This window comes from Streptomyces sp. NPDC029164, from assembly GCF_055563995.1.
Genome location: NZ_JBVHWW010000021.1, coordinates 55295 through 111163 on the forward strand (window position 1 = coordinate 55295; position 55869 = coordinate 111163).

Annotated in this window: 50 protein-coding genes (2 of these 50 only partly in view); 22 read left to right on the top strand and 28 right to left on the bottom strand. The window is 72.6% G+C overall.

The window, feature by feature from the left end; genetic code table 11:
• Positions 1-853, bottom strand: the 5' portion of a protein-coding gene (locus tag ACZ4VT_RS21165; protein WP_467951657.1) for a Bcr/CflA family multidrug efflux MFS transporter. It extends 464 nt beyond the left edge of the window; the window shows 853 of its 1317 coding nt (coding positions 1-853); it begins with the start codon at positions 851-853; its stop codon lies off the left edge, out of view.
• Positions 854-961: 108 nt separating this feature from the next.
• On the opposite strand from ACZ4VT_RS21165, the gene ACZ4VT_RS21170 reads away from it, so the two are divergent.
• On the top strand, positions 962-1723 hold the full coding sequence (locus ACZ4VT_RS21170; protein ID WP_467951659.1) for an SDR family oxidoreductase: 762 nt from the start codon (positions 962-964) through the stop codon (positions 1721-1723).
• Between the two features lie 14 nt (positions 1724-1737).
• On the opposite strand, the gene ACZ4VT_RS21175 is transcribed toward ACZ4VT_RS21170, so the two are convergent.
• The gene (locus ACZ4VT_RS21175) at positions 1738-2079 is read right to left on the bottom strand and encodes a hypothetical protein (protein WP_467951660.1); all 342 of its coding nucleotides are present in this window, start codon (positions 2077-2079) and stop codon (positions 1738-1740) included.
• A 119-nt stretch (positions 2080-2198) separates the two neighbouring features.
• Here ACZ4VT_RS21175 and ACZ4VT_RS21180 point away from each other — a divergent pair, with 119 nt between their 5' ends.
• Together ACZ4VT_RS21180 and ACZ4VT_RS21185 are read left to right on the top strand one after the other, a co-directional pair.
• Positions 2199-3065: a PhzF family phenazine biosynthesis protein gene (locus tag ACZ4VT_RS21180; protein WP_467951662.1), complete on the top strand. Its 867-nt coding sequence runs from the start codon at positions 2199-2201 to the stop codon at positions 3063-3065.
• Between the two features lie 124 nt (positions 3066-3189).
• Entirely contained in the window at positions 3190-3759 is a 570-nt protein-coding gene (locus ACZ4VT_RS21185; protein WP_467951664.1) for a GNAT family N-acetyltransferase, read from the top strand.
• A 4-nt stretch (positions 3760-3763) separates the two neighbouring features.
• Here the strand turns inward: ACZ4VT_RS21185 and efeU are convergent, their stop codons facing one another.
• The 6 genes from efeU to ACZ4VT_RS21215 form a co-directional block, all read right to left on the bottom strand.
• Positions 3764-4627, bottom strand: coding sequence for an iron uptake transporter permease EfeU (efeU, locus tag ACZ4VT_RS21190; RefSeq protein WP_467951666.1), 864 nt, complete (start codon positions 4625-4627; stop codon positions 3764-3766).
• Between the two features lie 25 nt (positions 4628-4652).
• Entirely contained in the window at positions 4653-5945 is a 1293-nt protein-coding gene (gene efeB, locus ACZ4VT_RS21195) for an iron uptake transporter deferrochelatase/peroxidase subunit (protein WP_467951668.1), read from the bottom strand.
• A 29-nt stretch (positions 5946-5974) separates the two neighbouring features.
• The gene (gene efeO / locus ACZ4VT_RS21200) at positions 5975-7129 is read right to left on the bottom strand and encodes an iron uptake system protein EfeO (protein WP_467951670.1); all 1155 of its coding nucleotides are present in this window, start codon (positions 7127-7129) and stop codon (positions 5975-5977) included.
• Positions 7130-7339: 210 nt separating this feature from the next.
• Positions 7340-8224, bottom strand: a complete 885-nt coding sequence (locus tag ACZ4VT_RS21205; RefSeq protein WP_467951770.1) for a heme ABC transporter ATP-binding protein — start codon at positions 8222-8224, stop codon at positions 7340-7342.
• A gap of 68 nt (positions 8225-8292) precedes the next feature.
• The gene (locus ACZ4VT_RS21210) at positions 8293-9465 is read right to left on the bottom strand and encodes a FecCD family ABC transporter permease (RefSeq protein WP_467951672.1); all 1173 of its coding nucleotides are present in this window, start codon (positions 9463-9465) and stop codon (positions 8293-8295) included.
• 151 nt (positions 9466-9616) lie between these two features.
• A complete protein-coding gene (locus ACZ4VT_RS21215) occupies positions 9617-10633 on the bottom strand; it encodes a heme/hemin ABC transporter substrate-binding protein (RefSeq protein ID WP_467951674.1) in 1017 nt (338 codons plus the stop codon).
• A 116-nt stretch (positions 10634-10749) separates the two neighbouring features.
• On the opposite strand from ACZ4VT_RS21215, the gene ACZ4VT_RS21220 reads away from it, so the two are divergent.
• The 4 genes from ACZ4VT_RS21220 to ACZ4VT_RS21235 all read left to right on the top strand — a co-directional run bounded on the left by ACZ4VT_RS21220 (position 10750) and on the right by ACZ4VT_RS21235 (position 14702).
• Entirely contained in the window at positions 10750-12129 is a 1380-nt protein-coding gene (locus tag ACZ4VT_RS21220) for an HtaA domain-containing protein (protein ID WP_467951676.1), read from the top strand.
• Between the two features lie 54 nt (positions 12130-12183).
• The gene (locus tag ACZ4VT_RS21225; RefSeq protein WP_467951678.1) at positions 12184-13608 is read left to right on the top strand and encodes an HtaA domain-containing protein; all 1425 of its coding nucleotides are present in this window, start codon (positions 12184-12186) and stop codon (positions 13606-13608) included.
• A 19-nt stretch (positions 13609-13627) separates the two neighbouring features.
• On the top strand, positions 13628-14317 hold the full coding sequence (locus tag ACZ4VT_RS21230; RefSeq protein WP_467951680.1) for a PhzF family phenazine biosynthesis protein: 690 nt from the start codon (positions 13628-13630) through the stop codon (positions 14315-14317).
• A 70-nt stretch (positions 14318-14387) separates the two neighbouring features.
• Positions 14388-14702 (top strand): hypothetical protein, encoded by a 315-nt coding sequence (locus ACZ4VT_RS21235; RefSeq protein WP_467951681.1) that lies wholly within the window; start codon positions 14388-14390, stop codon positions 14700-14702.
• Positions 14703-14795: 93 nt separating this feature from the next.
• Here the strand turns inward: ACZ4VT_RS21235 and ACZ4VT_RS21240 are convergent, their stop codons facing one another.
• Entirely contained in the window at positions 14796-15443 is a 648-nt protein-coding gene (locus ACZ4VT_RS21240) for a biliverdin-producing heme oxygenase (protein ID WP_467951682.1), read from the bottom strand.
• A 158-nt stretch (positions 15444-15601) separates the two neighbouring features.
• Positions 15602-16459 (bottom strand): type I methionyl aminopeptidase, encoded by an 858-nt coding sequence (gene map / locus ACZ4VT_RS21245; protein WP_467951684.1) that lies wholly within the window; start codon positions 16457-16459, stop codon positions 15602-15604.
• 72 nt (positions 16460-16531) lie between these two features.
• Here map and ACZ4VT_RS21250 point away from each other — a divergent pair, with 72 nt between their 5' ends.
• Positions 16532-16768, top strand: coding sequence for a hypothetical protein (locus tag ACZ4VT_RS21250; protein WP_030723461.1), 237 nt, complete (start codon positions 16532-16534; stop codon positions 16766-16768).
• Between the two features lie 26 nt (positions 16769-16794).
• On the opposite strand, the gene ACZ4VT_RS21255 is transcribed toward ACZ4VT_RS21250, so the two are convergent.
• Positions 16795-17400: a hypothetical protein gene (locus ACZ4VT_RS21255; RefSeq protein WP_467951685.1), complete on the bottom strand. Its 606-nt coding sequence runs from the start codon at positions 17398-17400 to the stop codon at positions 16795-16797.
• Between the two features lie 96 nt (positions 17401-17496).
• On the opposite strand from ACZ4VT_RS21255, the gene npdG reads away from it, so the two are divergent.
• A complete protein-coding gene (gene npdG / locus ACZ4VT_RS21260; protein ID WP_362814125.1) occupies positions 17497-18201 on the top strand; it encodes an NADPH-dependent F420 reductase in 705 nt (234 codons plus the stop codon).
• Positions 18202-18436: 235 nt separating this feature from the next.
• Positions 18437-18619, top strand: a complete 183-nt coding sequence (locus ACZ4VT_RS21265) for a hypothetical protein (RefSeq protein ID WP_390783271.1) — start codon at positions 18437-18439, stop codon at positions 18617-18619.
• Between the two features lie 25 nt (positions 18620-18644).
• Here the strand turns inward: ACZ4VT_RS21265 and ACZ4VT_RS21270 are convergent, their stop codons facing one another.
• Positions 18645-19439 carry a site-2 protease family protein gene (locus tag ACZ4VT_RS21270; RefSeq protein WP_467951687.1) on the bottom strand — a complete coding sequence of 265 codons (795 nt, stop codon included), beginning with the start codon at positions 19437-19439 and terminating at the stop codon, positions 18645-18647.
• A gap of 73 nt (positions 19440-19512) precedes the next feature.
• On the opposite strand from ACZ4VT_RS21270, the gene ACZ4VT_RS21275 reads away from it, so the two are divergent.
• Positions 19513-23058, top strand: a complete 3546-nt coding sequence (locus tag ACZ4VT_RS21275) for an AfsR/SARP family transcriptional regulator (RefSeq protein ID WP_467951689.1) — start codon at positions 19513-19515, stop codon at positions 23056-23058.
• Positions 23059-23115: 57 nt separating this feature from the next.
• Here the strand turns inward: ACZ4VT_RS21275 and ACZ4VT_RS21280 are convergent, their stop codons facing one another.
• From ACZ4VT_RS21280 to panB, 3 genes are all read right to left on the bottom strand, one after another.
• Positions 23116-23967 carry an ABC transporter permease gene (locus ACZ4VT_RS21280; protein WP_467951691.1) on the bottom strand — a complete coding sequence of 284 codons (852 nt, stop codon included), beginning with the start codon at positions 23965-23967 and terminating at the stop codon, positions 23116-23118.
• Positions 23964-24986: an ATP-binding cassette domain-containing protein gene (locus ACZ4VT_RS21285; RefSeq protein WP_467951692.1), complete on the bottom strand. Its 1023-nt coding sequence runs from the start codon at positions 24984-24986 to the stop codon at positions 23964-23966. The genes ACZ4VT_RS21280 and ACZ4VT_RS21285 overlap by 4 nt, the downstream gene beginning before the upstream one ends.
• A gap of 135 nt (positions 24987-25121) precedes the next feature.
• Positions 25122-26000: a 3-methyl-2-oxobutanoate hydroxymethyltransferase gene (gene panB / locus ACZ4VT_RS21290; RefSeq protein ID WP_467951693.1), complete on the bottom strand. Its 879-nt coding sequence runs from the start codon at positions 25998-26000 to the stop codon at positions 25122-25124.
• A gap of 286 nt (positions 26001-26286) precedes the next feature.
• Between panB and ACZ4VT_RS21295 the strand changes: the two genes are divergently transcribed.
• The gene (locus tag ACZ4VT_RS21295; RefSeq protein ID WP_467951694.1) at positions 26287-27318 is read left to right on the top strand and encodes an endonuclease/exonuclease/phosphatase family protein; all 1032 of its coding nucleotides are present in this window, start codon (positions 26287-26289) and stop codon (positions 27316-27318) included.
• A gap of 68 nt (positions 27319-27386) precedes the next feature.
• On the opposite strand, the gene ACZ4VT_RS21300 is transcribed toward ACZ4VT_RS21295, so the two are convergent.
• The 3 genes from ACZ4VT_RS21300 to ACZ4VT_RS21310 all read right to left on the bottom strand — a co-directional run bounded on the left by ACZ4VT_RS21300 (position 27387) and on the right by ACZ4VT_RS21310 (position 31076).
• Entirely contained in the window at positions 27387-29141 is a 1755-nt protein-coding gene (locus tag ACZ4VT_RS21300; protein WP_467951696.1) for an NAD+ synthase, read from the bottom strand.
• Positions 29142-29205: 64 nt separating this feature from the next.
• Complete coding sequence (locus ACZ4VT_RS21305) at positions 29206-30522, bottom strand: DUF4352 domain-containing protein (protein WP_467951697.1); 1317 nt, start codon at positions 30520-30522, stop codon at positions 29206-29208.
• On the bottom strand, positions 30519-31076 hold the full coding sequence (locus ACZ4VT_RS21310; protein WP_467951698.1) for a hypothetical protein: 558 nt from the start codon (positions 31074-31076) through the stop codon (positions 30519-30521). Before ACZ4VT_RS21310 ends, ACZ4VT_RS21305 begins: the two co-directional genes overlap by 4 nt.
• Before the next feature lie 73 nt (positions 31077-31149).
• Between ACZ4VT_RS21310 and ACZ4VT_RS21315 the strand changes: the two genes are divergently transcribed.
• Both ACZ4VT_RS21315 and ACZ4VT_RS21320 read left to right on the top strand, forming a co-directional pair.
• On the top strand, positions 31150-31851 hold the full coding sequence (locus tag ACZ4VT_RS21315) for a DUF998 domain-containing protein (RefSeq protein WP_362807068.1): 702 nt from the start codon (positions 31150-31152) through the stop codon (positions 31849-31851).
• A 20-nt stretch (positions 31852-31871) separates the two neighbouring features.
• On the top strand, positions 31872-32783 hold the full coding sequence (locus tag ACZ4VT_RS21320; protein ID WP_467951771.1) for an alpha/beta fold hydrolase: 912 nt from the start codon (positions 31872-31874) through the stop codon (positions 32781-32783).
• Here the strand turns inward: ACZ4VT_RS21320 and ACZ4VT_RS21325 are convergent.
• The 4 genes from ACZ4VT_RS21325 to ACZ4VT_RS21340 all read right to left on the bottom strand — a co-directional run bounded on the left by ACZ4VT_RS21325 (position 32768) and on the right by ACZ4VT_RS21340 (position 35258).
• Positions 32768-33187: a CBS domain-containing protein gene (locus ACZ4VT_RS21325; RefSeq protein WP_362807065.1), complete on the bottom strand. Its 420-nt coding sequence runs from the start codon at positions 33185-33187 to the stop codon at positions 32768-32770. The two genes, ACZ4VT_RS21320 and ACZ4VT_RS21325, sit on opposite strands and share 16 nt — an antisense overlap.
• 203 nt (positions 33188-33390) lie before the next feature.
• A complete protein-coding gene (locus tag ACZ4VT_RS21330) occupies positions 33391-34080 on the bottom strand; it encodes a DUF305 domain-containing protein (RefSeq protein ID WP_467951700.1) in 690 nt (229 codons plus the stop codon).
• Positions 34077-34778, bottom strand: coding sequence for a DUF3105 domain-containing protein (locus ACZ4VT_RS21335; protein WP_467951701.1), 702 nt, complete (start codon positions 34776-34778; stop codon positions 34077-34079). Before ACZ4VT_RS21335 ends, ACZ4VT_RS21330 begins: the two co-directional genes overlap by 4 nt.
• 54 nt (positions 34779-34832) lie before the next feature.
• Complete coding sequence (locus tag ACZ4VT_RS21340) at positions 34833-35258, bottom strand: hypothetical protein (protein ID WP_467951702.1); 426 nt, start codon at positions 35256-35258, stop codon at positions 34833-34835.
• Between the two features lie 172 nt (positions 35259-35430).
• Between ACZ4VT_RS21340 and ACZ4VT_RS21345 the strand changes: the two genes are divergently transcribed.
• Complete coding sequence (locus tag ACZ4VT_RS21345) at positions 35431-36792, top strand: glutamine synthetase family protein (RefSeq protein ID WP_030717411.1); 1362 nt, start codon at positions 35431-35433, stop codon at positions 36790-36792.
• Positions 36793-36962: 170 nt separating this feature from the next.
• Here ACZ4VT_RS21345 and ACZ4VT_RS21350 read toward each other — a convergent pair whose 3' ends face one another.
• On the bottom strand, positions 36963-39023 hold the full coding sequence (locus ACZ4VT_RS21350) for a PIG-L family deacetylase (protein ID WP_467951704.1): 2061 nt from the start codon (positions 39021-39023) through the stop codon (positions 36963-36965).
• Positions 39024-39221: 198 nt separating this feature from the next.
• On the bottom strand, positions 39222-42413 hold the full coding sequence (locus tag ACZ4VT_RS21355; RefSeq protein ID WP_467951706.1) for a PIG-L family deacetylase: 3192 nt from the start codon (positions 42411-42413) through the stop codon (positions 39222-39224).
• 169 nt (positions 42414-42582) lie between these two features.
• Here ACZ4VT_RS21355 and ACZ4VT_RS21360 point away from each other — a divergent pair, with 169 nt between their 5' ends.
• Positions 42583-45570 (top strand): bifunctional [glutamine synthetase] adenylyltransferase/[glutamine synthetase]-adenylyl-L-tyrosine phosphorylase, encoded by a 2988-nt coding sequence (locus ACZ4VT_RS21360; protein ID WP_467951708.1) that lies wholly within the window; start codon positions 42583-42585, stop codon positions 45568-45570.
• A gap of 39 nt (positions 45571-45609) precedes the next feature.
• On the opposite strand, the gene ACZ4VT_RS21365 is transcribed toward ACZ4VT_RS21360, so the two are convergent.
• Complete coding sequence (locus ACZ4VT_RS21365) at positions 45610-46371, bottom strand: CAP domain-containing protein (protein WP_467951709.1); 762 nt, start codon at positions 46369-46371, stop codon at positions 45610-45612.
• A 783-nt stretch (positions 46372-47154) separates the two neighbouring features.
• Here ACZ4VT_RS21365 and ACZ4VT_RS21370 point away from each other — a divergent pair.
• Both ACZ4VT_RS21370 and ACZ4VT_RS21375 read left to right on the top strand, forming a co-directional pair.
• Complete coding sequence (locus ACZ4VT_RS21370; protein ID WP_467951711.1) at positions 47155-47394, top strand: hypothetical protein; 240 nt, start codon at positions 47155-47157, stop codon at positions 47392-47394.
• Positions 47391-48485, top strand: coding sequence for a hypothetical protein (locus ACZ4VT_RS21375; RefSeq protein ID WP_467951713.1), 1095 nt, complete (start codon positions 47391-47393; stop codon positions 48483-48485). The genes ACZ4VT_RS21370 and ACZ4VT_RS21375 overlap by 4 nt, the downstream gene beginning before the upstream one ends.
• 40 nt (positions 48486-48525) lie before the next feature.
• On the opposite strand, the gene ACZ4VT_RS21380 is transcribed toward ACZ4VT_RS21375, so the two are convergent.
• The 3 genes from ACZ4VT_RS21380 to ACZ4VT_RS21390 form a co-directional block, all read right to left on the bottom strand.
• Positions 48526-49443: a phosphatase PAP2 family protein gene (locus ACZ4VT_RS21380; RefSeq protein ID WP_467951715.1), complete on the bottom strand. Its 918-nt coding sequence runs from the start codon at positions 49441-49443 to the stop codon at positions 48526-48528.
• A 74-nt stretch (positions 49444-49517) separates the two neighbouring features.
• Complete coding sequence (locus ACZ4VT_RS21385) at positions 49518-50558, bottom strand: LacI family DNA-binding transcriptional regulator (protein WP_030717335.1); 1041 nt, start codon at positions 50556-50558, stop codon at positions 49518-49520.
• Between the two features lie 26 nt (positions 50559-50584).
• Complete coding sequence (locus ACZ4VT_RS21390) at positions 50585-52408, bottom strand: glycoside hydrolase family 13 protein (protein ID WP_467951716.1); 1824 nt, start codon at positions 52406-52408, stop codon at positions 50585-50587.
• Between the two features lie 221 nt (positions 52409-52629).
• On the opposite strand from ACZ4VT_RS21390, the gene ACZ4VT_RS21395 reads away from it, so the two are divergent.
• The 4 genes in view from ACZ4VT_RS21395 to ACZ4VT_RS21410 are tightly spaced (at most 47 nt apart) and all read left to right on the top strand, a layout consistent with a single transcriptional unit that may run on beyond the window.
• The gene (locus ACZ4VT_RS21395; protein WP_467951718.1) at positions 52630-53901 is read left to right on the top strand and encodes an extracellular solute-binding protein; all 1272 of its coding nucleotides are present in this window, start codon (positions 52630-52632) and stop codon (positions 53899-53901) included.
• Between the two features lie 7 nt (positions 53902-53908).
• Positions 53909-54949: a carbohydrate ABC transporter permease gene (locus tag ACZ4VT_RS21400; protein WP_467951720.1), complete on the top strand. Its 1041-nt coding sequence runs from the start codon at positions 53909-53911 to the stop codon at positions 54947-54949.
• Between the two features lie 2 nt (positions 54950-54951).
• Complete coding sequence (locus ACZ4VT_RS21405) at positions 54952-55794, top strand: sugar ABC transporter permease (RefSeq protein ID WP_362807015.1); 843 nt, start codon at positions 54952-54954, stop codon at positions 55792-55794.
• Positions 55795-55841: 47 nt separating this feature from the next.
• On the top strand, positions 55842-55869 hold the 5' end (the start) of the coding sequence (locus ACZ4VT_RS21410; protein ID WP_467951723.1) for a glycoside hydrolase family 13 protein. The gene runs 1661 nt beyond the window's last position; the window shows 28 of its 1689 coding nt (coding positions 1-28); its start codon is at positions 55842-55844; the stop codon falls past the right edge of the window.

Below are 55869 nucleotides of genomic sequence, written 5' to 3' on the forward strand. Positions count from 1 at the left end.
TCAGGCCGAAGAGCAGGGCGAAGGCCTGGGGCGAGGCCCCGTAGATCTCCTGCACCACGAACGGGGAGGCGGAGATGTACGAGAAGAGCACGGCGAAGGCGAAGCCGCCGGTCAGCGTGTAGCCGGCGAAGACGCGGTCGCCGAGCAGCCCGCGCATGGTCCGCAGGGCGGATCCGACGCCGCCGGTGTGCCGCCGCTCCGGCGGCAGGGTCTCGCCGAGGCTGCGCCAGACCATCAGGGTGAGGACGGTGCCGACGCCGGTGAGGACGACGAAGACGCCCCGCCAGTCGGCGAAGCGCAGCACCTGGCCGCCGATGAGCGGGGCGATGATCGGGGCGGCCCCGGATATGAGCATCAGGGTGGAGAAGAAGCGGGCCATCTCGTCCCCGTCGTACAGGTCGCGTACGACGGCCCGTGCGATGACGATCGCGGCGGCGCCGGCCAGGCCCTGGAGCAGCCGGAAGGAGATCAGCAGCTCGGCGGTCGGCGCGAGGGCGCAGATCGCGGTGGCCAGGACGTAGACGACCATGCCGGCGAGCAGGGGCCGGCGCCGGCCCCACCTGTCGCTCATCGGGCCGATCACGAGCTGGCCCAGGGCCATGCCGGCGAGGCAGGCCGTGAGGGTGAGCTGGATGGTCGCGGCGGGGCTGTTCAGGGCATCGGTGACCTGCGGCAGGGCCGGCAGGTACATGTCCATGGACAGCGGGGGGAGGGCGGTGAGCCCCCCGAGGATGAAGGTGACGAGCAGACCCGTGCGGCGTGCGGCCGTCAGGGGCTTCGTGGTGACGGGGGCGGAGGGCGATTCGGGCGACGAGTCGTGCGAGGGTGCCGTCGCGGGGCCTCTCTCCGACATGCGGAACTCCAGTCTTCTCATCTGCTTTACGCACCCCTGACCGACCCATGCTCTCAGCAATCGGAACGTCCCGGGACCGGGCGGCCGTGTGACGTACCCTGCGGGCCCATGGACGAAAGTACGAAGAAGATCGCCGTGGTGACCGGCGCCGGCTCCGGAATCGGCCGCTCCGTGGCGCTGACCCTGGCCGCGGCGGGCTGGTCCGTGGCCGTCGCGGGCCGCCGGACCGAGCCGCTCGAACAGACCGCCGCCGCGGCCGGCACCGACGCCGACGTGCTGTGCGTACGGGCGGACGTGAGCGACCCGGACGACGTGACTGCGCTGTTCGAGTCAGTGCGGGCCCGCTACGGGCGCCTCGACCTGCTGTTCAACAACGCCGGCACCTTCGGTCCGGGCGGGGTTCCGCTGGAGGACGTCACCTACGAGGCCTGGCGCTCGGTCGTGGACGTCAACCTGACCGGCGCCTTCCTGTGCGCGCAGGCCGCCTTCCGGCAGATGAGGCGGCAGGACCCGCAGGGCGGCCGCATCATCAACAACGGCTCCATCTCGGCGCACGTGCCGCGCCCGCACTCCATCGCCTACACGGCGACCAAGCACGCGATGACCGGCCTGACGAAGTCCCTGTCGCTGGACGGGCGTCCGCACCGGATCGCCTGCGGCCAGATCGACATCGGCAACGCGGCGACCGAGATGACCGAACGGATGCAGACCGGCATCCTCCAGGCCAACGGGCAGCTGGCCGTCGAACCGGTGATGGACGCCGCCGACGTGGCCCGTACGGTCCTGCACATGGCGGAGCTCCCGCTGGAGGCCAACGTGCAGTTCGCGACGGTGATGGCGACGGCGATGCCGTACATCGGGCGGGGCTAGGCCGTCTCTTTCGGTCAGCTCCGGTCCGCGGGGCCCGATCCCGGGCCGGGGCCCGGCTCCGGCGTGGCGATCCCGTGCTGTGCACGGGCCGTGAGCCGGCCCTGGAGGAAGGGGTCGGCGTCCGGGGCGTACGGGCCCCGGTGCGCGGCCAGGTGTTCCTCGATGCGCTCCCACTCGGCGACCACGGCCGGGTCGGCGGCCTTCGCGCGCGCCGCCTCCAGTACGGCCTCCACCTGATGGTGCCCCATCCCGACGGCCCCGGCGCGGACCCGGTCGACGGCGGCGCGCTCTCCCGGGGCCGGATCGTGCGGCTCGTGGGCGGCCTCCACGGCGGCCTCGTCGGGGTGCTCGGTCATCGTCGTATCCGTTCTCGCGGTGTGTGCCGGCCGTCCCGCTCGTACCCGGGCGGGAGCCGTCCACTGCGCCCGGCACGAAAGGCCTGGACCCGCACGGCACTCCGGACGATCATGGCCGCATGACCGTTACCGAGGTACTGCGCTACACGGCCTTCTCCCACGACCCCGAAGGCGGCAACCCCGCCGGGGTCGTGCTCGACGCCACCGGCCTGGACGACGGCGCGATGCTCGCGATCGCCGCCCGCCTGGGGTACAGCGAGACCGCCTTCCTGACCGCGCCGCCCGAGGGGCTCGGCGGCCCGGCGGGCCGGTCCTTCACCGTGCGGTACTTCAGCCCGAAGGCGGAGGTCCCCTTCTGCGGGCACGCCACCGTGGCCACGGCGGTCGCACTGGCCGAGCGGATCGGTCCGGGGGAACTGCTCCTCGCGACGCGGGCGGGCACCGTGCCGGTGTCCGTCACCGCCGGGGAAGGCGGGCGGCTGCGGGCCACGCTGACCAGCGTCGAGCCGCACACCGAGGAGATCGGCGCGGACGACCTCGGCGAGGCGCTGGCCGCGCTGAACTGGCCGGAGGGGGACCTGGACCCGGCGTTCCCGCCCCGGATCGCCTACGCCGGAGCCCGCCACCTGGTGCTCGGCGCCGCCACCCGGGCCCGGCTCGCGGACCTCGCGTACGACTTCGCCCGGCTGGAGGCCCTGATGCGGCGCCTGGACCTCACCACGGTCCAGCTGGTGCACCGGGCGGGGCCCGCGGAGTTCCACGTACGGAACCCCTTCCCGGTCGGCGGCGTCGTCGAGGACCCGGCCACGGGAGCCGCCGCGGCCGCCTTCGGCGCGTACGCGCGGGAGCTCGCCCTGGTCCCGGCGGACGCCGTGCTCACCCTCCACCAGGGCGAGGACATGGGCCGCCCGGGGGTCCTCACGGTGGAACTCCGCGCCGGTGACCCCCGGGTCAGGGTGGGCGGCGAAGGCGTCCGCCTGCCGTGACCGCGCACATCGGCCCCGCCTCCTGGGGCTCCGCCCAGACCCGCACGGAGAACGGCCCGTGCGGCCCGGCTTCCCGGGGCTCCGCCCCAGACCCCGCGCCTCAAACGCCGACGGGGCCGGATTCATGAGGGTGGTCGGTTTCGGCGAGGCGGAGCTGCCCGCAGGGCTGCGGCGGAAGGTCGCCGAGCTGGAGGACGCGGCCTGGCCCGGGGCCGAGCCCGGGCACGATCCGGCCCTGGCTCCGCGGGCCCTGCTCCTGCTGGACGCGGACGGCAGCGTGGCCGCCTCGCTGGCGCTGCTGCACAAGGAGATCCGGCTCGCTGGGCGGACCTACCGGGCGGCCGGGCTGAGCGCGGTCGTGACCCGGCCCGCGCTGCGCGGCCGGGGGTGCGGGGCGCGGCTGGTGGCGGCGGCCCGCGCCGAGCTCGCGGCGGACCCGGCCGTGGACCTGGCGCTGTTCAGCTGCGACCGTCCGCTGGCCCGGTTCTACGAGGCGGCCGGCTTCGCGCAGCTGCCCGGCACGGTGCTGATCGGCGGCGCCCCCGACGATCCGGAGCCGCTCGCCACCGACGCCCCCGGCTTCGACAAGGTGGTGCTGGCGGACTTCTTCACGGACGACCCGGACCGGGACCGCGCGGCCTTCACCGGCGTCCGCGTCCCGCTCCACCCCGGGCACACCGACCGGCTGTGGTGAACGGTCAGCCCGTGGGCGCGGCGTCCGCGGGCGCCGCGTCCGCGGGCTGCGGCTTCGGGCTCGCCGGGCGGCTGCGGTCGACGAAGAACACCAACAGCACGGGGACCAGGTACAGCGCCCAGACCGTGAGCTGAAGGACGGTGGGGTCCGGCTGGAAGTTGAAGACGCCCTTGAGCAGCGTCCCGTACCAGCTGTCCGGCGGGATCGTCGCGCTGATGTCGAAGGCCTTGTCGCCCAGGCCGCCCAGGAAACGGGCCTCCTGGAGATCGTGGACCCCGTACGCGAGCACGCCCGCGGCCACGACCACCAGCATGGCGCCCGTCCACTTGAAGAACTCCGCCAGATTGATCTTCAGCGCGCCCCGGTAGAACAGCCAGCCCAGCACGATCGCCGTGGCGATGCCCAGCAGCACGCCGATCAGCGGGGCCGAGGAGCCCTCGCCGCTGGCCCGTACCGACGCCCACACGAACAGCGCGGTCTCCAGGCCCTCGCGGCCGACGGCCAGAAACGCGGTGGCGACCAGCGCGCCGGTGCCCATGGCGAGGGCCGCGTCGAGCTTGCCGTGCAGCTCGGCCTTCAGATGCCGCGCGGTGCGCTTCATCCAGAAGACCATCCACGTCACCAGGCCCACCGAGATGATGGACAGGCTGCCGCCGAGGAGCTCCTGCGCCTCGAAGGTCAGCTCCTGGGTGCCGAATTCGAGCATCGCGCCGAAGGTGAGCGAGAGCGCGCAGGCGATCCCGATGCCGATCCACACGGGACGCAGGGCGTCCCGGCGCTCGGTCTTCACCAGGTACGCGACGAGGATGCAGACGACCAGGCTGGCCTCCAGCCCCTCGCGCAGGCCGATCAGATAGTTGCCGAACACGGCGGTTGTTCCTCTCCGGCGGGGACTACGCGAACAGCGTCCGGCCCCACCAGTCGTCCTTGTCACGGACGCCCGGCGGGACGGCGAAGACGGCCGAACCCACGTGCTGGATGTATTCGTTGAGGACGTCGGACTTCGCCAGGCTCCGCTGGATCGGGACGAAGCCCTTGCGCACGTCCCGCTGGTAGGCGAGGAAGAACAGGCCCGCGTCGAGGCGGCCCAGACCGTCCGTGCCGTCGGTGAAGGAGTAGCCGCGGCGCAGGATCGTCGCCCCGTTGTTGGTGTCCGGGTGCGCGAGGCGCACGTGCGCCTCCGGCTTCATCGCCTTCAGGAAGGGCTCGTCGCGCTCTTTGGACTTGCCGACGGCGGCACCCTCGCCCTTGTCGCGGCCGAAGATGTCCTCCTGCTCCTGCAGGGGGGTGCGGTCCCAGGTCTCGATGTTCATCCGGATCCGCCGGGCCACCAGGTAGGAGCCGCCGGTCAGCCAGTCGCTGCCGTCGCCCGCGCCGACCCACACGTGCTTGTCCAGGGCCTCCTTGTCGGTGCCCGAGATGTTCCGGGTGCCGTCCTTGAAGCCCATCATGTTGCGCGGGGTCTGCTCTTCGGGCGTCGTCGACGAGGTTTTGCCGAAGCCCAGCTGGGACCAGCGCACCGCGGTCTTGCCGAAGCCGATGCGGGCGAGCTGGCGGATGGCGTGCACGGCGACCTGCGGGTCGTCGGCGCACGCCTGGACGCACAGGTCGCCGCCGGAGCGGGCCGGGTCCAGGTTGTCGCCGGGGAACAGCTCCAGGTCGATCAGCGCCTCGGGGCGCTTGCCCTCCAGGCCGAACCGGTCCTTCGCGAACAGGCCCGGACCGAAACCGACGGTCAGGGTGAGGCGGGAGGCCTTCAGGCCCAGCGCCTCGCCCGTGTCGTCCGGCGGGGCCTCCGGGAGACCGCCGAAGCCGCCCTCGCCGACCGGCTGGCCGGCCGTCATGCGGCGAGCCGCCTCGGTCCACTCCTTGAGGAGCCGGATCAGCTCCTCGCGGCTCTTCGTCTTCACGTCGAAGGCCGCGAAGTGCAGGCGGTCCTGCACGGCGGTCGCGATACCGGCCTGGTGCTCGCCGTGGAAGGCCACGGCGCCCCCGGCCGCCGCGGCCGAGACCATGTCCGACCCGTCGCCGAAGGCCGCCACGGCACCGCCGGCCGCGGCGGCGCCGAGCGCGAGCCCGGCTCCGCCCCAGCCCAGGACGGCGCGCCGCGAGGGCGCGGCCGGGGACTCGCCGACCGCCTGTTGCGGCTGCGACCCCGGCTGCGGCTGCGAGTGTGACTCGGTCATGGTGCTCTCCCGCCTGCCTCGTCCTGCCGTTACTTCGTGACCGCGGCGGCGAGCTTGGAGAGCGGCTCACCGAGGGCGCTGACCGCGTCCGAGAGCTCCTTCTTCTCCGCGTCGCCGAGCTTGTCGTACGAGGTGAACTCGTAGGACGCCTTGTCCGTGCGGTACTTGTCCAGCAGCACCGTCATCGCCGCGAACTGGGTGTCCAGCTGCTTGGAGAGCTCCGGGTCGTTCTTCGTGGCGATCGGCTTCAGCAGCTCGTACGCCTTCTCCGCGCCCTCGATGTTGGCCTTGAAGTCGACCAGGTCGGTGCGGGAGTAACGCTCCTCCTCACCCGTGACCTTGCCGGTGGCGACCTCGTCGAGGAGCTCCTTGGCGCCGTTGGCCATCGAGCTGGTGGTGATCTCCGCCGTGCCGACCCTCTTCTGCCAGTCGGCCAGGTCCGCCATCAGCGTGTCGGCGAGCTTCTTCTCGTCGTCGCCGATCTTGTTGTCGGCCCACAGGGACTTCTCGAGACGGTGCCAGCCGGTCCAGTCCTTCGCCGGGTCCTGGCCGGCCTCCAGGCCGTCCTCGCGGACGTCGACCTTCGGGTCGATGTCGCCGAAGGACTCGGCGACCGGCTCGGTGCGCTCCCAGCCGATGCGGGAGGCGGCGTACAGCTTCTTGGCACCCTCGATGTCGCCGGCCTTGACCGCGTCGGCGAAGGCCTGGGCCTTGGGGAGGGTCTCCTCGGCCTGCGCGACCACGTAGGCGCGGTAGGCGGCGACCGCGGCGTCCGCCTCGGGGCTGCGCTTCTGCTCGGCGGCGCCCTTGCCGGTGGCCTTGACCTTCTTGGCGATGCCGTCGCCCTTCATGCCGGGCTTGCAGACGATCTCGTAGTCGCCCGCCTTGATCTCGGCGGTGATGGAGGCCTTGGTGCCGGGGCCGATGTTCTCGCGCTCGGTCACGATGCGGGCGTCCGGGAAGAGGACGTAGACCTCGGTGACCTTCGAGCCCTTGTTCTCGACGTCGATCTGCACCTTGCCCGACGGGAACTCCGTCTTCGACACGTCGCAGGCGCTGTCGGAGGCCGCGACCTTGATCACGTCGTCGCCACCCGCGTCGCTCTTCTGAGAGCAGCCGGTGACGGCGGTCAGAGCGGCCGCGACGGACGCGGCGGCGATGACGGTGAGGCGGGCGGGGCGCATACGGAGCTCCTGGGCGTCGGACGAAGGGGCCGCCCCAAGGGGGAGAGGCCGGTGAGGCGGACCTAACTTAACCGAGGCTTACCTGAGCCGTACCCACAGGTCCAGTGATTCAGCTCTCACCTTGTCGTGGGGCGTGGCGGCGGGACACGGACCTGTCACGGACCCTCCACGGCAGCACCATGGCCGGGTCAAGCCGCGGTCAAGCCGGGCTCAGGCGGGCTGTTCGTTCCGTACCGCGGAAGGCCCGGTCGGGACGGCGGAAGGCTCCGCCGCGCGGACGGGGACCACCAGCCGGGCACCGGTGCGCGGGTGGGGGAGCACCTCCACCGGCTGCCGGTAGACCCGGCTGAGCAAGGCGTCCTCGAACACCTCGGCGGGCGGTCCGGCCGCGGCGACGCGGCCGTCGTGCAGGACGGCGGCCCGGTCCGCGTAGGCGGCGGCCAGGCCCAGGTCGTGCAGGACGACGACCACCGCGTCCCCGGCCGTGGCCCGCTCCCGGCAGATCCGCAGCACGAGCTCCTGGTGGCGCAGGTCGAGGGCGGCGGTGGGCTCGTCGAGCAGCAGCAGCGGGGCCCGCTGGGCCAGTACGCGGGCCAGCGCGACCCGGGCCCGCTCGCCGCCGGAGAGCGCGGAGAAGGGGCGGGCGGCGAAGTCCGTCACCTCGGTGGCGGCCATGGCGGTGGCCACCGCCTCCTCGTCGGCGTCGGCGAGGTGGGTGCCGGCCCAAGGGGCGCGGCCCATCCGGACGACGTCCTCCACCGGAAAGGGGAAGGACAGTGCGGCCGACTGGGGGAGCACGGAGCGGCGCAGCGCGAGGTCCGGGGCGCTCCAGTCGCCCACCGGGCGGCCGTCGATCCGGACCTCGCCGGAGGCGGCGGGCAGGTCGGCGGCGAGTGCGGCCAACAGGGTGGATTTGCCGGCGCCGTTGGGGCCGACCAGCGCCAGTACCTCGCCGGAGCGGGCGGCCAGGTCGATGCCCGAGAGGACCTCGCGCCCGCCGAGGCGCACGTGCAGGTCCACGATCTCGGCGAGGGGCGTGCCGGGGGTGGGGCGGGCCGGGAGGGTGCGCTTGTTCCGGGCGAGCAGCGCGGCCAGTCTGCCGGTCGGTCTGCCGGCCAGTCTGCCCGTCGGATTGCTCGTCAGGCTGCTGGTTTCGTTGCTGGTCACGCCCAGCCTCCTTGCTTGCGGCGGGTGCGGCGCAGCAGCCAGAAGAAGAAGGGGCTGCCGATCAGGGCGGTCAGCACACCGAGCGGCAGCTCGGCGGGCTGGGCGAGGGTCCGGGCGGCGAGGTCGCCCGCGACGAGGACCACGGCTCCGGCGAGCGCGCTGCCGGGGACCAGGAAGCGGTGGCCGGGGCCGTTGGCCATGCGCAGCAGGTGCGGGACGAGCAGGCCGATGAAGGTGATGACCCCGGCGACGGCCACGGCGGCGGCGGTCAGCAGGGCGACGACCAGGATGAGGGCCAGGCGCAGCCGCTCGACCTCGATGCCGAGGTGGCGGGCTGGGCGTTCGCCGAGGGAGAGCAGATCGAGCCGGCGTGCGTAGAACGGGGCGATCAGCAGGCCGGCGATGGCGCAGGGCAGGACGGCGAGCACCTTGGGCCAGGTGGCCTGGGCGAGGGAGCCGAGCTGCCAGAAGGTGATCTGGTTGACCTGGCCGCTGTCCGCGAAGAAGACGAACAGGCCGATGAGGGCGCCGGCGAAGGCGTTGACGGCGATGCCGGTCAGGATGAGCGTGACGACCTCGGTCTTCCCGCCGTTGCGGGAGAGGAGGTAGACGGAGCTGACGGTGATCAGGCCCGCGACGAACGCGCAGACGGTGATCGTCCAGTTGCCGAGGAAGCTGAGGCCGAGGCCGATGGCGGCGACCGCGCCGACGGCTGCGCCCGCCGAGATCCCGATCACGCCGGGCTCGGCGAGGGGATTGCCGAAGACGCCCTGCATGAGCGCGCCGGCGCAGCCGAGGCTGGCGCCGACGAGCAGCGCGAGGACGACGCGGGGGAGGCGTACGTTCCACAGCACGCTCTCCCCGACCCGGTCGAGGGGGGCTCCGCCGAGGCCCATGCGGTGCTGGACGGAGGCGAGTACGTCGGGGGTGGGGATGCGGTAGGCGCCGGTGCCGGCGGAGACGAGGGCGAGGAGGAGCAGGGTCGCGACGAGCGCGGCGGTGAGGACCAGGGCCCGTTGGCTGCGCCGCTTGGCGGGGGTTGCTTCCGACGGGCTGGTTCCGACGGCGCCGGGCGCGCGCCGGGGCGTCTCCTCGGGCGCCGAACGTGTCGGGGGGTCGGAGAGCGGAGCCTTGTTGTGTTCGGCGCCCTGCGGGGATCGCCCCGGCACACGCCCGTCCCCGTCGGAACCGGTGCGCGGGTTGGTGTGGGGCGTCGTTGGCTCTGTGTTGTGGCCGGCTGGGCCACTGGCGCCCTGTGGGGATCGCCCGGGCACACGACCGTCGCCGTCGGAACCGGTGGTGGGGTCGTGGAGGGGCACCTCAGGCGGCCTTGCCGTAGAGCTGGGTGACCAGGGAGGTCAGTACCTGGTCGGTGCGGGGGCCGTAGTTGAGGAGGACGCCGTCGTCGACGGTGACCACGCGGCGGTCCATGCCGGCCGGGGTCTGGGCGACGCCCGGGATCTTGACCAGGCCGTCGATGCCGCCGACCGATTCGAGGCCCTTGGACATGACCAGGATCGCGTCGGGGGCGGCGGCCGCGAGGGCCTCGCTGGTGATCGGGGTGAAGTCTTTGCCGAGCCCGGACTCCTTGCCGGTGTCGACCGCGCCGGCCGCCTCCAGCAGGGACGCCGCGCCGGAGTCCGAGCCGCCCAGCAGGTAGACGGAGGCGGTGCCGCGGAGGTAGAGGAAGGCGACACGTGGCTGCTTGCCGGAGGTGGCGGGAATGGCCTTGCGGGCGGCGGCGATCCGGTCCGCCGTGCGCTGGTTCAGCTGGGTGCCCGCGTCCTTGACGCCCAGGGCGGTGGCGACCGTGTCGATGCGCTTCGGTACGTCGTCCAGGGACTTGGCCGGGGCGACGACGAGGACGGGGATGCCCGCGTCACGGATCTGCTGGATCGCTTCCGCGGGGCCGCTGGTGGTCTCCGCCATGACGAGGGTCGGGCGCAGGGACAGGACGCTCTCGGCCGAGACGTCGTGGCCACGTGTCACCACCGGCAGACCGGCGGCCTGTTCGAAGGTGGCGGTGATGTCCCGGGCGACGACCTGCCCGCCGAGGCCCAGGGTGTGCACGATCTCGTTGAGGCTGCCGGTCAGCGGGACGACGCGGTCCGCGGAGGTGACGGTGACCCGGGCGCCGTCGGCCGAGGGCACCGTCACCGGCAGTGCGGGCCGTGGCGCCGGAGCGAGTGGTTCCACTCGGTCCGGAACGGCGGCTGCGGTGGGGGCGGATGAGCCCGGGGTGGTGGCCGTACCTCCGCAGCCCGTCAGCGCGAGTGCCAGTGCTGCCACGGCAAGTGCGAGACGGGGAACGCGGTGTGACGCGGCGGGCGTAGGCACGAAGGCACCGTCCTGATCGTCCGACTGAGGTTCTGGGGACCGGGGGGTTACGAACCCGGCCGTGCGTAGCTTAGGTTAGCCTAACCTTGCTTAGCCAGACCCAGGAGGGGACGTTCATGTCCGCTGGACCCGTCCGCGCGTTCGCCGTCACGCTGTTGGCGGCCCTGCTGGGACTCCTGCTCCCGGCCACCGCCGCCCGGGCGGGCACCGTGCAGGGGGGTCGACTCGACTGGGGTATCAAATCGTCTTTCCAGAGTTATGTCACCGGACCGGTCGCAAAAGGCAGTTTCAAGCTGAAGAGCGGGGCCGCCACGGTCGGCGGCAGTCTGTTCCGTTTCCACTCGGCGGCCGGCTCCTACGACCCGGCGTCCGGCACCTTCGAGGCCTCGTACTCGGGCGGGGTGACCTTCCAGGGACACCAGAAGTCCGACGGGGTCTACGAGCTGGACATGACCGTCAGCCGTCCCACCGTCAAGATCAGCGGCGGTAGCGGCACCCTGTACGTGGACGTCTCCAGCAAGGCCAAGGACACCGGCGCGGTCAGCAACCAGTCCCAGGTGCCCTTCGCCACGCTCGGCCTCGGCGGCATCACCATGAAGGGCGGCACCAGCCCGCTGACCCTCACCAACGTTCCGGCCACCCTCACCGCGCAGGGCGCCCAGGCCTTCGCCGGCTACTACGCGGCCGGCACGCAGCTCGACCCCGTCTCGCTCTCCGCCGACGTCAAGGCCGCCGCCCCGGCCGCGGAGCCCTCGCCGTCGGCGACCCCGCAGCCGGGCGCCACGGAGCAGACCCCGCAGGCGCAGGGCGCCTTCGCCGAGGCCGCCGTCGACTGGGGGGTGCGCCGCACCTTCCGCGAGTACGTCACCGGTTCGGTCGGCCAGGGCAAGTGGACCCTCGCCGAGGGTGCCCAGGACGGCGGCGCGCTGTTCCGCTTCGGGCAGGGCAAGGGCGCGTACGACGGCGGGAAAGGCACTCTTGACGCGGCCTTCGCCGGCACCGTCCAGTTCACCGGCGCCCATCTGGACCTCAAGCTCGGCAAGGTGAGCGTCAAGGTGGAGAACGGCAAGGGCGTGCTGTCCGCGGACGTGACCACCGGCAGCGAGACCAAGAACGCCGTCCCGCTGGTGGAGTTCGACGCCAGGGGCATGAAGACCGAGGGCGGGCTGGCCACGCTGACCGAAGCCCCGGCCGTCCTCACCGAGGGCGGAGCGCGGGCCTTCAACTCCATGTACAAGGCCGGCACCGAGATGGACCCCGTCTCGCTCGCCGTCGCCCTCGACGCCACCGCGAAGCTGCCGGCCCTGCCCGACCTGGGCTCCACGGCCTCGCCCGCGCCCGCCCCGACGGCCGCCGAACCCGCTCCCGCGGCGAAGGCCGAGCAGTCCTCCCGCACCGGGCTGTTCAGCGCCCTGGCCGTGGCCGTCCTGGTCCTGGCCGGCGGCGCCGCCTTCCTGGTGGTCCGCAAGCGCCGTACGGCCGCCACCGCCGAATAGTTCCCTCCCCCTTCTCCTTTTCCCCTTCCTTCTGTCCCCCAGGAGTTCCCAGCCATGTCGTCGATCCGCCGCCCGATCTCCCTCGCGGCCGCCGTCCTCACCGCCGCCGCGCTCGGCACCACCGCCCTCGTCCTGCCCGCCCAGGCCGCCGGCGGACCCCCGACGCAGCCGGTGGAGATCATCGGAGGCTCCCTCGACTGGGGCGTGCTCGCGAGCTACCGGGCCTACGTGACCGGCATGGCCAAGGGCACCATCACCGTGGCGGACGGCGCCAGGCAGAACGAGGACGGCACGCTGCGCTTCGTCGAGCCGACCGGCCAGTACGATCCGGCCGGCGGCCACGTGGTGAAGGCGGCCTTCAAGGGCAGCGTCACCTTCTCCTCGCCCGCCCCGCCGACAGGCCACGGCTTCGAGGTCAAGCTCTCGGACTTCCGTATCGACACCGGCACCAAGAACCTCACCGCGGACGTCACCAAGTCCGGCACGACGGCCCAGGACGTGCCGCTGGCCAAGGTGGCCTTCGCCGGCCAGGCGATGACCAGCCTGGGGACCACGCTCACCAAGGAGGCGGCCGACGCGCTCGGTTCGCCGGGCTACGAGAACAAGGCGGGCGACCCGCTCACCGCGAAGCTGGAGTTCAAGCAGCCCACCCCGGACCCCGAGCCCACCCCGCCGAAGCCCACCCCCACGAAGCCGACGCCCACCGCACCGCAGCCCACCGCTCCGGCCGACGGCGCGCAGAAGGTCCTCAGCGGAAAGCTGACGTGGGGCGTGAAGGAGTCCTTCCGCACGTACGTGCTGGGCGCCGGCTCGATCACCCCGGCCGGCGGGGCCGCCAAGAACGGCGACCTCTTCGACTTCGCCTTCGGCAAGGGCGAGCTGGACGTCAAGAAGCAGAAGCTGAACGCCTCCTTCGAGGGCAACCTCCGCTTCCAGTACGCGGCCCACGGCATCGACATGACCTTCGCCCATCCCCGCCTCGACGCCACCGGCAAGACCGGCACCCTGTACCTGGACGTCAAGAACGCCGCCGGCAGCAAGACGGCCGTCCCCTTCGCCACGCTCGACCTGTCGAAGACCGACTACAAGACCAAGAACGGCGTGCTCGCGCTGAACGCCGTCCCGGCCGCCTTCACCGCCGAGGGCGCCGCGACCTTCGCCAACGACACCACCGGCTCCATGTACAAGGCGGGCGACGCGATCGACCCGCTCACCCTCTCCGTGGCCGTGGACAAGAACGCCACCCTGCCCACGACCACGGGCGGCACCCCCGGCGGCACGGGCGGTACGGGCGGCACCACCGGGGGCACGGGCGGTACGGGCGCCAGCGTGGGCGGCGGCGGCTCCGTCGGCGGCAACCTCGCCAACACCGGCGCCGAGATCCCGGCCGCGGCCCTGCTCACCACCTCCGGCGCGGTGATCGCGGCCGGCGCGGGCGCGCTGTTCCTCGCGCGCAGGCGGCGTACGGCCCAGGTCTGAGCCGTGCTTGAATTCCCGCGTGAACGATCTCGACGTGCTGAAGGTCTTCTGCGCGGGTGACGGCCGGTACGGCAACCTGCTCGGCGTCGTACGCGACGGCCGGACCTGCCCCGACGACGCGTCGAGGCAGGCGCTCGCCGCCGAACTCGGCTACAGCGAGACGGTGTTCGTCGACGACCCCGAGCGCGGGGTCGTCGACATCCGCACTCCCGGCACGCGGATGTCCTTCGCCGGACATCCGCTGGTCGGGGTCGCGTGGCTGCTGGACATCGAGGAGCTCCAGCCGCCCGCCGGATCCGTATGGGCCCGCGACGACGGGGAGTTCACCTGGATCACGGCCCGCGCCGAGTGGGTCGAGGGCAAGCGCACCGAACAGTACGGATCCGTCGCCGAGGTCGACGCGCTCCCGGCCCCGCCGCCCGGCGAGGGCTGGCTGTACGCCTGGGCCTGGGAGGACGAGACCGCGGGCCGCGTGCGGGCCCGGGGATTTCCGCGCCGCCCCGACGGGATCATCGCCGAGGACGAGGCCACCGGCTCGGCGGCGATCCTGCTGACGGCCCAGCTCAACCGCGCCCTGAACATCATCCAGGGCGCCGGCTCCCAGATCCTCACCGCCCCCGGCCCCGACGGCACCGTCGAGATCGGCGGCCGCGTCCGCTTCGAACGCCACCCGGAACGGCACGCCGTCCAGGCGTCTCGCACGATCTAGGTATCCCGCACGGCGGAAGTGAGTACGCGGGCGCTGCCGCGGCCGCCGGCCGGCACGGTGCAATGGCGCCATGACGACGACTTCGGCGCCCCCGCACTCCGACGAGCGGCGGCGGTGGCTGCCGGCGGCGCTCTTCACCGCGCTGGGCCCGGTGGCCGCCTGGCTCGGCCAGGCGACCTCCTACCTGCCCCAGGTCTGGTTCCCGTTCGCCTGGGCGTACGCCGTCCCGCTCGCGATGGTGGCAGCCACCTGGATCCCGGCCCGGACCGACGTGCAGCGCAGGAGGCGCCTCGCCCTGGGCGGCATCGGCTGCCTCCTGGCCTTCCTCTACCCCCACGTGCTCCTCGTCTCCATCCTCACGCTCTGGGCCTTCTCGGGCGGCTGAAACGGCAGAAGGGGCCGGACCGGTGCGCGGTGCACTGGTCCGGCCCCTTCCCGCAGAGGTCCCGTAGAGGTCCCGCAGAGCTCCCCGAAGGGGCTACGCGCTGAGGCGGAACTCCTCGCCCAGCTCGCGGAAGACCGCTCCGTTGAAGTCGAAGGCGCGCTTGCACTCGTCGATGATGCGCTGCTTCTCCAGGTCGTCCGCCGCGATGGCGTCCAGCAGCTCGCGGTAGGTCCGCTTGAAGGCCGCCGGGTTGGAGATGTCCGCGAAGACGTAGAAGCGGACGCCGTCGCCCTTGCGCTCGAAGCCCCAGGTGCGCTCGGCCTTGTCGCGGATGATCTGGCCGCCGGAGAGGTCGCCCAGGTAGCGGGTGTAGTGGTGGGCGACGTACCCGCCGGGCCACTCGGCGGCGCACTCCGCGACGCGGGCGGCGTACGCCCGCGTCGCGGGCAGTGCCACCACGTTCTCCTGCCAGTGCGGGCCCAGCAGGTGGGCGAGGTCGCGCTCGATCTCGGCGACGCGCATCAGCTCGGGCTGGATGAAGGGGCCGGCCACCGGGTCGTTCCTGAGGGCCTCGGCCGCGTCCTCCAGGGCCCGGTACACGAACCACAGCTGTTCGGTGTAGCGCGTGTACGCGTCCACGCCGAGCCGTCCGCCGAGCAGGTCGCTCATGAAGGTCGACGTCTCGGCCTCGGTGTGCTGCTCGTGCGACGCGACGCGGATGACCGTAGAGAAGGCGTCCAAGGCGGACCTCCAGGAAGAGGAATCAGGCGTGGCGGCAGTGCCGCCACGCCTGATACTCCTACTTAGGTTTGCCTAAGTCAATGTGTTCCCGACGTCTTGTCGGTAAAAAAATCCGCCCCGGGGGCGCGGCCGGGATCCGGGAAATCCTGTGGGATCCGCTACGGCAGGGTCAGGATCTCCGCCCCCGAGTCCGTCACCACCAGCGTGTGCTCGAACTGCGCGGTCCGCTTGCGGTCCTTCGTGACGACCGTCCAGCCGTCCGCCCACATGTCGTACTCGTGGGTGCCCAGGGTCAGCATCGGCTCGATGGTGAAGGTCATCCCGGGCTCGATGACGGTGGTGGCGTGCGGGCTGTCGTAGTGCGGAATGATCAGGCCGGAGTGGAAGGAGGAGTTGATGCCGTGGCCGGTGAAGTCCCGGACCACGCCGTAGCCGAAGCGCTTCGCGTACGACTCGATGACCCGGCCGATGATGTTGATCTGGCGGCCCGGCTTGACGGCCTTGATGGCGCGGTTCAGCGCCTCGCGGGTGCGCTCCACCAGCAGCCGGGAATCCTCGTCCACCTCCCCGCACAGGTAGGTGGCGTTGTTGTCGCCGTGCACTCCGCCGATGTACGCGGTCACGTCGAGGTTCACGATGTCGCCGTCGCGCAGGACGGTCGAGTCCGGGATGCCGTGACAGATGACCTCGTTCACGGAGGAGCACAGCGACTTCGGGAAGCCGCGGTAGCCGAGCGTCGAGGGGTAGGCGCCGTGGTCGCACATGTAGTCGTGGGCGACCTTGTCGAGCTCGTCGGTGGTCACCCCCGGCGCGATCAGCTTGGCGGCCTCTTCCATCGCCTGGGCGGCGATCCGGCCGGCGATGCGCATGGCCTCGATGGTCTCGGCCGTCTGCACCTCCGGTCCGGTGTACGGAGTGGGCGCGGGCTTGCCCACGTACTCGGGCCGGCGGATGTTTCCGGGAACGGAACGGACGGGAGAAAGCTCGCCTGGTACGAGCAGCGACTGGCCAGACATGCAAGCGAGTGTATCCAGCGGGGATGGGGCAGCATGGCGGCAGAGAGCGGTAACGAGAGGAGCCTGACAACGATGGCCCTGTTCAAGAAGCGCCAGGTGGGCAAAGCGGGCGAGTGGTACTACTGCCTGGTTCACAACAAGGTCGAAGAAGGCCCCGAGTGCCCGGCGAAGGACCGTTTCGGCCCGTACGAGACGCCCGAGGCGGCGAGCCACGCCATGGAGACGGCGCAGGAACGCAACCTCGAGTGGCAGAACGACCCCAAGTGGAACGACAAGACCCGCGAAGAAGAAGAGGGCACGGCGCCGTAGCGGCCTCGGCCCCGTAGCGGCCCCGGCTACCAGCGGCTGGGCGGCGGCGCGGTCAGCTGGTCGGCCAGCCGCGCCAGCCGGTCCCGGAAGCGGCGCGGCCCGCGCTGCGCCGGCAGGCTGTTCTCCCCGGCCGCCGCGCTGACCAGGTGCTGCACGGTGTCCAGATCCAGTTCGGCACCGCCCTCCGGCACGGACAGCGCCTCGTGCGCGAGCGTGCCCAGTTCCGGATTCCCGCCGTCCAGGGACAGTACGGTCGCCCCCGCGCGCCGGACCTCGTGCACGCGCTCCAGCAGTGCCTCGCCGGGCTCCCCGGGCGCCACCACCAGCAGCGTGTGCCCGCGCCCGGCCGCCGCCAGCCTGCCCAGCCCCACCGACAGGTGCGGCCGCCCCCCGGGCCGCACCCGGTGGCGTACGAGCGTGGGCGCCAGCTCCGGCAGACCCGACCAGGCGGCCTCGTCCACCAGGTGCGCCGCAAGGTGCCAGGGCTCGTAGCCCTCCGTCCCCACCAGCAACAGGTTCCCGCCGGCCGGTACGACGGACCGGCGCAGCGAGCCGGCGAAGCGCCGGGCGGCGCCCGGCCACTGCGTACCGGCGAGCACCTCGCGCAGCAGGGCGACCCTCACGGCATCCATATCGGGCATCCTGCCGCATGGAGGGGACATGGGTGAGCAGTACGGGAGGGTTCCCTCCCCTTCGACTGTGGGCTACCCGGCAGTACCCTCGCCCCCATGACTTCCTCAGACAGCACGCAGAAGCCGCCGGTCAAGGACCCGTGGGAGCTGCCGGACGTATCCGGCCTCGTCGTCGGCGTCCTCGGCGGCACCGGCGACCAGGGCCGCGGCCTCGCCTACCGGCTCGCCCGGGCCGGCCAGAAAGTGATCATCGGTTCCCGCGCCGCCGACCGCGCCCGGACCGCCGCCGAAGAACTCGGCCTCGGCGTGGAGGGCGCGGACAACGCCGAGTGCGCCCGCCGCAGTGACATCGTGATCATCGCGGTGCCGTGGGAGGGCCACGCCAAGACCCTCGAAGCCCTGCGCGAGGACCTCGCGGGCAAGCTCGTCGTGGACTGCGTCAACCCGCTGGGCTTCGACAAGCAGGGCGCCTACGCCCTCCAGGTCGAAGAGGGCAGCGCCGCCCAGCAGGCCGCCGCCCTGCTCCCCGACTCCCGCGTCACGGCGGCCTTCCACCACCTCTCGGCGGTCCTCCTCCAGGACGAGTCGATCGACGAGATCGACACCGACGTGATGGTCCTCGGCGAAGCCCGCGCCGACACGGACCTCGTCCAGGCCCTCGCCGCCCGCATCCCCGGCATGCGCGGCGTCTTCGCCGGCCGCCTGCGCAACGCCCACCAGGTCGAATCCCTGGTCGCCAACCTCATCTCCACCAACCGCCGCTACAAGGCCCACGCGGGCCTGCGCATCACGGACGTCTGAGCGGCACGTCCCACGGGCCCGGACACCCGCCGCCGGGGCATGCGCGGCGGGGCATCACGGCGGGGCATCACGGCGGGAGCGGTCCTCCCCGGTCCTCCCCGGACCGCCCCGCCGCCCATACCCCACCCTCAGCCCCGCCGGCCGGGGTTCGCCGGCGTCCTTACGGTGGCACTGCGGGGCATGGGGGACACTGGAGGGGCTCGACCGCCTTCAGTGTTTCCGAGGAGCTCCTTTCATGCCCCGCCTTGCCGTCTTCGCCGTTGTCGTCTGCGTTCTTGCGGTGGCCGCGGCCGTCGTCGCCTTCGTGGAGGGCAGCTTCCTCGGGATCATCTGGGTGCTGCTCGCGGGCCTCACGTCCAACCTGGCCTGGTACTACCTGCGCAAGGCCAAGGCCGAGAAGGCCGCGCGGACCTCGTAGCCGGCCGGGCGGGCCCCGCCGGCGGTCAGCGGGCCTGGCAGAAGTCGCCGGCGTCCTGCCAGAAGCGGTAGAGGGCGCGCCCGCAGTCCGTCTCCAGGTCCGACACGCCGAGTGCGGACAGCAGGTCGCGCACCACGCCGAAGAAGAAGAAGTTGACCTCCGGGATCCACAGCAGCGCGAACACGGCGATCAGCCCGAACGGCGCCAGCGGCTCCACCTCCCGGCGCACCCGGTGCGACAGCCAGGGCTCGATGATCCCGTAGCCGTCGAGGCCCGGTACCGGCAGGAAGTTCAGGATCGCCGCCGAGACCTGGAGCAGGGCGAGGAAAGCGAGCGCGTACCGGAAGGGCATCGGCACCCCGTCGAGGGCGTCCAGCCAGAACGGGGCCGTGCAGACGACGGCGAACGCCACGTTCGTCAGCGGGCCCGCCGCCGAGATGAGGCTGTGCTTCCAGCGCCCCTGGATCCGGCCGCGCTCGATGTAGACGGCGCCGCCGGGCAGGCCCAGCCCGCCCAGGATCACGAACAGCACCGGCAGCACGATGCTGAGCAGCGCGTGCGTGTACTTCAGCGGATTCAGCGTCAGATAGCCCTTGGCGCCCACCGAGAGGTCACCGCTGTGCAGGGCGGTGCGGGCGTGCGCGTACTCGTGCAGGCAGAGGGAGACGATCCACGCCGACGTCACGAAGAGGAACACGGCGAGCCCGGTGCTCGTCGAGTACCCGGTCCACACGGCCCAGCCGGTGACGGCCATGACGGCGAAGATCCCGAGGAATACCGAACTGATCCGCCGCTCGTCGCGGCCGCCCTGATGACCCATGCCGGGAAACCTATCCCGGGCACGGAACGGAAAACGGTTCGGGGCCGGGCCGGGGTCCGGGGACAATGGGCCGGTGCGTTACGCGATTCTCGGCACCGCCCAGGCCATCCACGACGACGGGACCCCCGTCGGCGTCGGCGGAGCGCGCCTGCGGGCGCTCCTGACCGCGCTCGCGCTGCGGCCGGGGCGGGTGGTGCCGGCCGCGCTGCTGGTCGCCGAGGTGTGGGCCGGCGACCCGCCGGCCGACGCGCCGGCCGCCCTGCAGGCGCTGGTCGCCCGGCTGCGGCGGGCCCTCGGCCGCGCGGCCGTGCGCTCCGCGGAGGGCGGCTACCAGCTCGCCGCCGAACGCGAGGACGTCGACCTGTACCGCTTCGAGCGCCTCGCCCGGGCCGCGGCCGAGGCGCGGGACCCGGCCGAGACCGCCGCCCGCTACGAGGAGGCCCTCGCCCTGTGGCGCGGACCGGCCCTCGCCGACCTGCCCGACCCGGGGGCGGAGTCCGCGCGCTGGGAGGCCGTACGGACGGACGCGCGCCGGGGCCGGCTCGCGGCGGCCCTGGCCCTGGGCCAGGCGGAGCGGGCCCTGCCGGAACTGACCGCGCTGTGCGCGCGGCAGCCCCTGGACGAGCCGCTGCAGGCGCTGCGCATCCGGGCGCTGCGCGACGCGGGCCGCCCGTCGGAGGCGCTGGCCGCGTACGACGCCGTACGCCGCGACCTGGCGGCCCGGCTCGGCACGGACCCGGGCCCCGCCCTGCGCGCCCTGCACACCGAGCTCCTGAACCCGGAGGCCGCAGGATCCCCGGGCAGCGACCCGCACCCGGCCGGCTCCGCCCCCGGCGGCGACACCCGCCACCTCACGGCCCCGCACCTCACGGCCCCGCACCTCACGGCCCCGCGCCTCACGGCCCCGCACTCCACGGCCCCGCACTCCACGGCCCCGCACCCGGCCCACGCCGGGCCCGCCGCGCATGCGGACCGGCCCGAGCCGGGCACCGCCGCCTGGCCCCACCCCGACGGGCACCCGGCCGGGCCGCTCCCGGGCGCCACCGTCCACGCCGCGGGTTCCGCCCGATCCGGCCCGGGCCCCTATCCGGCCCAGCCGGGAAATCTGCGGGCGCGGCTCACCACCTTCGTCGGCCGTGAGGACGACATCCGCGTCATCGGGGACGATCTCGCGCGGGCGCGGCTCGTCACGTTGCTCGGACCCGGCGGGGCCGGCAAGACGCGGCTCTCGCAGGAGGCCGCCGAGGCGCACGACGCACGCGGCGGATGGCCCGACGGGGTGTGGTTCGTCGAGCTGGCCCCCGTGGACGACCCGGAGGACGTCGCCGAGGCCGCGCTCGCCGCGCTCGGGGCGCGGGAGACCAAGCTGCGCGGCGCCGCCGCCGAGGAACTGCGGGCCCTGGCCGACCGGGCCGGGGGCGCCCCGCTCGACCGGCTCGCCGAACACTGCGCACGGCAGCGGCTCCTGATCCTGCTCGACAACTGCGAGCACGTCATCGGCGCCGCCGCCGAGCTGGCGGAGGAGATCCTCGCGCGCTGCCCCGGCGTGCAGATCCTGGCGACGAGCCGTGAGCCGCTGGGTGTGCCGGGGGAGTCGTTGCGGCCGGTGGAGCCGCTGCCCGATCCCGTCGCGCTGCGGCTGCTCGGCGACCGCGGGGCCGCCGCGCGCCCTGGCTTCCGTACGGACGAGGATCCGGCCGCGGCCGCCGAGATCTGCCGGCGTCTGGACGGGCTGCCGCTCGCCATCGAGCTGGCCGCCGCCCGGCTGCGGCTGCTCACCCCGCGCCAGATCGCCGACCGCCTCGACGACCGCTTCCGCCTCCTGACCAGCGGCGCCCGTACCGTCCTGCCGCGCCAGCAGACCCTGCGCGCCGTCGTCGACTGGTCCTGGGACCTCCTCGACGAGCCCGAACGCACCGTCCTGCGCCGGCTGTCCGTGTTCGCGGGCGGCTGCGACCTCGCCGCCGCCGAGGCCGTCTGCGCCGACCCGTCCTACGACACCGCCGACGTCCTCGGCTCCCTCGTCGACAAATCCCTCGTCGTCGCCGCCCCCGGCCCCGACGGCTCCGGCATGCGCTACCGCCTCCTGGAGACCGTCGCCGAGTACGCCGCCGAGCGCCTCGCCGCCGCCGAGGGCGACCGCGAGCACACCGAGCGCCGCCACCTCGTCCACTACCGCGAACTGGCCCGCACCAACGAGCCCCTGCTCCGCGGCCACGGGCAGCGGACCGCCACCGAGCGGCTCGTCACCGAGTACGAGAACATCCGTACCGCCCTGCGCCGCGCGGTGGCCGCCCGCGACGCCGACGAGGTGCTGTGCCTCGTCCACTCCCTGGGCTGGTACTGGCACATGCACGACCTGGCCACCGAGTCCCGGCACTGGTCCGCGGCGGCCGCCGCGCTCGGCCCCAACCCCTTCGCGGCGCCTTCCGCCCCCGCCGAGCCCGTCTTCCAGCGGATCGTCGACTCGCCCCCGCCGTACACCGGCGAGCTGCTCACCGAGGCCTGGCGCGGCATCCAGCTGATCCGGCTGGCCGCCCGCGACCAGAACAGCGACACCTGGGACACCCCCGAGGTCCGTGCCCAGATCGCCGGCGTGCTCGCCGCCTACCGGCCCGGGCTGCCGCAGACCTGCCGGTCGCCTTCCTTCCTCTGGATCTACGCCGTCATGATCGCGGGCGACGCCGGGCAGCTCCAGCGCGTCGTGGACGAGACCGTCGAGACCGCCCGTTCCTTCGGCTACCGCTGGGAGCTCGCCTCCGCCCTCCAGCTCCGCGCCAACATCCTCGCCAACCGGGCGGACTGGGCCGGCGACGCCTCCCGCGACGCAGAGGAGAGCCTGGACCTCTTCCGCGAGCTCGGCGACGACTGGGGCTGCGCCGAGGCGCTGTCCGCGCGCGCCGAGTCGCGGGAGAAACGCGGCATGTACGCGCTGGCCGCCGAGGACTTCCGGGCGGCGATCGGGCACGCCGAACGGCTGGGCGCCAAGGCCCAGGTGACGGTGTTGCGGGTACGGATGGCCGGGACGCTGGTCGAGAACGGGGAGGCCGAGGAGGCCGAGGCGATCCTCACCGAGATCACGGCGCGCTGGCAGGGGTACGGCAACGAGGCGATGCCCGCCGCCCGGATGTTCCTCGCGAACCTCCTCGGCCGCACCGGCCGGATAGCCGGGGCCCGGGCCCAGCTCCAGGCGCTGCGCGAGGACTTCGCGCTCGGCGCGTACGCCGTCTTCGACGTGTTCCTCCTGGCCACGATGGCCTGGCTGGACAACCGGGAAGGCGAGTACGCGGAGGCGCTGGTGCGGATCCGCGAGGCCACGAACAGGGTCCGGGACCCGCTCGTGATGATGGTCGCCCCGCAGCTGCCCGCCGTGTACCTGCTGACCGGGGCCGTCTCCCTCGTCTCGCTCGGCGGCCCGCTGCGCGAGTACGACGCCGTCCGGCTGCTCGGCGCCTACCGCGCCCACCTGCCGCCCGGGCACTTCCCGATCACCACGGAACGGGAGGACGGTGCCCTCGTCGAGGAGATGGGGCGGGCGGTGCTCGGCGACGCCGCCTTCGAGAAGGCGTACGCCGAAGGCGGCGGCCTCACCATGGAGGAGGCCACCGCCCTCATCTGACCCGGCCCCCGGCCGGTGTCCGCCCGGGACGCGATCCGGAGTGGACCGGCCCGCGGGTCAGGTCTTCTGGCGGAACTTGCGCACCGCGAGCGGCATGGTGACCGCCGTGATGGCGAGCGACCAGGCCAGCGTCATCCACACCGAGTCGCCGACCGGAGTGCCGTTGATCAGGGCGCGTGCGGCGTCCGCCAGGTTGGACAGCGGGTTGTAGTCCGTGAAGGCCTGCAGCCAGCCGGGCATGGTGGACGGCATGGCGAAGATCGAGCTGCCGAACTGCAGCGGCATCAGGACCAGCATCGCCATGCCCTGGACGGCCTGCGCGGTCTTCATGGTCAGGCCCAGCAGGATGAAGATCCACATCAGTGAGGCGCCGAAGACGACCGACAGACCGATGGCGGCGAACAGGTCCAGGACCGAGCCGTCGATCGACAGGCCGAGGATGAAGCCGACGCAGAGCAGGATCGAGATCGCGATCAGCATCCGGCCGACCTCGACGACGATCTTGGCGAGGAGGACGGACGACCGGGCGATCGGCATGGACCGGAAGCGGTCCATCACGCCCTTCTTGAAGTCGTCGTTGACCCCGGTGCCCACCGCCATGGCGATGTTCATGCCCATCATGGCCATCAGGCCCGGGACCAGGTAGCTGACGTACTCGCCCTGGTTGCCCTTGCCGGAGACGGCGCCGCCGAAGACGAACACGAACAGCAGCGTGAAGATGATCGGCATGAACAGGACGTCGAACATCGACTCGGGGTCCTGTTTGATCTGGAGGGCGTTGCGGCGCACCAGGGCGCCGATGTGCCGCAGATTGGCCCGCAGGCCGATCCGGCCCTCGCCGGGGTGCGCGGCCACCGAGGCCGGACCGGGCGCGGTGGGCGCGGGCTTCGTCGTGGTTACGGTGCTCATGCCGCGACCTCCTCGGTCTTCTCGGTGGGGACGGAGTCCTCGATGAGGGTGGGCTTCTGGCCGGTGATGGCCAGGAACACCTCGTCGAGGCTGGGCAGGTACGTGCCGAGGTCGGCGATCGCGTACCCGCGGGCGGCCAGCAGGCCGACCACGGCGGTCAGCTGCTCGTCGCTCAGGATCGGGACCAGCAGTACGCCCTCGTCCGGCACGGCCTGGGAACCGGCCACGCCGTCCAGTCCGGCCTCGGCCAGCGCGCGGGCCATGCCCGGCAGGTCGGCGGCGGCGACGGGGCGGATCTTCAGGGTGCGGCCGCCGACGCGGGCCTTCAGCTCGTCGACCTTGCCGTTGGCGATGACCTTGCCGCGGTCGATGACCGTCAGCTCGCCGGCGAGCTGCTCGGCCTCCTCCATGTACTGGGTGGTGAGCAGCACGGTGGCGCCCTCGGCGACCAGCCGCTGGACCTCGTCCCACACCTCGTTGCGGGTGCGCGGGTCGAGACCGGTGGTCGGCTCGTCCAGGTAGAGCACGGCGGGGTTGCCGATCAGGGAGGCGGCGAGGTCGAGCCGGCGGCGCATGCCGCCGGAGTAGTTCATGGCGGCCTTCTTGGCCGCCTCGGTCAGCGAGAACCGCTCCAGCATCTCGTCCGCGCGGCGGCGGGCGTCCTTGCGGGAGAGGTCGAGCAGCCGCCCGATCATGTAGAGGTTCTCCCAGCCGGAGAGCTTCTCGTCGACCGAGGCGTACTGCCCGGTGAGGCCGATGGTGCGGCGCAGCTGCCGCGGCTGGCGGACCACGTCGAACCCGGCGACGACGGCCGTGCCGGCGTCGGGGATGACGAGGGTGGAGAGGCAGCGGACGAGGGTGGTCTTTCCGGCGCCGTTGGGTCCGAGGACTCCGAGGACCGTGCCCTCGCGGACGTCCAGGTCCACGCCGTCGAGCGCCTTGGTCTCGCCGTAGTGCTTGACCAGCCCCCGTACCTCCACGGCATTGGGCTTGTTGTTGTTTCGCGTCATGTCCACCATGGGACCACCCGCCACTGACAAAGCACCGACAGCCGACCGACAAGCAGTCGACGGACCGGCGGCGGAGCGGCGGCGGACACGCGACGGCCCGCCGGCGAAGGGGTCGCCGGCGGGCCGTCGCAGCCGTTCACCTGATCAGTGGAAGGCGTGCTCCGCCTGCGGGAACGTTCCGCCGACCACGTCCTCGGCGAAGGCCTTCGCCGCGTCGCCCATGGTCGCGCGGAGGTTCGCGTACTGCTTCACGAACCGCGGCAGCTTCCCGCCGGTCAGGCCCATCATGTCGGTCCATACCAGAACCTGCGCGTCGCACTCCGAGCCCGCGCCGATGCCGACCGTCGGGATGTGCAGGGACCGGGTGACCTCGGCGGCCAGCTCGGCCGGGACGAGCTCCAGCACCACCGCGAAGGCGCCCGCGTCCTGCGCCGCCTTCGCGTCGCGCAGCAGCTGGTGCGCGGCCTCGTCGCCGCGGCCCTGCACCCGGTAGCCCATCGCGTTGACCGACTGCGGGGTCAGGCCCAGGTGGGACATGACCGGGATGCCCGACTGCACGATCAGCTCGGTCTGGGCCAGCGAGCGCTCGCCGCCCTCCAGCTTCACCGCTCCGACCCCGGCCTCCTTCACGAGACGGGTGGCACTGCGCAGCGCCTGCACGGCGCCTTCCTGGTACGAGCCGAACGGCATGTCGCCGATGACCAGGGCGCGGCTCGTGCCCCGTACGACGGCCGCCGAGAGCATGGTCATCTGGTCCATCGTCACCGGGACGGTGGAGTCGTAGCCGAGGTGGCAATTGCCCATGGAGTCGCCGACGAGGATGACCGGGATGCCGGACTCGTCGAAGACGGAAGCGGTCATGGCGTCGTAGGCGGTGAGCATGGGCCACTTCTCGCCGCGTTCCTTGGCGAGCGTCAGGTCGCGGACGGTGATGCGCCGGGTGCCCGTGCCTCCGTACAGGGTGGGGGGACCCGACGAGGCTGCTGCTGCGGGTTCGCGGGCAGGCGAAACGGCATGCGTCATTGCAACTGCTCCTTGTGTCATCTCGAGGCACCCTCACGGCGTCCCCGGACTTACCCACCATGGTGGCATCCGTGGGGCCGAAGGCGGAAGTGGTGTGGGGGACACCCGGCCCGCGGGATCCAATGTGCGCGTTTCGTGACAAGCGGAACCCCGTGCGCACGGCCGTTCGTCCTCCCGGACGTACGGCCGCTACGGACGGTCGTGACGTACGACACGGAAGGCTCCGTGCATCGCCTAGGGTCAAGGGGCGGGGACGGAGCGCGAGCACGGCAGTGAGGGCAGTGGCATGGCACAGGCGTACATGACGGAATCGGGGAACGGCGGCTCGGAGCCCGAGCCCTCCGGATCCCGCTTCCTGCGCCGGCTGGCCGAACTGCGCAAGGACCCCGGGATCTGGCGGCGGGGATGGGTGCTCGCCGCGATCGCCCTGCTGATCGCGCTGGTGATGATCTTCCACGCGGAGCTGCCCAACGACGTGGGCAACCTCGGCAGCCTCACCGAGACCTTCCTGCCCTGGCTGGGCCTGGCCGTCCCGCTCCTGCTGGCCGGCGCCGTCTTCCGCAGGTCCGCGATCGCGCTCATCGCGCTCGTGCTGACCGGCGCGGTCTGGGTGAACCTCTTCGGCGGGCTGGTCACCGACAAGTCCGGCTCCGGCGGCAACCTCGTGGTCGCCACCCACAACGTCGACGCCGACAATCCCGACCCGGGCGGCACCGCCGAGTCCGTCGCCAGGTCCGGGGCCGACGTCCTGGCCCTGACCGAGCTCAAGGGGAGCGCCGTCCCCGTCTACGAGAAGGCCCTCGCGGGCACGTACAAGTACCACTCGGTCGAGGGCACGGTCGGCCTCTGGAGCAAGTACCCGCTGAGCGCGAGCGCGCCCGTCGACATCAGGATGGGCTGGACCCGGGCCATGCGCGCCACCGTCGACACCCCGCACGGCAAGGTCGCGGCCTTCGTCGCGCACCTGCCCTCGGTCCGGGTCAAGCTGAAGGCCGGCTTCACCGCGAACCAGCGCGACGACAGCGCCGACGCGCTGGGCGCCGCCCTCGCCGCCGAACCGCTGAAGAAGGTCATCCTGCTCGGTGACCTCAACGGCACCATGAACGACCGCGCCCTGTCCGAGGTCACCTCGCAGATGCGCTCCACCCAGGGCGCGGCGGGCGACGGCTTCGGCTTCAGCTGGCCGGCGCAGTTCCCGATGGCCCGGATCGACCAGATCATGGTCCGCGGGATCCGGCCGGAGGCCTCCTGGACCCTGCCCCGCACGGGCAGCGACCACCTTCCCGTCGCCGCCCGGGTCACGGTCAAGCCTTCCTGACGCACACGGCCGCCGGGCACGGTCCGCGTGCCCGGCGGCCACGCGCGGTGGCTCGCCACGCGCGGTGGTTACGCCTGCTCGCGCCAGCCGTTCGTGATGGGCAGCCGGCGGTCCTTGCCGAAGCCCTTCGCGGAGATCTTCGTGCCCGGCGGGTACTGGCGGCGCTTGTACTCCGCCGTGTCCACCATCCGCAGGGTCCTGGCGACCAGCTCGCGGTCGAAGCCGGCCGCCACGATGGCCTCCATGCCCTGGTCGCGGTCCACGTACAGGGCGAGGATCGCGTCGAGCATCGGGTAGTCCGGCAGCGAGTCCGTGTCCACCTGGCCCGGGCGCAGTTCGGCGCTCGGCGGCTTCACGATGGAGTTCTCCGGGATCGGCGGGGTCTCGCCGCGCTCCGCGGCGGCCCGGTTGCGGTACTGCGCGAGCCGGAAGACGTCCGTCTTGTAGACGTCCTTGATCGGGCCGTACGCGCCCACCGAGTCGCCGTAGAGCGTGGAATAGCCGACGGCCAGCTCCGACTTGTTGCCGGGGGCCAGCACGATGTGGCCCTCCTGGTTGGAGACCGCCATCAGCATGGTGCCGCGCAGCCGGGACTGGAGGTTCTCCTCGGCCAGGCCGGTGAGGCCGAGCGAGCCCATGTACGCGTCGAACATCGGCTCGATCGGCACGGTCCGGAGGTTCAGGCCGGTCCGCTCGGCCAGGTCGGCCGCGTCCCCCTTGGAGTGGTCCGAGGAGTACTTCGAGGGCATCGAGACGCCGTACACGTTCTGCGCGCCGATCGCGTCGCAGGCGATGGCGGCGACGAGCGCGGAGTCGATGCCTCCGGAGAGCCCGATCAGGACGGAACGGAATCCGTTCTTCTTCACGTACGCGCGCAGGCCCACGACCAGCGCGTCGTAGACCTCCTCGTCGTCGTCGAGGCGGTCGGCGTAACCGCCGGTGACGACGGGCTCGTACGCCTCCACGGGCTCCTCGGACAGGATCACGCGGTCGATGCGCAGTCCGTCGTCCACCACGCCCTCGGGGGCGTCGGCGCGCGCGGCGGGCAGGTCGAGGTCGACCAGGACGCAGCCCTCGGAGAACTGCGGGGCGCGGGCGATGACCTCGCCGCCGGCGTCGACGACGATCGAGTCGCCGTCGAAGACCAGCTCGTCCTGGCCGCCGATCATCGCCAGGTAGGCGAGGGTGCAGCCGGCCTCCTGGGCCCGCTTCTGTACCAGTTCGAGGCGCAGGTCGTCCTTGTTGCGCTCGTACGGGGACGCGTTGACCGAGATCAGCAGTCCGGCCCCGGCGGAGCGGGTGGCCGGGACCCGGCCGCCCTCCTGCCAGAGGTCCTCGCAGATGGCCAGGGCCACGTCGACGCCGTGGACCCGGATCACCGGCTGGGTGTCGCCCGGCACGAAGTACCGGAACTCGTCGAACACCCCGTAGTTGGGCAGGTGGTGCTTGGCGAAGCGCAGGACGACCTGCCCGCGGTGCAGCACGGCCGCCGCGTTCTCGGGGGAGCCGGCCGGCTTGCCCAGCCGGGGGACGGCCTTCTCGGTGCGGTCGAGGTAACCGACGACGACCGGCAGCTCGCCGAGGCCCTCGGCCGCCAGCCGCCGCGCGAGCTCGCGCAGCGCGGCACGGGAGGCCTCGACGAAGGAGCCCCGCAGGGCGAGGTCCTCGACGGGGTACCCGGTCAGCATCATCTCCGGGAACGCCACCAGGTGGGCACCCTGCTCGGCGGAGTGCCGGGTCCAGTGGACGACCGAGTCGGTGTTGGCGGCGATGTTGCCGACATGCGAGTCGATCTGATTCAGAGCGAGGCGTAGTTGAGGCACGGCGCCCAGTCTAATCGTCTTTCTGACGCGATGTCCGGGGCCCCGGCCATCCGGTGTGCTCGGGTCAGCCGATCGAGCCGCTGAACTTGGCGTTGGGCAGCAGGATTCCGGGTGAGATGTCGGCGCTGATGCGCTCGGTGCCCTCCGGGACCTCGAAGGCCACGACCCCGCTCGCGGACTCGCCCGGCAGGATGTCACCCTTGATCATCTTCGGGACGTCGCCGTCGAAGACGAGCTTGGCGGTCATCCCGTTCGCGTCGCGGACGTTGGGCATCGCGTAGATGACGTTGTGCGTGGCGGACGAGCCGTTGGTGATGGTGAGCGTCATCTCCACCGCGTTGCCCACCTTGGAGTACTTGTTCTTCGTGACGTACTTCTTCGGCGCCGAGAGGCTCACCTTGATGCCGTTCGGGTAGGTGAAGGTCTCGCCGAACGGCAGCGCGCTGGTCAGGCCCGGGACCTGGGAGGGCGACGGGGACGCGGACGGCCGGGGCTCACCGCTGGGGTAGAGGCCCTCCAGGTCCAGCTCGTCCTCGTCGATGTCCATCCCCTGCTCGTAGCGGCTGGAGCCGCGATCGAGGAAGGCGGCCGTGACGAAGAAGCCTGCGCCGGAGGCGGCGAGGCCGAGCACGCCGAGGACGGTGCCGACGACGGACATCGCCTTGTTCGGGGCGCCCTTGCCGGCGCGGACGAGCCCGCCGATCCCGAGGCCCGTGGCGACGATGGCCAGCAGGGCGCCCAACCAGAAGAAGAAGGGCAGGAGGCCGGTCAGGACGGCGAAGCTGGCGACGATCACGGCGGCGATGGCCAGGCCGTTGGTGGTCGGGGGGCCCTGCGGGTAACCGGCGTACGGGACCCCGTTGAAGCCGGGCTGTCCCCACGCGGGGGCCGGCGCGCCCCAGGCGGGGGCCGGTCCGGGGACGGTCGGCGGGCCCGGAACCGGGGTGGGCGGGGCGAAGGGCGAGGGGGTGGGGGCTGCCGGGGTGTCAAAGGCCGCGGGGGCGGCCGGTGCTGCCGGTGCCTGGGGGGTGGACGGGGCCGCGGGTGCCTTGGGAGCCGAGGGGTCGGGTGTGGCCCACGGGTCAGCGGGGGCGGGCGCCGGGGCGGGAGTGGCGGGCGCGTCGACCGGGGCCGGGGCCGGGGCCGCGGCCGCGGCCGGGGGCGTATCGACAGGGGCCGGGGCCTCGGGAGTTCCGGCGTCGGCCGGGGCCCCGGGGGCTGCCTGGCTCTCCGGCGCCGCCGGGGCCGGGGTCTTGTCGAGCGACAGCGGCTGCGCGGGTGCGGACGGCGCCGGTATGGAGGCGGCCTCGGGTATCGAGGTGCCCGCCGGCTCCGCAGGCGGGCCGGGAGGGATGCTGGGCGGGTTCGGCGTGGTGCTCATACCGGCGAGGGCGTCCTTTTGTCGCAGCTGCAGTGATCACCGCAAGGGTGCCACGACCACGGCCCGCACCCGTCCGAATTCCGGCCCGGTATGCGCACCGCGCCCCCGAGCGGCGCGGTGTCGCGGGAGCCGGCCGGTCCGGCGCCGAGGTACAGCAGGACGAGCCCCGCGAGCACGGCGGAGCAGACGGACACGGGGTCCATGCCGGTTCCGGGCCACTGCGTTCCGGCGGCCCGCGCCGGGCCCGCGGCCGGTCCCATGGCCGGTCCCCTGGCCGCTCCCGCGGCCGGTTCCGCCGCCGGTTCGAGGGCCGGCAGGGGGTCCTGCCCGGTGTCCGGCGCCGTCGGCGGGGGCGCCGGAATGTGGTGCGCGCCACCGTCCGCGGCCGGGCCGGATGACCCGGCCGAGGCAACGGAGCGGGCCGCGGACACGTCCTCCATGGCATGGGAGTCAGCCGGATGGCCGAGGGTGTGCATGGTGACGATGCCCAGCAACAGCGCGGCGAGCAGCAGCAACCGGGGCCCCGGGGCGGCTCGCTGAGCACTGCGCGTCATGGCCGGAACCCTACCCGGGGTGGGTATCTGATCATAGGACCGACCCCCGGGTCTGCTTAGGATTAGTCACACTATGTCCCCCCATGGCCTCTCTCCGCGGACCGCCTGGCCGGTCGCCGTGCTGATCGGTCTCGCCGGCGCCGCCTACACCGCGTGGGTGCTCGAAGTCGTGCTCTCCACGGGCCTCAACCCCATCGAGACGTACGTCAGCGAGCTCGCCGCCCAGGACCAGCCGCTCGGCGGTCTGTTCCGGGCCACCGACTTCACCGCCGGGCTGCTCGCCTTCGCCGGCGGACTGCTGGCCCTGTTCCGGCTGCTGAAGCACGCCGAGTCGCGCCGCCTCTGGGCGGTCGTCGGCTGGGCCGGGGTCACCCTCTTCGGCGCGGCCACCGCCGCCGACGCCTGGCTGCCGCTGAGCTGCACGCCCACCGTGGACCCCGAATGCGCCGCCCTGGAGACCGCCGGCCTGGTCCCCGCCACCCACCGGGCCCACGCCGTCAGCAGCAGTCTCGCCATGACCGGTGCCCTGGTCGGCCTGGTGGCCCTGACCGTCGCCGCCCGCCGCTACGGCTGGTTCGCCCCGCTCGCCCGCTACGGCCCCGCGCTCGTCGCCCTCGAACTGCTCGCCACCGCGTGGACGCTGACCGCCATCGCGCTGTTCACCGCGGGGCGCGGGACCTGGGCCCTCGGCGCGGGGCAGCGGCTCCAGGTGCTGCTCGTGGCGCTCTGGCTGGGCCTGCTCGCGTACTCGGTCCACAAGGAAGGCCGTACGTGACGCCGCGCGTGCCGCCGTCCATGGAGCCGTACGAGGACCGGCATGCGGCTCCGTCCGCGAGCGGCGGCGGCCGGTTCGTGCGCGTGGACGGGGTCCCGCTGCACGTCGTCGTCGAGGGCCGGGGGCCGGTGTGCGTGCTGAGCGCCGGGCTCGCCATGGCCTGGTTCGACTGGGACCCCGTCGCCGCGTTGCTCGCCGCCTCGGGCCGCACCGTCGTCCGCTTCGACCGCCCCGGCCACGGCCTCAGCGGCCCGGCCGCCGAGCCGCCGACCACCGCCGGGGAGGCCCACCGGATCGCCGGCCTGCTGGACGCACTCGCTCTCACCGGCCCGGTCACCGGCCCGGTCACCGTCGTCGGGCACTCGATCGCCGCGTTCCACGCCGAGGCCTTCGCCCGCCTGTACCCGCGGCGCACCGCCGCCCTGGTCCTCCTCGACGGCAGTGTCGAGGAGGACCCCCGTACGGTGCTGCCCGCGGCGCTGCGCACCGGCGCCGCCCGCGCCCTCGGCCGGGCGGTGACCGCCGCCGGGCTGCCGGCCGCGCTGGGACCGCCGGCCCGGCGCGCCGCCGTACGGGCCTCCCGCACCGGCGGCTCCGACCCGGCAGCACGGGACCTCGTACGCCGCTGCTACCGCACCGGCCGCGTCTGGCGCGGCGCCCTGCTGGAGAACTCCCGCTACCCGGACATGGCCGCCGAGCTGCTCGCCCTGCGCGGGACGCACCCGCTGACCGCCCCCGCCACCGTCCTCGCCGGCCACGACGGTTCGGCGGGCGGCGGCGCCCTGCGCTGGCTGGCCCGCCAGGCGGACCTCGCGGACGTGCTCGGCGCGCGCTTCGAGGTCGCCGAGCCCGCCGGGCACCTGGTCATGCTCGACCGCCCGGACCAGGTGGCCCGGGCGGTCCGCAACGCCGCCGGTCAGCCCCTCGCGTAGACCTTCTCGGCCCAGCCCGCGATCTGCTCGTCGGAGAGGTGCTTGGCCAGATCGGCCTCACTGATCATGCCGACCAGCTTCTTGTTGCTGATCACCGGCAGCCGGCGGATCTGGTGGCTCTGCATCTCTTCCAGCACCTCGGATACGTCCGCGCCCGCGTCGATCCAGCGCGGGGTGCCCTGGGCCATGTCACCGGCCGTGGTCTTCGACGGGTCGTGCCCCTTGGCCACGCAGCCGACCACGATGTCGCGGTCGGTCAGGATCCCGCAGAGCCGTTCCTCGCTGTCGCTGATGGGCAGCGCGCCCACGTTGAGCTCGCTCATCAGCTGGGCGGCCCGGTCCAGGGTCTCGGTGGCGGGGATCCACTGGGCCCCCCTGTGCATGATCTCTCCGGCGGTGGTCATCGCATCAACCTCCTGAGCGCCGTACGAGCGGCGGGGCGCGGCTGCGCCCGCCTCGGCGCCCCCCGCCCACGGACCGCGGTGCGACTCCACGCACGGACGGAGTGCACGCCCGTACGGGTGAGAGGGCGCCCTCCCACCACCGTACGGGCATGCCCCGTCACCCGCGCGGCGCATGCCCGGTCACCCGCGCGGCGCATGCCCGCTCACCCGCGCGGCGCAGCTCCGCGCTTGCCGAGCATGTCCGTCATCAGCGTGAGCTCCGAGCGCTGCGCGTCGGCCATGCCCTGGGCGAGCGCCCGCTCGACCGGGGTCACGCACTGCTGCGCACAGCCCTCGGCCATCGCGACGCCGCCCTTGTGGTGGTCGGTCATCAGCTGGAGGAAGAGCACCTCCGCGTCCCGGCCCTCGGCGGAGCCCAGCCGGGCCAGCTCCTCCTTGGTCGCCATGCCGGGCATCAGCGCGCCGGGCTGGGCCGCGCCGTGCTCCGCGTGATCCCCGTGGCCTCCGGAAGCCCCCATCCAGGACATCGGGGGTTCGTCGGCCATCACCTTCGGCAGCCCCCACAGGTCCAGCCAGCCGAGCAGCATGCCCCGCTGGTTGGCCTGGGTGTTGGCGATGTCGAAGGCGAGGGTGCGCACCGCCTCGTCCTGGGTGCGGTCCCGCACGATGAAGGACATCTCCACCGCCTGCTGGTGATGCACCGCCATGTCCCGGGCGAAGCCCGCGTCCGGGGAGTGCAGCCCCGGCGTGGCGGGGGCGGCGGTCCGGGGCGGCGCACCGGGATCGCCGTTGGCGGCGGCGACCGTGGCTGCCGCCGCGAACAGCAGCGCCAGCAGGACGGCCGTGCCCGCGGCCCAGTACGTACGGGGCGTGCGGGGCGTGCGGCCGGTCACTTGTCGGCCAGCCCGCTCGTGCAGGCCGCGCCCGGCTCGGGGGTCTGCTCGCCCTGCACGTACTTGGTGAAGAACTGCTTCACCCGCGGGTCGTCCGCCGTCTCCACGGTCAGCTGCTTGCCCCACGCGCTGAGCATGATCGCGCCGGCCTGCTCCTTGACCGGGCTCATCAGCGTGTACGGGGTCTTGCCGACGGTCGCGGCGAGCTTGTCCACGTCGGCCTTGGCGGCCTTCTCGTTGTACGTCACCCAGACGGCCCCGTGCTCCAGCGAGTGCACGGCGTTCACCTCGGGCAGCGGGTTCTTGTAGACGTCGCCGTTGCAGTTCATCCAGCGGGGGTGGTGGTCACCGCCGACCGGCGGATTCATCTCGTACTTCACCGGGGTCTCGACGTGGTTGCGGCCGAGCTTCTTCGCGTCCCAGAGCTGCTCGCCCTCGACGGGCTTCTTGCGGACCTCCTCGGCCTCCTTGCGGATCTGCTCCGCGGCTTCCTTCTTGCGCTGCTCGGTCTGCTTCTGGTCGATCAGCACCCATGCGCCGAAACCGACCAGACCGGCGACGATGACCGTCGAGACGGTGATCGCGATGGCCTTGTTGCGCCGCTCCCGGATCTTCTCGGCGCGGCGCATCTCGGCTATGCGCGCCTGGCGGGAGTGCGGGTCGGTGTGCTGCTGGGTCCTGCCGGACTTGCTGGCCATGTGCCCTGGTTCCTTCTGCTGATGGGGGGTGGACGGAACGCGAAACCGGACCTGTCAGGTCCGCAGCACCTGGAGGGCATGCAGGTCGGGGGCGCGCGCGAGCGGTCCGGGCGGCCGGATCCGGCCCGCGCCGGAGACCTCGGCGGCGGGTGGCGGCGCGCCGCCCGGCACGGTCACGGCGGGCGGCGGCACGGGCAGTACGCCCGGGGTCACGTGCGCGAGGGAGGAGCAGCCGGGCAGGTCGTACGGGGACACGCAGAGGGCGTGCGCCGTGCCGTGCGTCCGCGGTTCGGCCCGCGCGCCCGCCGGCGCGGGTGCGGAGACGGAGGACTCGCCCGACCGGGAGGCGCACAGGAACAGCGCGCCGGTCAGCACCCCGACCAGTACCCCGACCAGCGGCCCGAAGACCGTCAGCGGAAGGGCACGCCGAAGCCCGGGACGTCCCCGACGCCCCGGCCGCACGTACTGCAGGCCCCCCATGGGCGCAGATGGTAATGCTCATGACGGCTCCGAGGTCAGTGCGGGGGTGCCGCGAGCTTTCCCGGGTGCGTAATGTGGCGGAAACCACCACTGGCGATACTGGGCCGGCCCGACTGTGCCCCGAACCGTGAGGCGGTGGTGCACAGGCCGTCTGAACTGCGAGGATGAAGGCATGGACAAGCAGCAGGAATTCGTCCTCCGGACGCTTGAGGAGCGCGACATCCGCTTCGTGCGCCTGTGGTTCACCGACGTACTGGGCTTCCTCAAGTCCGTCGCGGTCGCCCCCGCGGAGCTGGAGCAGGCCTTCGACGAGGGCATCGGCTTCGACGGCTCCGCCATCGAGGGCTTCGCACGGGTCTACGAGTCCGACATGATCGCCAAGCCGGACCCGAGCACGTTCCAGATACTGCCGTGGCGCGCCGAGGCCCCCGGGACCGCCCGGATGTTCTGCGACATCCTCATGCCGGACGGATCGCCGTCCTTCGCGGACCCGCGCTACGTCCTCAAGCGCATCCTGGCCAAGACGTCCGACCTGGGCTTCACCTTCTACACCCACCCGGAGATCGAGTTCTTCCTGCTGAAGGACAAGCCGCTGGACGGAACCCGCCCGGTCCCGGCCGACAACTCCGGCTACTTCGACCACACCCCGCAGAACGTGGGCATGGACTTCCGCCGCCAGGCGATCACCATGCTCGAATCGATGGGCATCTCGGTCGAGTTCAGCCACCACGAGGGCGCCCCCGGCCAGCAGGAGATCGACCTCCGCTACGCCGACGCCCTCTCCACGGCCGACAACATCATGACCTTCCGCCTCGTCATGAAGCAGGTAGCCCTCGAACAGGGCGTGCAGGCCACCTTCATGCCGAAGCCGTTCTCGGAGTACCCGGGCTCGGGCATGCACACCCACCTCTCCCTTTTCGAGGGCGACCGCAACGCCTTCTACGAGTCGGGCGCCGAGTACCAGCTCTCGAAGGTGGGCCGCTCCTTCATCGCGGGCCTGCTCAAGCACGCCGCCGAAACGGCAGCGGTCACCAACCAGTGGGTCAACTCCTACAAGCGCATCTGGGGCGGCTCCTCCCGCAGCGCCGGCGCGGGCGGCGAGGCCCCCTCGTACATCTGCTGGGGCCACAACAACCGCTCCGCCCTGATCCGCGTCCCGATGTACAAGCCGGGCAAGACGGGCTCCTCCCGCGTCGAGGTCCGCTCGATCGACTCGGGCGCCAACCCGTACCTCACCTACGCCGTCCTCCTCGCGGCCGGCCTCAAGGGCATCGAGGAGGGCTACGAACTCCCCGCGGGCGCCGATGACGACGTCTGGGCCCTCTCCGACGCCGAACGCCGCGCGATGGGCATCGAACCCCTCCCGCAGAACCTCGGCGAGGCCATCTCCCTGATGGAACGCAGCGAACTGGTCGCCGAAACCCTCGGCGAACACGTCTTCGACTTCTTCCTCCGCAACAAGAAGCAGGAGTGGGAGGAGTACCGCTCGGAGGTCACGGCCTTCGAACTCCGCAAGAACCTCCCGGTCCTCTAACCCCTCGCGGCTCGCGCACGACCCTCCGGGCCGGTGGTCACCGACCACCGGCCCGGAGCCGTCCCGTGGACCTGCTGATGCCTCTTCACGCATCTTGAGATGCGCCGGTGCCGTGCCGGGTGTTTCCCGGCCCGCATCTGCGGCCACCGGTCCCCGGCGTGGTGCGGGCGTCAGCGGACTGCGCGGTGCCAGGTGGGGCGGGTGGGGGTGGTGGGGGTGGTGGTTGTGTGGAGTTCGGCGTCGAGGCCCAGGACCGTTGTCGTGGTGGTGCCGGTGGGTTCGAGGACGGCCGAGGGGGCGCCGGCGAAGAGCATGCGGGATTCCGCCCAGGCAGGGGGGCCGCCGAGGCCCGTCGTTCCTATGGTGCCGCTCTCGGCGCGGCCCGCCACGAGGCGGCCCGCGGCGCCGACCGCGCCGTAGCCGGCCCGGCCGCCCGCCTCCGCGACGCTGGAGACCTGGGGCCTGGCGGTGGGGCCCGCCGTGACCAGGGCGGTGCGTACGACCCCGGAGTCGGGGCGGCGGAAGTACAGGCGGACGCCCGCGCCCTCCGGGGAGGCGGAGAGGGGGACCGTCGTGGCGGGCAGGCCCGTCGGCGAGGGCCCGGCCAGCGTGGTGCCCGCGGCGGGCTGGGTCCAGGCCAGGACGGACTTGGTGGTGGTGGCGTACACGTGGCGCCGCCCGGCGGTGTCGACCGCGGTCACCGGGTCGCCCTGCAGGTCCTCGCCGCCGAGGCGCTGCCAGGGGGAGAAGCCGCCGTCCGGCAGCTGGGCGGTGGCGCGCAGGGTGCGGCGGGAGTCGCGCAGGTAGACCGTGAGGAGGCCCTGCCCGTCCACGGCGGCCGCCGGGGCGCTGATCGACGAGGTGCCCTCCTCGTCGGTCCGTTCGGGGGTGCCGAGCGACTGCCACGGGCCGAACGGCCCGTCGGGCGCGGACTGGACGGCGTACACGACGTCGCGCCGGTAGTCGGCGGGTGCGGAGCCGAAGGCCGTGCGGGTGGCGAGGACGGCGATGCGGCCGTCGGGGAGGCGGGCGGTGTTCGCCCCCGGGTCGATGCCCGTGCCCGGGAGGAGGACCGGGCCCGCCCAGTCGCCGCCGGGCCCCCGCGTCCAGTACGCCATCTGGCCGTCGAGCGCGGCGAACGCCCAGAGGCGGCCGGGCGTTCCCTGCGTCAGCCAGGAGGTGCTGTCGGCGCGGGTGTAGCGCAGTGACTGGGCCCAGTTGCGCCCGGTGGGGTTGCCCGCGACCTTGCGGTCACCGCATCCCGACGGGCTGCCGCAGTGGTCCTGGTGGTCCTGCCAGGCGTAGGTCCGCAGGTAGTTGGTCTTCGTCTCGGCCGTCTGCGGGTCCAGCGAGTGGGGCAGGGTGCTGTTGTGGTAGCCGAGGTAGCTCTGGACCGAGAAGCGGGGGCGGCGCTGGACCTGGGCGGCGTAGGCGGCGGTGGCGGCCTGTACGAAGCGCGCCCCGTACATGTGGTCCTGGTGGTCGGTGTACCGGCCGCTGTCCCCGTACCGGTTCGGCGTCGGGTCCTGCATCCGTATCGTCGTCGGCCGGTACAGCTCCAGGACTCCGGCTATCGACTGGACGAGCTGGTCCTTCGTGTACGAGAACGGCTGCTTGACCGGGGTGCCGGAGGTCAACTGCGCGTCCAGCGAGGCTATCCGGCCGTTCCACAGGCCGCGCAGGCTCTCGGGGGTGTCCCCGCCCGTGCTGCGGGCCTCGCGCAGCATCAGCCACACCAGGTTGACCTGCGGCTTCGCTATGAGGACGTCGAGTTCGGCCCGGCCGCCGCCGGCGGTGGGTATGACCGTGCGCTTCCACGCGCTGGTGCGGTCGCCGGTGGCCATCTGGGCGTACGCGGAGCGGATGCCGTTCTGCCGGGCCTCCGCGTAGTGGGTGCGGTCGGCGGGCTGCTCGGGGTCCTTGGCCGCGCCGCCGCCGGCCTCGTTGCGCCCGTCGGACTCGCCGGAGGTGAGGTACGCGGTGGTGACCTGGGTACCGGACAGCAGGGAACGGCTGAGGTCCGGGTTCATGAAGAAGAGGTCGTCGTCGGGGTGCGCGACGACCTGGACGACGGACCCGGAGTCGACGCTCGCGGGGAGGACGGCGGCCGGGCCCGTCTCCGGGGTGGCCTCGGCCGAGGTCTGCTGGCCGGTGGCCACGGAGAGCACACCGGTGGCGCCGGCTGTCAGCACGGTGAGCAGAGCCGCGAAGCGGCGACGGGTCACGGGCATCGGGGCACGCCTTGGGTCGTTCCGGGCGGAGAAACCGCTGAGCAGTCAGAGAGAGGCCAAAACGGGGAACTTGGTTCACCGATTCGGCCGATGACCGCCACTTTCCGGAAGCGATCGGATGTGACGCCGTCTTGTGGGGTTTTGATCCCGGAATGCGACCCGAATGTGGAGGCGCTTCGTCCGCCTCTGGTCCCCTTTCTACGGGGCCGAGTTGCGCGGGCCCACCGGCTGCCACGGCGCGAGGTACGCGTCCGGCGCGTCGGCCGAAGACGTCACGTACAGCCGCGCGTCGAGCCCCACCACCGCCAGGCTGACCATGCTCTTCCCGAGCATCACGGAGGACGGCGCACCGACGAACATCAGCGGGGACCGCTCCCACGGCCGGCCCGGGCCGACCTCCGAGCCCAGCTGCCCGCCCGCCGAACGGCCCGCCAGCACGTGACCGCTCGCCGTCACCGAGCCGAAGCCCTGGAGCCCGCCGAGGTCGGTCATGTTGTTCAGCTTCAGCCCGCCCTCACCCGTCATCAGGGCCGTACGCACGTTGCCCGACCCGGGCTTGCGGAACCACAGCCGCACCCCGCCCTCCCGGCCCTCCGCGGTCAGCGGAAGCGTGGTGTCCGGCAGCCCCGTCGGCGTGACCGGACCCAGCGGGGCGCCCGGCTTCGGCTGCACCCAGCCGACCACCGTCCTGGAGGTCGCGGAGAACACCATCCGCCGCCCGGCGCCGTCGGTCGCGGTGGCCGGGCTGCCGTGCAGATCGGCGCCGCCGTACTTCTCCCAGGGCCCCCAACTGCCGTCCGCCTGCTGCACCCGGCCGCGCAGGGTGTACGAACCGTCGCGGACGTACGCCGCCGGCTGCCCGGTGCCGTCGACCGAGACGGCCGGGGAGCTGATGTCGGAGGTCCAGTTCTCGTCCGCGACCTCGGGGGTGCCGAGCGACTGCCACTCCCCGAACCGCTCCGCCCCCGCCCGCTCCTGGGCGGTGTAGACGACCTCGCGCTTGTAGTCGGTGGGCTTCGCGCCGAAGGAGGTACGGGTCCCGAAGACGGCTATCCGGCCGTCCTTGAGGGTGACGGTGCTCACGCCCGGGTCCATGCCGGTGCCGGGCAGCAGGTCCGGCCCCTTCCAGCGGCCGACCAGACCGGGCCGGTGCCAGACGGCGACCTGGCCGTCGAGCACCTTGAAGGCCCACAGCCCGTGCTCCTTGTCGGAGGTCAGCCAGGTGGTGCTGTTGCCGCGGGCGTAGTTGATGGAGTCCGACCACCGGTTGCCGCCCGGATGGTCGGAGATCTTGAGGTCGCCGCAGCCGGCGTCGCTGCCGCAGTGGTTCTGCCGGTCGAGCCAGGCGTAGGTGTCCAGGATGTCCAGCTTCTCCTTGGCCTCGTCCGGGTCCAGCGCGCTGGGGAGGGAGCCGTTGAAGTAGCCGAGGTAGTTCTGCACCGCGAAGTGCGGGCGGTCCTTGACGTCCTTCGCGTAGGCGGCGGTGGCCAGTTGCACGAAGCGGGCGCCGTAGAAGTGGTCCTGGTGGTCGGTGTACCGCTTGGTGTCCGGGAACCGGCCGGGGGTCGGGTCCTGGGAGCGTACGGTCGTCGGCTTGTACTGCTCCAGCACGCCGACGAGGGTCTGGACGACCTGGTCCTTCGAGTACGAGAACCTCTGCTTGACCGGGGAGCCGGAGGCGAGCATCGAATCCAGCCGGGCGACCTTGCCGTCCCACAGGCCGTGCAGGCTCTCGGGAACGTCGGCGTAGACGTTGCCGGCCTCGCGCAGCTGTAGCCAGACCAGGTTGACCTGGGGCTTGGCGACGAGGACGTCGACCTCGGCGTGGCCGCCGCCCTTGGTCGGTACGACGCCGCGCTTCCAGGCGCTGCTGCGGTCGCCGGTGGCCATCTTGGCGTAGGCGGCGCGGATGCCGTTCTGGCGGGCCTCGGCGTACGCGGACTTGTCGGGGGCGGCGCCGGCCTCCTTGCCGGCCACCGCGTTGATGCCGTCCGCCTCGCCGGAGGTGAGGTAGACCGAGGTCACGGGGTGGCCGGCGGTTATGGAGTAACGGAGGTCCGGATTCATGAAGTACAGGTCGTCGTCGGGGTGCGCGATGATCTGGAGCACCCGGCCGGGGTCCGGCGCGTCGGCGACGGCCGCGGGGGCGGTGACCGCGCTGTCGGGGTCGGCGGGGGAGGCGAGGCCTTCGAGGGCCTCGTTGCCGCGGAGCACGAGCATGCTGCAGGCGGCGGTGGCGGCGCAGAAGGCGACGGCCTTGACGAGGCGGGCCCGGCGGTGGCGCGGGTTCGGGTGCGGCTCGGGGCCGTCGCCGTCGCCGTTGCCGGAGCCGGCCTTGCCGCCGGTGCGGCGGCGCCCGCGTGCGGTTCGCGGCGCGGCGGGGGCGTCGGCGCGGCCGCGGCGGCCGCCACCGGTACCTTCGGCCTCACGGGCCAGCCGCGCGGCCTTCCGTCCGCCGGCCGGTCCGTCCGCCTCGGGTACGTCGCCCTGTGGGCGCTGGTCGGACGGGACTTGCCCGGTCCGGGGAGAGGGGTGGGCGTGCTGAGCCGGCTCGGCCTGGAGAGACGGGTGGGTCCGCTCAGGCCCGTACGCCCGGGCCTCCCCGGCCTGATGGGGCAGGTAGGCGTGCTCGGCCGGCTCGGCCTCGTGGAGCGGCTGGAACGGATGGGGCTGTGGAGTGTGTTGGGTCTGCTGCGGCCCGTGGGCCCAGGCTTCCCCGCCCTGGTGGGGAGGGTACGCCTGCTGGGCCTGCTCGGGCGCGTGCGGCGGGTAGCCCTGCTCGGCCTGGTGAGGCCAGTGGGGCTGGTAGGTGTGCTGTGCCGGCTCCGCCTGGTGGGACGGGTGGGCCTGTGGGGTCTGTTGGGTCTGCTGAGCCCCCTGCGCCCAGGCTTCTCCGGCCTGGTGGGGCGGGTACGCGTGCTGCGCCTCACCGGCCTGCTGCGGCGCGTAGGCCTCACCGGCCCGGTGGGCGTGCTGGGCCGGCTGGGTCCCGTAGGTCGGCTGGGTCCCGTAGGGCGACGGGGCCCCGTGCAATGGCTGGGCCACGTAAGGCTGTTGGGTCTGCTGGGCCTGCTGGGTCCACTGGGCCTCGTGCGGCGCGTGGGTCCACTCGGCCTGGTGGCCCTGGTGCGGCGGGTAGGCCGCCCCGCCCTGCTCGGCCTCGTACGGGCCGTAGGACGCACCGGCCTGGTGCAACGGGTAGGGCTGTTGGTTTTGGTGAGATTGGTGAGTCGGATAGGGCTGGAGGTGCTCGGCCTGGTAGGTCTGGTGACGGGCCGGGTCGACCGCGGCCGCATCGGGGCCGTAAGAGCCGTCGAGACCCTCGGGCGGCGGCCAGGCCGCCGGCGGGTGGACCCAGGCTCCGGCGTCGCCGGGGTGTCCGTCGGACATGGGGCTCCTCGTGGCCGGTCGGCGGGGAGCGGGCCCCATCACGCACTAAGTATTCGGATAATCCGATAATCCCCGTCATGGTACTGCCGGTGAGTCGAACGCCTGCTCCGGCTACGCTCACCACAGGCACGCCAGGGCAGTGGCAGCGACAACCGCAGGAGGCGGCGGGATGACGGTCCCGGGACGCAGGAGCAGCACCTTCATCCGGCTGCTCCGCAGCGGTTTCACCGACCCCTCCACCGCCGCCCGGCTGCTCGACGCCGACGCGCTGGCGGCCGTACGCGCCGATCCGGTGCTGCTCGACGCCCTCGGGGCGACCGCCGACCCCGACCTCGCCCTCCTCGGGCTCGTCCGCCTCGCCGAGGCGCAGCCGCCCGACGAGCTGCCCGGGTTCCTCGACACCCTCGTCAGCGCCAAACCGCTGCGCGACCGCCTCCTCGGCGTGCTCGGCGCCTCCGAGGCCCTCGGCGACCACCTCGCCCGCCATCCCCGCGACTGGCTCACCCTCGTCACCTACGAGGCCGCCGACCTGCACCCCGGACTCCCCGAGTTCGAGCGCGGGCTCGCGGACGCCCACGATCCCGTCGCCCTGCGCGTCGCCTACCGCCGCTGCCTGCTGTCCATCGCCGCACGCGACGTCTGCGGCACCATCGACGTCGCCGAGACCGCCGCCGAGCTCGCCGACCTCGCCACCGCCACCCTCCGCGCGGCCCTGCGGATCGCCTCCGCCGCCGCCCCCGAGGACGCGGCGCGGTGCCGCCTCGCCGTCATCGCGATGGGCAAGTGCGGCGGCAACGAGCTCAACTACGTCTCCGACGTCGACGTGATCTTCGTCGGGGAGGCGGCCAACGGCACGGACGAGGGCAAGGGCATCCAGGCCGCCACCCGCCTGGCCTCCCACCTCATGCGGATCTGTTCCGAGACCACCGTCGAGGGCACCATCTGGCCCGTCGACGCCAACCTTCGCCCCGAGGGCCGCAACGGCCCGCTGGTCCGCACCCTCGCCTCCCACCTCGCCTACTACCAGCGCTGGGCCAAGACCTGGGAGTTCCAGGCCCTCCTCAAGGCCCGCGCCGTGGCAGGCGACCGCGACCTCGGCCGGCAGTACATCGACGCCATAACGCCCCTGGTCTGGCAGGCCGCCGAGCGCGAGAACTTCGTGCCCGACGTGCAGAAGATGCGCCGCCGCGTCGTCGACAACATCCCCGCCGCCCAGGTCGACCGCGAGCTCAAACTCGGCCCCGGCGGCCTGCGCGACGTCGAGTTCGCCGTCCAGCTGCTCCAGCTCGTGCACGGCCGCAGCGACGCCACCCTGCACTCCGGCACCACCCTCGACGCCCTCCACGCCCTCGCCGCCGGCGGCTACGTCGGCCGCGCCGACGCCGCCCAGCTGCACGACGCGTACCGCTTCCTGCGCGCCATGGAGCACCGCATCCAGCTCTACCGGCTGCGCCGCACCCACCTCGTCCCCGAGGACGAGAGCGACCTGCGGCGCCTGGGCCGCTCCATGGGCCTGCGCACCGAGCCCGTCGCCGAACTCAACAAGGCCTGGCGCCGGCACGCCTCCGTCGTCCGCCGCCTGCACGAGAAGCTCTTCTACCGGCCGCTGCTCGACGCCGTCGCCCAGCTCACCCCCGGCGAGACCCGCCTCTCCCCGCGCGCCGCCGGCCAGCGCCTCGAAGCCCTCGGGTACGCCGACCCGGCCGCCGCCCTGCGCCACCTCGAAGCGCTCGCCTCCGGCGTCACCCGCAAGGCCGCCATCCAGCGCACCCTGCTGCCGGTGCTGCTCGGCTGGTTCGCCGACTCCGCCGATCCGGACGCCGGCCTGCTGGGTTTCCGCAAGGTCTCCGACGCCCTCGGCAAGACCCCCTGGTACCTGCGGCTGCTCCGCGACGAGGGCGCCGCCGCCGAGAACCTCGCCCGCGTCCTGTCCGCCGGCCGCCTCGCCCCCGACCTGCTGATGCGCGCCCCCGAGGCCGTGGCCCTGCTCGGCGACCCCGAAGGCCTGCAGCCCCGTACCCACGAGGCCCTCGAACAGGAGGTCATGGCCGCCGTCGGCCGCGCGGGCACCGCCGAGGCCGGCGTCGCCGCCGCCCGCGGCGTGCGCCGCCGCGAGCTCTTCCGTACGACCGCGGCCGACATCATCGGCTCCTACGGTACGGAGGACAACCCGGCCGAGGAGGACCACGGCGCCCTCGTCGACCGGGTCGGCGGCGCCGTCTCCGACCTCACCGCCGTCACCGTCGGCGGAGCCCTGCGCGCCGCCGTCCAGAACCACTACGGCGACACCCTGCCCACCCGGTTCGCGGTGATCGGCGTCGGCCGCTTCGGCGGGCACGAGCTCGGCTACGGCTCCGACGCCGACGTCCTCTTCGTCCACGAACCCCGCGAGGGCGTCGACGAGCAGGAGGCCGCGAAGGCCGCCCAGACCGTCATCGCCGAGATGCGCCGGCTGCTCCAGCTGCCCACCGCCGACCCGCCGCTGCTCATCGACGCCGACCTGCGCCCCGAAGGCCGCTCCGGCCCGCTGGTGCGCACGCTCTCCTCCTACGCCGCCTACTACCGGCGCTGGTCCCTGACCTGGGAGAGCCAGGCCCTGCTGCGGGCCGAACCCGTCGCGGGCGACGCCGACCTCGGCCGTCGCTTCATCGAGCTCATCGACCCGCTGCGCTACCCGATGGAAGGCCTCGGCGAGGACGCCGTACGCGAGATCCGCCGGCTCAAGGCCCGCATGGAGTCGGAGCGGATGCCGCGCGGCGCCGACTCCACCCTGCACACCAAACTCGGCCGTGGCGGCCTCAGCGACGTCGAGTGGACCGTCCAGCTGATCCAGATGCGGCACGCCTGGACCGAACCGGGCCTGCGCACCACCCGTACCCGCCAGGCCCTCGCCGCCGCCCACGCGGCCGGACTGATCCCCACCGACGAGGCGCAGATCCTCGACGAGGCCTGGGTGCTGGCCACCCGCGTCCGCAACGCCGTGATGCTGGTCCGCGGCCGCGCCGGGGACACCTTCCCGTCGGAGGCCCGCGAACTCGGGGCGGTCGGCCGCTACCTCGGATACGCCGAAGGCACGGTCGGGGAGATGCTGGACGACTACCGTCGCATCACCCGCCGTGCCCGGGCGGTGGTCGAGGAACTGTTCTACGGGGGCTGAGCCTCGGGGGCCGAGCCTCCCGGGTCCCCGGCAGTGGCGTCAGCGCGCCGTGCCGAAGTCCTGGGTCCAGTAGTGGTTCGGCTGAGCCAGGCCGATGCCGATCTCCTTGAACGAGCAATTCAGGATGTTCGCCCGGTGGCCGGGGCTGTTCATCCAGCCCTCCATGACCTTCTCGGGGGTGCTGTAGCCGTAGGCGACGTTCTCGCCGTACGAACTCCACGTGTACCCGGCGCGGGTGATACGGGCACCCGGGTCGGAGCCGTCGGAACCGGTGTGGGACATGTTGCCGTGGGCGGCCATGTCCGCGCTGTGGTCCTGCGCGGCCTTCGTGAGCTTCGCGTTGAGGGTGAGGTTCGGGCACCCGGCGGCGGCGCGCTCCTGGTTGACGAGGGCGAGGACCGCGGCGGCGGAGCCGGAGGCCGGCGGGGCCGCCGGGGCCGAGGTCTTCGGGGGCTCGGGCGCCTGCGGCTTCTTGGTGGCGGCCGGCTTCGCCGGCTGCGGCTGGGGCCGCGCGGGCGGTGAGGTCTGCACGGCAGGCTGCGCGGGCGCCGCGGGCGTGCTCGGCGCGGCGGCCGGGGGGCTGCTCGGAGCCGTCGGGACGTCCACGGGGGCCAGGGTGCTGGGTGCGGCCGCGGGCGTGTAGTGCCACGGGCGCTGGCCCTGGTGGCTCGCCGCGCGGGTGCGGCCGCTGTCGTCCGTGTCGAAGCAGGCCATGGCGGCCGTGGGGACACCCATGATTCCCAGGGCGCCGACGGCGATGACTATTTTCCGGTACGGCTTCTTCTTCCGATGCTTCTGCATGCGTGACCTCATTCGGTGATCGCGAAGCTTCCGGCGCCGGAACTGCGGGACGCCGGAATAGCCGCCATTCTGAGAAGTCGGCCAATGGCCTGGCAAGTTTCCGCTTCGCGTTCACGCGGGGCATTCGACACCCGGCTTGAAACGGGCCGATGATCGTGCATGGTCACGATCAGGTCACCGGCACAACCATGTGACGTGTTCTCAGGAAAGGCCGTGACCAGGGAAGTCGACGAGGAGTCGGGCGGTAGCGCGGATTCCGTTCCTGCCGGAGAGGGGAATGTCGAATCCAAAACGGACAAATGTGGAAATGTCGAGGGCGTGGCACGCCCGGGAGGGTGCCCGGCGCCGAGGTTCCCACCGTGACGCATGTCACGCAACCGCCCGCCGGATCACGGCGTCAGGGGCGCCGTGAAGACGTGCGGTGAAGCGAGGCGGCGAAGCGAGGCGCGGTGAAGAAGCGCGGTGAAAGGGCGCAGCGATGAGCGCACGGAGAGCGTGCCCATTTCCCCCGGCCCCATTCGCGGGAATTGCCGGAGCCGGAAAAGATCGCCCAGGCGCTTGCCGATGTCCCGGCCTTGACCGGTCTCACGGGAAGCGCGCTCGCCTATTCGAGGCCGCGGTCGCCGAGTCGTTCGTGGACCGGGCCGCCGACCCGGCGCTGCGGCGTCGCCCGATAGTCTCGACGCGACGTGGCCGGGGGAGGGGCGGCGGGGTCGACCCCGCCGCGGGCGCGGCCCGTTCGCCCTCCTCCACGAGAGACGGCGAGTGGGTTCCGTGGACGACATGTACAGCGAGTGGGCGCAGCGGGTGGCGGCGCAGGTGAGCGCCCGGCATCAGCGCCTGACCGCGGCGCTCGCCGCCGACGCCTGTGCCGAGGCGGCGTGCCTGCACGACGCGGACCCCCGCCTGAGGATGCCGACGGACCCGAAGCAGGGCCCGTGCGCCGGATGTTCGCCGACCGGGGGCCACGTGGAGTCCTCGCACGGCCCGCTGCCCGCCGACCCGTACGACCTCGCCTCGTGAATCGCCTCGATTCCGCCGCCGAGGCCGTGCTCCGGTACCGGCGGCCGGATCCGTCGTGCTGGGAGACCGTCGTCGAAGCGGTCTGCGAGGGATCGCCCAGCTGGGACGCCAGTGCGGCGCTCGTCCAGGCCGGCCACGCCGTCGCCGGACAGGCCGACCGGATCGCCGGGTCCCTCGCCGAACTGCTCCGGTTCTTCGTCCCCACCTCCGGCCACACCGTCCAGGTGCACGCCTTCGCCCTCGCGGGGATGGGCGACGTCCGGGCACTGCCCGCCCTGCGCCAGATGAAGGCGCACGCGCTTCCCTTCGGCCGCGTGCACGCGCACACCCTGGCCGCACTGCCCGCAGCGGAGCTGCTCCCCGTGGCGCGCACGATGCTCGGGCGGGTCCCGGCGGACTACCACGCGAGCACCTTCATGCTCGAACTGCTCGCTCTCTGGGGTCCGGCCGCCGCGCCCGCCGTGCCCGAGGTGGTCCGGATCCTGGAGACGCCCTACGCCTACGACGCCCTGCGCGTCCTCGGCAGGATCGGGCCCGCCGCGGCCGGCACGGCGGACCGGCTGACCGCGTACGCGACCGGACGTGATCCCCGCACCAGCCGCAACCACCCACGACGGGCCGCCTGGGCGCACTGGAAGGTCACCGGGGACCCGGCCCTCGCCCTCGACGTGTGCGGTGCGGCCGTGACATCGGGCAGTGGCAGCCACGGACTGCCCTTCCTCGCCGATCTCGGCCCGCTGGCCGCCGCGCACGCGGACACGGTGCGCGGCCTGATGGAGTCGCCCGGCGGGTGGACCCGGGTCGCCGCCGCGCACGCGTACTGGCGGATCACCGGCGATCCGGAGCCCGTCGTACCGGTGCTGCTGGCGGCCGTGGACCCGGACTGGGACGGCCGGCCGGCGCTGCCGGTGCAGGAGGCCGTGCTCCGCCTCGGGGAGATCGGGGTCCCGGCCGCCGTGGCCGCGCCGCTGCTCCGCGGAATCCTGGCCGCCGAGAAACGCCTCGGCCATCCCTTCGCGGGCCAGCGGATCCTGGCCGACGAACTCTATGTGCGCACCCTCGCCGAGGCCCTGGCCCGGATCGACCCGTAGACCCGTAGACCCGTAGACCGTAGGCCCGTAGGCCCAGCCGTCAGGCGCGGGTCCGGAAGCGGTTGAGCAGCTCCGCCGCGGGGTGCGGACCCGCGGACTGCGGGTGGCGCGGGAGCCGGTGGGGCATCGATCCGTACCAGGACCGCGAGACGGTGTAGCCGAAGGCGAGGCAGAGCATGCCGCCCACGGCGTCGAGCCAGAAGTGGTTGGCGGTCGCCACGATGACGACGAGGGTCGCCGTCGGGTAGAGCAGACCCAGGATGCGGGCCCACGGCGCCGAGGCGACCGCGAAGATCGTCAGCCCGCACCAGAGCGACCACCCTATGTGCATGGACGGCATCGCAGCGTACTGGTTCGACATCTGCTTGAGGTTCCCGGAGGCCATGGAGCCCCACGTGTGGTGGACCAGCACGGTGTCGACGAAGTTCTGCCCGTTCATCAGCCGGGGCGGCGCGAGCGGATAGAAGTAGTAGCCGACCAGGGCCACACCGGTGGTGGCGAAGAGGACCAGGCGCGTGGCGGCGTACCGCCCCGGATGGAAACGGTAGATCCACACCAGCACGCCGATGGTCACGACGAAGTGGAGCGTGGCGTAGTAGTAGTTCATGCCCACGATCAGCCACGTCACGGAGTTGACGGCGTGGTTGACCGACTGCTCGATGGCGATGCCGAGGTTCTGCTCGACCCCCCAGATCCAGTCGGCGTTCGCGAGGGCGACCGTCTTCTGTTCGGGGACCGCGTTGCGGATCAGCGAGTACGTCCAGTAGCTGACCGCGATGAGCAGGACCTCGAACCAGATCCGAGGCCGGCGGGGGGCGCGCAGCCGGGAGACCAGGGTGCGGTCGGAACCCGGGCGGGTCTCCGTCTCGACCACGGTGGGTGAGGAGACGTCCGTCCTGGGGGTGCCCTCAGCGGTAGCTGGGGGAGTTTCCAGTGTCTTCACGCTCGATTCACCCATGGGGAGAGAGTCTGCCAGATGCGTTCCCGCCTCCGATCATCCCTCGGGACGGTCTTCGGCGCAGCCGGTCCGCCTCAGGTACGAGACGCCGCGCGGCGCTGCCCCGGGCCGGAGGCCGTGGAACCGCGCACCACCAGTTCGGGCAGGAACACGAACTCGCTGTGCGGGGCCGGCGTACCGCCGATCTCCTCCAGCAGGGTCCGCACCGCGGCCTGCCCCATCGCCTGCACGGGCTGGCGGATGGTCGTCAGCGGCGGGTCCGTGAACGCTATGAGCGGGGAGTCGTCGAAGCCGACCACCGACACGTCCTGCGGCACCCGCAGCCCTTGCTGACGGGCGGCCCGGATCGCGCCGAGCGCCATCATGTCGCTCGCGCACACCACCGCCGTGCAGCCCCGCGAGATCAGCGCGGCCGCGGCGGCCTGGCCGCCCTCCAGGGTGTAGAGGGAGTGCTGGATCAGCTCCTCCACCTCGGCCTCGTCGAGTCCGAGCCGCTCCTTCATCCCGAGCCGGAAGCCCTCGATCTTGCGGAGGACGGGCACGAAGCGCTTCGGTCCGACCGCGAGGCCGATCCGGGTGTGGCCGAGCGCGGTGAGGTGGGTGACGGCGAGCTGCATCGCGGCGCGGTCGTCGGGGGAGACGAAGGGGGCCTGCACCTTGTCGGAGAACCCGTTGATGAGGACGTAGGGGACACCCTGTCCGCGGAGTTGGTCATAGCGGCCCATATCGGCCGTCGTGTCGGCGTGCAGGCCGGAGACGAAGATGATCCCGGAGACCCCGCGGTCGACCAGCATCTCGGTCAGCTCGTCCTCGGTGGACCCGCCGGGCGTCTGCGTGGCCAGCACCGGCGTGTACCCCTGCCGGGTCAGGGCCTGGCCGATGACCTGGGCGAGCGCCGGGAAGATGGGGTTGTCCAGTTCGGGGGTTATCAGACCGACGAGCCCCGCGCTGCGCTGGCGCAGCCGTACGGGGCGTTCGTAGCCGAGTACGTCGAGGGCGGCCAGTACGGATTCACGGGTGCCGGCGGCCACGCCGGGCTTGCCGTTGAGCACGCGGCTGACTGTGGCTTCGCTGACCCCCGCCTGGGCTGCGATGTCGGCTAGCCGTGCGGTCACGGGATTGGACTGTACCGGGCGGACACTCAAATTGCCCACCACGTGCACGAATCCGGCGGAAGGCGGACCGTGCGGCCGTCCGTCTCCACGGGGGCGCTGGAAAGTACGGGACGTCCGGGCGCGGGGAGTTCGACGGGGTCGGGGCGGCTGTTGAGGGTGCAGGCGAACCCGGGGCGGGTGAAGAGGAGCACCCCCTCGGGTGCGGGCAGCCAGCACATCCCGGAGCGGTACGGGGCTTCGGCGCCGGGACCGGTCCCCGCCTCCGGGGCGCCGAGGCCGGGCATCGCCCGGCGCAGCTCCAGCGCGGCGCGGTAGAGCTCCAAGGTGGAGTGCGGGTCTCCGGTCTGGGCGGCGACGGTCAGGCCGCCCCAGCCGGCCGGCTGCGGGAGCCAGCTCCCGGTCGGCCCGAAGCCGTACGGCGGCTCCGTCCCGCACCACGGAATCGGCACCCGACACCCATCGCGCAACCCCTCCTGCCCGTCGGCCTCCGGCCCGGTCTGCGGATCGCCCCCGGGCCTGGCCTGCGGCCCGGCACCCGCCCGAGCCTGCGGGCCGGTCTGCGGCTCGGCGCGCAGTCCGGGACCTGCCTCGGTCCGCGTGGGAGAAGAGGCGCGGTCTTCGGGGGCGGCCCCGGGGATCTGCTGACGGTGCCCGCGGCGGAAGGCCGGGTCGCGGCGGGATGCGTCCGGGAGGTCCAGGACCTCGGGGAGGCCCAGTTCCTCGCCCTGGTAGAGGTACGCCGAGCCGGGGAGGGCCAGCATCAGGAGGGCGGCGGCCCGGGCGCGGGCGAGGCCGCGGGCGCCGCCCCCGTAGCGCGTCACATGGCGTACGACGTCGTGGTTGGACAGCACCCACGTGGTCGGGGCGCCGACCGACGTGGTGGCGGCCAGGGACTCGTCGATGACGGTCCGCATCGCGGCGGGGTCCCACGGGCAGTTGAGGAACCGGAAGTTGAAGGCCTGGTGCAGCTCGTCCGGGCGGACGTACAGGGCGAGGCGCGCGGAGGTCGGGGCCCACGCCTCGGCGACGCCGATGCGGTCGCCCTCGTAGGAGTCCAGGAGCCGGCGCCACCCGCGGTGGATCTCGTGGACCCCGTCCTGGTCGAAGAAGGGGAGCGGCTCGGTCCCGATCAGGGTGGCCTGCGCGCCGCGGCCGATGTCCGGCAGGCCCGGAGCCTTGACCATGCCGTGGGCCACGTCGACGCGGAAGCCGTCGACGCCCAGGTCGAGCCAGAACCGCAGGACGGACGCGAATTCCGCGGCGACCTCCGGGTGGTCCCAGTCCAGGTCCGGCTGCTCGGGGGCGAAGAGGTGCAGGTACCACGCACCGTCCGCGACCCGCGTCCACGCCGGGCCGCCGAAGACCGACTCCCAGTCGTTCGGGGGCTCCGCGCCGTCGGCCCCCCGCCCCGGGCGGAAGAGGTAGCGCGCCCGGGCCTCCGGGTCCCCGGCGAGGGCGGCACGGAACCACGGGTGCTGCGCGGAGGTGTGGTTCGGCACCACGTCCACGATGACCCGCAGCCCCAGCGCGTGCGCCGCGCGGACGAGCTCGTCGGCGTCGGAGAGGTCCCCGAAGAGGGGATCGACGGCTCGGTAGTCGGCGACGTCGTAGCCGCCGTCCGCCTGCGGGGAGACGTAGAAGGGGGTGAGCCAGACGGCGTCGACCCCGAGACGGGCGAGGTGGGGGAGGCGCGAGCGGACCCCCCGCAGGTCGCCGACCCCGTCGCCGTCGCTGTCGGCGAAGGAGCGCACGTACACCTGATAGATGACTGCATCGCGCCACCAGCCACCGCTCGCGGTCGCGTTGCTGGAAGAGCTTGCAAGCTGGACGGCCGTCGACTCGTGGGTCATATCGGGTCAACGCGGGTACACGCCCCCTGGTTGCGGGCCCGGGCAGTCGAAGGTGACTCGAACTAACAGCAAGCTGCGGCAACCGTACGGACACACGGATGTAACGATCCCCTCCGCTTGCAGAAAGTTTGCGCAAGGTCTTTCGGTCCTCTTTCAGTCTTGTTACGTTCCTGGCAACTCGGGACCGCGAGGGCGCGGCCGGGATCATCGAAGGAGTTCATATGCGGCGTGGCATAGCGGCCACCGCGCTGGTCGCGACCCTGGCGCTCGCGGCGACGGCTTGCGGTGGGGACACCAAGGACGACGGCGAGATCAAGGCCGGCGGTGAGCTTTCCGGCACGGTCACGTGGTGGGACACCTCGAACGACGCCGAGAAGGCCAGCTTCCAGAAGATCGCCGAGGCGTTCACCGCGAAGCACCCGAAGGTGACCGTCAAGTACGTCAACGTCCCGTACGGCGACGCGCAGAACAAGGTCAAGAACGCCTTCAGCAGCGGCTCCGACGCGCCTGACGTGATCCGCGCCGACGTCGGCTGGGTCGCGGACTTCGCCTCGCTCGGCTACCTCGACGAGGTCCCGGCCGAGACGGCGAAGAAGATCGACGCCGAGTTCCTCCCGCAGGCCGCGGCCAGCGGGAAGTTCGAGGGCAAGACCTACGCCGTGCCGCAGGTCATCGACACCCTCGGCCTCTTCTACAACAAGAAGATGCTCGCCGACGCCGGCGTCCAGCCCCCCAAGACGCTGGAGGAGCTGAAGACCACCGCCGCCGCCATCAAGTCGAAGTCCGGCAAGGCCGGCCTCTACCTGCGCGGCGACGACTCCTACTGGTTCCTCCCGCTGATCTACGGCGAGGGCGGCGACCTCGTCGACGCGAAGAACAAGACGGTCACCGTCGACAACGCGGCGGGCGTCAAGGCCTTCAAGACCGCTCGTGACCTGGTCACCTCCGGCGCGGCGATCACCAACGCCACGGACGGCTACACCAACATGCAGACGGCCTTCAAGACCGGCGAGGCCGCCATGATGATCAACGGTCCGTGGGCCGTCGCCGACACCTACGCCGGTGACCAGTTCAAGGACAAGGCCAACCTCGGCGTCGCCGCCGTCCCGGCCGGCTCGGTCAAGGCCGGCGCCCCGCAGGGCGGCCACGACCTCGGCGTCTACGCCGGTTCCAAGAACCGCGCCGCCGCACACGCCTTCGTCGAGTACATGACCTCGCAGGAGGTGCAGGTGCAGTCCGCCAAGGACCTGAGCCTGCTGCCGACGCGTACCGCCGCCTACGAGCAGCCGGACGTCAAGGGCAGCGAGATGGTCCAGTTCTTCAAGCCGGCCGTGGACAAGGCCGTCGAGCGCGCCTGGATCCCGGAGAACGGCTCCCTCTTCGAGCCGCTGAAGGTCGAATACACCAAGGCGATCACCGGGGCGTCGAGCCCGGAGGACGCGGCCAAGACGGCCGGCGTCGAGTTCCGCAAGATCCTCAAGGGCTGGAAGTAACGAAACCATGGCTGCTCACACCAGCCAGTCGGTGGCGAAGGCCGCGGGCGACGACGTCGAGAACGACGCCGCCGCCCGCGGCCTGAGCCGCAGGACTGACAGCAAGGCACCCGGTGGGTCCAAGGGTGGGCTGAGGCGCGCCCTCGCCACCCACTGGTACGCCTGGACGATGATCGCCCCGGTGGTGCTCGTCCTCGGCGTGATCATCGGCTGGCCGCTGGTCCGCGGCATCTACCTGTCGCTGACCGACGCCAACGAGCGCAACGTCTCGCGCACCATCGGCGCCCGCCACATCGAGGCCACGTACGAGTTCGTCGGACTCGCCAACTACGCGGACGTGCTCAGCGACCCGGTGTTCCTCCAGCGGCTGGTGTGGACGGTGGTGTGGACCGTCGCGTGCGTGTCGATCACCTTCACGCTCGGCCTGGTCCTGGCCAACATGCTCAACCGGGACTTCAAGGGCCGCGCCGCCTACCGGATGGCGCTGATCCTGCCCTGGGCCGTCCCCGGCTTCGTCTCGGTCTTCGCGTGGCGGTTCCTGTTCAACCGCGACAACGGCATCCTCAACAAGATCCTCGACGGCGGCGGCATCGCCGCGGTCCCGTGGCTCGACGACCCGACCTGGGCCAAGTTCTCGGTCGTCGCCGTCAACGTCTGGCTCGGCGTCCCCTTCATGATGGTCGCCCTGCTCGGCGGACTGCAGTCCATCCCCGGTGAGCTCTACGAGGCCGCCGAGATGGACGGCGCGAGCGCCTGGCAGCGGTTCCGGCACATCACGCTGCCCGGCCTGCGAGCGGTGAGCATGACGGTGATCCTGCTCTCCACCATCTGGACCTTCAACATGTTCCCGGTGATCTTCCTGCTCACCCGCGGCGGACCGGGCGACTCCACCGAGATCCTGGTGACCCAGGCCTTCCGCGAGGCGTTCGTGTCGAGCCCGCGCGACTTCGCCGGCTCCGCGACCTGGGGCGTCCTGATCCTCGCCCTGCTCATGATCTTCGCGCTGGTCTACCGGCGCTCGCTGCGCAAGCAGGGAGAGGTGTGGTGACCATGACCAACACGCGTACCCGGGGCAGCCGCTCCCCGCTCGCTTCCGCGGGCCTGCACCTCACCCTGCTCGGCGCGTCCGTCATCGCCGTGTTCCCGGTGCTGTGGATCCTGCTGACCTCGCTCAAGCCCGCCGAGCACGCGGTCACCACGGATTTCATCAAGGAACCGTCCTTCGGCAACTACACGTACCTGCTGGAGTCGAGCCACTTCCTCAGCTGGTTCGGGAACTCCGTCCTGGTCGCCGGCGTCACCACCGTCCTCGGTGTGTTCATCGCCGCCACCACCGGGTACGCGGTCAGCCGCTTCAAGTTCCCCGGCATGAAGCCGCTCATGTGGACCCTGCTCATCACGCAGATGTTCCCCATGGCCATCCTCATCGTGCCGCTCTACAACCTGATGGGCGACCTCGGCCTGCTCAACCAGCCGGTCGGCCTGATCATCACCTACCTCACCATCGCCGTGCCGTTCTGCGCCTGGATGATGAAGGGCTTCTTCGACACCATCCCGGTGGAGATCGACGAATCCGGCCGGGTCGACGGACTCAACCCCTTCGGCACCTTCTGGCGGCTGATCCTGCCGCTGGCCAAGCCCGGCCTCGCCGTGACCGGCTTCTACGCCTTCATCACCGCCTGGGGCGAGGTCGCGTACGCCTCCGCCTTCATGGTCGGCGAGGAGAACCTCACCCTGGCCGGCGGCCTGCAGACCTTCGTCACCCAGTACACCTCCAACTGGGGTGCGATGAGCGCCGCCTCGGTCCTCATCGCCATCCCCGCGGCGATCTTCTTCGTTTTCGCCCAGCGCCACCTCGTCGCCGGGATGACCGCAGGCGCCACCAAGGGCTGACCACCCGCCTGCTCCCGCATCACCGGCCCGACCTCTCCAAGGACGACATGACCCAGCACCTCGCCGACGCACTTC

Excerpts from the sequence above, each read along its gene's own strand:
- ACZ4VT_RS21170 (WP_467951659.1), top strand. The coding sequence starts at position 962 with ATGGACGAAAGTACGAAGAAGATCGCCGTGGTGACCGGCGCCGGCTCC.
- ACZ4VT_RS21175 (WP_467951660.1), bottom strand. The coding sequence starts at position 2,079 with ATGACCGAGCACCCCGACGAGGCCGCCGTGGAGGCCGCCCACGAGCCG.
- ACZ4VT_RS21180 (WP_467951662.1), top strand. The coding sequence starts at position 2,199 with ATGACCGTTACCGAGGTACTGCGCTACACGGCCTTCTCCCACGACCCC.
- ACZ4VT_RS21185 (WP_467951664.1), top strand. The coding sequence starts at position 3,190 with ATGAGGGTGGTCGGTTTCGGCGAGGCGGAGCTGCCCGCAGGGCTGCGG.
- efeB (WP_467951668.1), bottom strand. The coding sequence starts at position 5,945 with ATGACCGAGTCACACTCGCAGCCGCAGCCGGGGTCGCAGCCGCAACAG.
- efeO (WP_467951670.1), bottom strand. The coding sequence starts at position 7,129 with ATGCGCCCCGCCCGCCTCACCGTCATCGCCGCCGCGTCCGTCGCGGCC.
- ACZ4VT_RS21220 (WP_467951676.1), top strand. The coding sequence starts at position 10,750 with ATGTCCGCTGGACCCGTCCGCGCGTTCGCCGTCACGCTGTTGGCGGCC.
- ACZ4VT_RS21225 (WP_467951678.1), top strand. The coding sequence starts at position 12,184 with ATGTCGTCGATCCGCCGCCCGATCTCCCTCGCGGCCGCCGTCCTCACC.
- ACZ4VT_RS21235 (WP_467951681.1), top strand. The coding sequence starts at position 14,388 with ATGACGACGACTTCGGCGCCCCCGCACTCCGACGAGCGGCGGCGGTGG.
- map (WP_467951684.1), bottom strand. The coding sequence starts at position 16,459 with ATGTCTGGCCAGTCGCTGCTCGTACCAGGCGAGCTTTCTCCCGTCCGT.
- ACZ4VT_RS21250 (WP_030723461.1), top strand. The coding sequence starts at position 16,532 with ATGGCCCTGTTCAAGAAGCGCCAGGTGGGCAAAGCGGGCGAGTGGTAC.
- ACZ4VT_RS21255 (WP_467951685.1), bottom strand. The coding sequence starts at position 17,400 with ATGGATGCCGTGAGGGTCGCCCTGCTGCGCGAGGTGCTCGCCGGTACG.
- npdG (WP_362814125.1), top strand. The coding sequence starts at position 17,497 with ATGACTTCCTCAGACAGCACGCAGAAGCCGCCGGTCAAGGACCCGTGG.
- ACZ4VT_RS21265 (WP_390783271.1), top strand. The coding sequence starts at position 18,437 with ATGCCCCGCCTTGCCGTCTTCGCCGTTGTCGTCTGCGTTCTTGCGGTG.
- ACZ4VT_RS21270 (WP_467951687.1), bottom strand. The coding sequence starts at position 19,439 with ATGGGTCATCAGGGCGGCCGCGACGAGCGGCGGATCAGTTCGGTATTC.
- ACZ4VT_RS21280 (WP_467951691.1), bottom strand. The coding sequence starts at position 23,967 with ATGAGCACCGTAACCACGACGAAGCCCGCGCCCACCGCGCCCGGTCCG.
- ACZ4VT_RS21285 (WP_467951692.1), bottom strand. The coding sequence starts at position 24,986 with ATGGTGGACATGACGCGAAACAACAACAAGCCCAATGCCGTGGAGGTA.
- panB (WP_467951693.1), bottom strand. The coding sequence starts at position 26,000 with ATGACGCATGCCGTTTCGCCTGCCCGCGAACCCGCAGCAGCAGCCTCG.
- ACZ4VT_RS21295 (WP_467951694.1), top strand. The coding sequence starts at position 26,287 with ATGGCACAGGCGTACATGACGGAATCGGGGAACGGCGGCTCGGAGCCC.
- ACZ4VT_RS21305 (WP_467951697.1), bottom strand. The coding sequence starts at position 30,522 with ATGAGCACCACGCCGAACCCGCCCAGCATCCCTCCCGGCCCGCCTGCG.
- ACZ4VT_RS21310 (WP_467951698.1), bottom strand. The coding sequence starts at position 31,076 with ATGACGCGCAGTGCTCAGCGAGCCGCCCCGGGGCCCCGGTTGCTGCTG.
- ACZ4VT_RS21315 (WP_362807068.1), top strand. The coding sequence starts at position 31,150 with ATGTCCCCCCATGGCCTCTCTCCGCGGACCGCCTGGCCGGTCGCCGTG.
- ACZ4VT_RS21320 (WP_467951771.1), top strand. The coding sequence starts at position 31,872 with ATGGAGCCGTACGAGGACCGGCATGCGGCTCCGTCCGCGAGCGGCGGC.
- ACZ4VT_RS21325 (WP_362807065.1), bottom strand. The coding sequence starts at position 33,187 with ATGACCACCGCCGGAGAGATCATGCACAGGGGGGCCCAGTGGATCCCC.
- ACZ4VT_RS21335 (WP_467951701.1), bottom strand. The coding sequence starts at position 34,778 with ATGGCCAGCAAGTCCGGCAGGACCCAGCAGCACACCGACCCGCACTCC.
- ACZ4VT_RS21340 (WP_467951702.1), bottom strand. The coding sequence starts at position 35,258 with ATGGGGGGCCTGCAGTACGTGCGGCCGGGGCGTCGGGGACGTCCCGGG.
- ACZ4VT_RS21345 (WP_030717411.1), top strand. The coding sequence starts at position 35,431 with ATGGACAAGCAGCAGGAATTCGTCCTCCGGACGCTTGAGGAGCGCGAC.
- ACZ4VT_RS21350 (WP_467951704.1), bottom strand. The coding sequence starts at position 39,023 with ATGCCCGTGACCCGTCGCCGCTTCGCGGCTCTGCTCACCGTGCTGACA.
- ACZ4VT_RS21355 (WP_467951706.1), bottom strand. The coding sequence starts at position 42,413 with ATGTCCGACGGACACCCCGGCGACGCCGGAGCCTGGGTCCACCCGCCG.
- ACZ4VT_RS21360 (WP_467951708.1), top strand. The coding sequence starts at position 42,583 with ATGACGGTCCCGGGACGCAGGAGCAGCACCTTCATCCGGCTGCTCCGC.
- ACZ4VT_RS21365 (WP_467951709.1), bottom strand. The coding sequence starts at position 46,371 with ATGCAGAAGCATCGGAAGAAGAAGCCGTACCGGAAAATAGTCATCGCC.
- ACZ4VT_RS21370 (WP_467951711.1), top strand. The coding sequence starts at position 47,155 with ATGTACAGCGAGTGGGCGCAGCGGGTGGCGGCGCAGGTGAGCGCCCGG.
- ACZ4VT_RS21380 (WP_467951715.1), bottom strand. The coding sequence starts at position 49,443 with ATGGGTGAATCGAGCGTGAAGACACTGGAAACTCCCCCAGCTACCGCT.
- ACZ4VT_RS21390 (WP_467951716.1), bottom strand. The coding sequence starts at position 52,408 with ATGACCCACGAGTCGACGGCCGTCCAGCTTGCAAGCTCTTCCAGCAAC.
- ACZ4VT_RS21395 (WP_467951718.1), top strand. The coding sequence starts at position 52,630 with ATGCGGCGTGGCATAGCGGCCACCGCGCTGGTCGCGACCCTGGCGCTC.
- ACZ4VT_RS21400 (WP_467951720.1), top strand. The coding sequence starts at position 53,909 with ATGGCTGCTCACACCAGCCAGTCGGTGGCGAAGGCCGCGGGCGACGAC.
- ACZ4VT_RS21405 (WP_362807015.1), top strand. The coding sequence starts at position 54,952 with ATGACCAACACGCGTACCCGGGGCAGCCGCTCCCCGCTCGCTTCCGCG.